The organism is Pseudomonas sp. GW101-3H06, assembly GCF_059424605.1.
In genome coordinates this window covers 5574424-5630991 of record NZ_JBWKZO010000001.1, presented here as the reverse complement: position 1 = coordinate 5630991, position 56568 = coordinate 5574424, and the positions used below count along the sequence as shown (strand labels likewise).

The 56568-nt window shown below is 59.0% G+C and carries 50 protein-coding genes and 1 pseudogene (1 of these 51 only partly in view); 26 read left to right on the top strand and 25 right to left on the bottom strand.

The genetic code is table 11. From position 1 onward, the window contains the following. The 3 genes from AC07ZE_RS25885 to AC07ZE_RS25875 form a co-directional block, all read left to right on the top strand. Positions 1–409: the 3' portion of a GNAT family N-acetyltransferase gene (locus AC07ZE_RS25885; RefSeq protein ID WP_207267163.1), read on the top strand. The gene continues 161 nt to the left of window position 1, outside the view; the window shows 409 of its 570 coding nt (coding positions 162–570); its start codon lies off the left edge, out of view; the stop codon is at positions 407–409. Between the two features lie 106 nt (positions 410–515). Beyond that, entirely contained in the window at positions 516–1385 is an 870-nt protein-coding gene (gene tesB, locus AC07ZE_RS25880; RefSeq protein WP_095196671.1) for an acyl-CoA thioesterase II, read from the top strand. Next, positions 1382–1975 carry an HAD family hydrolase gene (locus AC07ZE_RS25875; protein ID WP_207267162.1) on the top strand — a complete coding sequence of 198 codons (594 nt, stop codon included), beginning with the start codon at positions 1382–1384 and terminating at the stop codon, positions 1973–1975. The genes tesB and AC07ZE_RS25875 overlap by 4 nt, the downstream gene beginning before the upstream one ends. A gap of 143 nt (positions 1976–2118) precedes the next feature. Here AC07ZE_RS25875 and AC07ZE_RS25870 read toward each other — a convergent pair whose 3' ends face one another. From AC07ZE_RS25870 to AC07ZE_RS25850, 5 genes and pseudogenes are all read right to left on the bottom strand, one after another. Continuing rightward, the gene (locus tag AC07ZE_RS25870; protein ID WP_207267161.1) at positions 2119–3090 is read right to left on the bottom strand and encodes an alpha/beta fold hydrolase; all 972 of its coding nucleotides are present in this window, start codon (positions 3088–3090) and stop codon (positions 2119–2121) included. After that, entirely contained in the window at positions 3091–3984 is an 894-nt protein-coding gene (ypfJ, locus tag AC07ZE_RS25865; RefSeq protein ID WP_207267160.1) for a KPN_02809 family neutral zinc metallopeptidase, read from the bottom strand. Between the two features lie 148 nt (positions 3985–4132). After that, entirely contained in the window at positions 4133–4990 is an 858-nt protein-coding gene (ypfJ, locus tag AC07ZE_RS25860) for a KPN_02809 family neutral zinc metallopeptidase (protein WP_207267159.1), read from the bottom strand. Positions 4991–5154: 164 nt separating this feature from the next. Beyond that, positions 5155–5298: pseudogene (locus AC07ZE_RS25855) on the bottom strand (aldo/keto reductase); the annotation flags it as partial. Beyond that, positions 5282–7030 (bottom strand): FAD-dependent oxidoreductase, encoded by a 1749-nt coding sequence (locus tag AC07ZE_RS25850; RefSeq protein ID WP_207267158.1) that lies wholly within the window; start codon positions 7028–7030, stop codon positions 5282–5284. The gene AC07ZE_RS25850 and the pseudogene AC07ZE_RS25855, both read right to left, overlap by 17 nt. Positions 7031–7205: 175 nt before the next feature. Between AC07ZE_RS25850 and AC07ZE_RS25845 the strand changes: the two genes are divergently transcribed. From AC07ZE_RS25845 to AC07ZE_RS25830, 4 genes are all read left to right on the top strand, one after another. After that, positions 7206–7982: an IclR family transcriptional regulator gene (locus AC07ZE_RS25845; RefSeq protein WP_207267157.1), complete on the top strand. Its 777-nt coding sequence runs from the start codon at positions 7206–7208 to the stop codon at positions 7980–7982. Positions 7983–8131: 149 nt separating this feature from the next. Continuing rightward, a complete protein-coding gene (locus AC07ZE_RS25840) occupies positions 8132–9187 on the top strand; it encodes a Gfo/Idh/MocA family protein (protein ID WP_207267156.1) in 1056 nt (351 codons plus the stop codon). A gap of 2 nt (positions 9188–9189) precedes the next feature. Continuing rightward, positions 9190–10005, top strand: a complete 816-nt coding sequence (locus AC07ZE_RS25835; RefSeq protein ID WP_207267155.1) for a sugar phosphate isomerase/epimerase family protein — start codon at positions 9190–9192, stop codon at positions 10003–10005. A gap of 109 nt (positions 10006–10114) precedes the next feature. After that, a complete protein-coding gene (locus tag AC07ZE_RS25830) occupies positions 10115–10993 on the top strand; it encodes a DMT family transporter (protein WP_137804328.1) in 879 nt (292 codons plus the stop codon). Between the two features lie 77 nt (positions 10994–11070). Here the strand turns inward: AC07ZE_RS25830 and AC07ZE_RS25825 are convergent, their stop codons facing one another. Then, a complete protein-coding gene (locus AC07ZE_RS25825; RefSeq protein WP_207267154.1) occupies positions 11071–12408 on the bottom strand; it encodes an MFS transporter in 1338 nt (445 codons plus the stop codon). Positions 12409–12908: 500 nt separating this feature from the next. On the opposite strand from AC07ZE_RS25825, the gene quiC reads away from it, so the two are divergent. Together quiC and AC07ZE_RS25815 are read left to right on the top strand one after the other, a co-directional pair. Next, positions 12909–14810: a 3-dehydroshikimate dehydratase QuiC gene (gene quiC / locus AC07ZE_RS25820; protein WP_207267153.1), complete on the top strand. Its 1902-nt coding sequence runs from the start codon at positions 12909–12911 to the stop codon at positions 14808–14810. Between the two features lie 102 nt (positions 14811–14912). Next, positions 14913–15587: a TetR/AcrR family transcriptional regulator gene (locus tag AC07ZE_RS25815; RefSeq protein ID WP_207267152.1), complete on the top strand. Its 675-nt coding sequence runs from the start codon at positions 14913–14915 to the stop codon at positions 15585–15587. A gap of 162 nt (positions 15588–15749) precedes the next feature. Here AC07ZE_RS25815 and AC07ZE_RS25810 read toward each other — a convergent pair whose 3' ends face one another. From AC07ZE_RS25810 to AC07ZE_RS25800, 3 genes are all read right to left on the bottom strand, one after another. Continuing rightward, the gene (locus AC07ZE_RS25810; RefSeq protein ID WP_219739436.1) at positions 15750–16613 is read right to left on the bottom strand and encodes a shikimate dehydrogenase; all 864 of its coding nucleotides are present in this window, start codon (positions 16611–16613) and stop codon (positions 15750–15752) included. Then, positions 16610–17050, bottom strand: a complete 441-nt coding sequence (aroQ, locus tag AC07ZE_RS25805; RefSeq protein WP_207267150.1) for a type II 3-dehydroquinate dehydratase — start codon at positions 17048–17050, stop codon at positions 16610–16612. Before aroQ ends, AC07ZE_RS25810 begins: the two co-directional genes overlap by 4 nt. A 138-nt stretch (positions 17051–17188) precedes the next feature. Beyond that, positions 17189–18100 (bottom strand): LysR family transcriptional regulator, encoded by a 912-nt coding sequence (locus AC07ZE_RS25800; RefSeq protein ID WP_207267149.1) that lies wholly within the window; start codon positions 18098–18100, stop codon positions 17189–17191. A 117-nt stretch (positions 18101–18217) separates the two neighbouring features. On the opposite strand from AC07ZE_RS25800, the gene AC07ZE_RS25795 reads away from it, so the two are divergent. Then, positions 18218–18424 (top strand): tautomerase family protein, encoded by a 207-nt coding sequence (locus AC07ZE_RS25795; protein ID WP_020798692.1) that lies wholly within the window; start codon positions 18218–18220, stop codon positions 18422–18424. Between the two features lie 59 nt (positions 18425–18483). Here the strand turns inward: AC07ZE_RS25795 and trmA are convergent, their stop codons facing one another. Beyond that, complete coding sequence (gene trmA, locus AC07ZE_RS25790; protein ID WP_207267148.1) at positions 18484–19563, bottom strand: tRNA (uridine(54)-C5)-methyltransferase TrmA; 1080 nt, start codon at positions 19561–19563, stop codon at positions 18484–18486. Next, complete coding sequence (locus AC07ZE_RS25785) at positions 19560–20855, bottom strand: NCS2 family permease (RefSeq protein ID WP_095196651.1); 1296 nt, start codon at positions 20853–20855, stop codon at positions 19560–19562. The genes trmA and AC07ZE_RS25785 overlap by 4 nt, the downstream gene beginning before the upstream one ends. 221 nt (positions 20856–21076) lie before the next feature. Here AC07ZE_RS25785 and AC07ZE_RS25780 point away from each other — a divergent pair, with 221 nt between their 5' ends. Next, positions 21077–21514, top strand: a complete 438-nt coding sequence (locus AC07ZE_RS25780; protein ID WP_207267147.1) for a DUF4879 domain-containing protein — start codon at positions 21077–21079, stop codon at positions 21512–21514. An 82-nt stretch (positions 21515–21596) separates the two neighbouring features. Beyond that, positions 21597–22148, top strand: a complete 552-nt coding sequence (locus tag AC07ZE_RS25775; protein WP_207267146.1) for a DJ-1 family glyoxalase III — start codon at positions 21597–21599, stop codon at positions 22146–22148. Positions 22149–22153: 5 nt separating this feature from the next. Here the strand turns inward: AC07ZE_RS25775 and AC07ZE_RS25770 are convergent, their stop codons facing one another. After that, positions 22154–23395 carry an MFS transporter gene (locus AC07ZE_RS25770; protein ID WP_207267145.1) on the bottom strand — a complete coding sequence of 414 codons (1242 nt, stop codon included), beginning with the start codon at positions 23393–23395 and terminating at the stop codon, positions 22154–22156. 483 nt (positions 23396–23878) lie between these two features. On the opposite strand from AC07ZE_RS25770, the gene AC07ZE_RS25765 reads away from it, so the two are divergent. From AC07ZE_RS25765 to AC07ZE_RS25755, 3 genes are read left to right on the top strand one after another with little or no spacing between them, the layout of a single operon-like run. Further along, complete coding sequence (locus AC07ZE_RS25765; protein ID WP_207267144.1) at positions 23879–25318, top strand: cytochrome ubiquinol oxidase subunit I; 1440 nt, start codon at positions 23879–23881, stop codon at positions 25316–25318. A gap of 3 nt (positions 25319–25321) precedes the next feature. Beyond that, positions 25322–26329, top strand: a complete 1008-nt coding sequence (cydB, locus tag AC07ZE_RS25760) for a cytochrome d ubiquinol oxidase subunit II (RefSeq protein WP_095196646.1) — start codon at positions 25322–25324, stop codon at positions 26327–26329. Positions 26330–26385: 56 nt separating this feature from the next. Next, positions 26386–26553: a DUF2474 domain-containing protein gene (locus AC07ZE_RS25755; protein ID WP_137804314.1), complete on the top strand. Its 168-nt coding sequence runs from the start codon at positions 26386–26388 to the stop codon at positions 26551–26553. Between the two features lie 68 nt (positions 26554–26621). Here the strand turns inward: AC07ZE_RS25755 and AC07ZE_RS25750 are convergent, their stop codons facing one another. Beyond that, on the bottom strand, positions 26622–27746 hold the full coding sequence (locus AC07ZE_RS25750) for a methyltransferase (RefSeq protein WP_207267143.1): 1125 nt from the start codon (positions 27744–27746) through the stop codon (positions 26622–26624). 163 nt (positions 27747–27909) lie between these two features. Continuing rightward, a complete protein-coding gene (locus AC07ZE_RS25745; RefSeq protein WP_207267895.1) occupies positions 27910–28641 on the bottom strand; it encodes an autoinducer binding domain-containing protein in 732 nt (243 codons plus the stop codon). A 336-nt stretch (positions 28642–28977) separates the two neighbouring features. Here AC07ZE_RS25745 and AC07ZE_RS25740 point away from each other — a divergent pair, with 336 nt between their 5' ends. Further along, positions 28978–29754 carry a ferredoxin--NADP reductase gene (locus AC07ZE_RS25740; protein WP_207267142.1) on the top strand — a complete coding sequence of 259 codons (777 nt, stop codon included), beginning with the start codon at positions 28978–28980 and terminating at the stop codon, positions 29752–29754. 48 nt (positions 29755–29802) lie between these two features. On the opposite strand, the gene mscL is transcribed toward AC07ZE_RS25740, so the two are convergent. Then, complete coding sequence (gene mscL, locus AC07ZE_RS25735; RefSeq protein WP_207267141.1) at positions 29803–30216, bottom strand: large-conductance mechanosensitive channel protein MscL; 414 nt, start codon at positions 30214–30216, stop codon at positions 29803–29805. 691 nt (positions 30217–30907) lie between these two features. Here mscL and radA point away from each other — a divergent pair. After that, positions 30908–32275, top strand: a complete 1368-nt coding sequence (radA, locus tag AC07ZE_RS25730; protein WP_207267140.1) for a DNA repair protein RadA — start codon at positions 30908–30910, stop codon at positions 32273–32275. A gap of 66 nt (positions 32276–32341) precedes the next feature. Here radA and AC07ZE_RS25725 read toward each other — a convergent pair whose 3' ends face one another. Continuing rightward, on the bottom strand, positions 32342–32710 hold the full coding sequence (locus AC07ZE_RS25725; RefSeq protein ID WP_207267139.1) for a PilZ domain-containing protein: 369 nt from the start codon (positions 32708–32710) through the stop codon (positions 32342–32344). Between the two features lie 157 nt (positions 32711–32867). On the opposite strand from AC07ZE_RS25725, the gene AC07ZE_RS25720 reads away from it, so the two are divergent. The 3 genes from AC07ZE_RS25720 to yjiA all read left to right on the top strand — a co-directional run bounded on the left by AC07ZE_RS25720 (position 32868) and on the right by yjiA (position 36285). Then, positions 32868–34934, top strand: a complete 2067-nt coding sequence (locus AC07ZE_RS25720; protein WP_095196639.1) for a carbon starvation CstA family protein — start codon at positions 32868–32870, stop codon at positions 34932–34934. 14 nt (positions 34935–34948) lie between these two features. Beyond that, positions 34949–35146, top strand: coding sequence for a YbdD/YjiX family protein (locus AC07ZE_RS25715; RefSeq protein ID WP_095196638.1), 198 nt, complete (start codon positions 34949–34951; stop codon positions 35144–35146). 167 nt (positions 35147–35313) lie between these two features. Next, a complete protein-coding gene (gene yjiA, locus AC07ZE_RS25710; protein ID WP_207267138.1) occupies positions 35314–36285 on the top strand; it encodes a GTPase in 972 nt (323 codons plus the stop codon). A gap of 90 nt (positions 36286–36375) precedes the next feature. Here yjiA and AC07ZE_RS25705 read toward each other — a convergent pair whose 3' ends face one another. The 4 genes from AC07ZE_RS25705 to AC07ZE_RS25690 form a co-directional block, all read right to left on the bottom strand. Then, entirely contained in the window at positions 36376–36942 is a 567-nt protein-coding gene (locus AC07ZE_RS25705; protein ID WP_207267137.1) for a hypothetical protein, read from the bottom strand. 22 nt (positions 36943–36964) lie between these two features. Then, positions 36965–37495: a hypothetical protein gene (locus AC07ZE_RS25700; protein ID WP_207267136.1), complete on the bottom strand. Its 531-nt coding sequence runs from the start codon at positions 37493–37495 to the stop codon at positions 36965–36967. A 213-nt stretch (positions 37496–37708) separates the two neighbouring features. Then, on the bottom strand, positions 37709–38962 hold the full coding sequence (gene glyA / locus AC07ZE_RS25695) for a serine hydroxymethyltransferase (protein ID WP_008022534.1): 1254 nt from the start codon (positions 38960–38962) through the stop codon (positions 37709–37711). 205 nt (positions 38963–39167) lie between these two features. After that, the gene (locus AC07ZE_RS25690) at positions 39168–43016 is read right to left on the bottom strand and encodes a sensor domain-containing protein (protein ID WP_207267135.1); all 3849 of its coding nucleotides are present in this window, start codon (positions 43014–43016) and stop codon (positions 39168–39170) included. Between the two features lie 285 nt (positions 43017–43301). On the opposite strand from AC07ZE_RS25690, the gene ettA reads away from it, so the two are divergent. Together ettA and gdhA are read left to right on the top strand one after the other, a co-directional pair. Next, positions 43302–44966 (top strand): energy-dependent translational throttle protein EttA, encoded by a 1665-nt coding sequence (gene ettA / locus AC07ZE_RS25685; protein WP_007970893.1) that lies wholly within the window; start codon positions 43302–43304, stop codon positions 44964–44966. A gap of 347 nt (positions 44967–45313) precedes the next feature. After that, positions 45314–46651, top strand: coding sequence for an NADP-specific glutamate dehydrogenase (gene gdhA, locus AC07ZE_RS25680; RefSeq protein ID WP_207267134.1), 1338 nt, complete (start codon positions 45314–45316; stop codon positions 46649–46651). On the opposite strand, the gene AC07ZE_RS25675 is transcribed toward gdhA, so the two are convergent. From AC07ZE_RS25675 to AC07ZE_RS25660, 4 genes are all read right to left on the bottom strand, one after another. Further along, on the bottom strand, positions 46648–47142 hold the full coding sequence (locus AC07ZE_RS25675; protein ID WP_207267133.1) for a GreA/GreB family elongation factor: 495 nt from the start codon (positions 47140–47142) through the stop codon (positions 46648–46650). The two genes, gdhA and AC07ZE_RS25675, sit on opposite strands and share 4 nt — an antisense overlap. A 70-nt stretch (positions 47143–47212) precedes the next feature. Beyond that, the gene (locus AC07ZE_RS25670; protein WP_207267132.1) at positions 47213–47569 is read right to left on the bottom strand and encodes a hypothetical protein; all 357 of its coding nucleotides are present in this window, start codon (positions 47567–47569) and stop codon (positions 47213–47215) included. Between the two features lie 218 nt (positions 47570–47787). Beyond that, positions 47788–49641, bottom strand: coding sequence for an Lnb N-terminal periplasmic domain-containing protein (locus AC07ZE_RS25665; RefSeq protein WP_207267131.1), 1854 nt, complete (start codon positions 49639–49641; stop codon positions 47788–47790). A gap of 93 nt (positions 49642–49734) precedes the next feature. Next, positions 49735–50223, bottom strand: coding sequence for a DUF3015 domain-containing protein (locus AC07ZE_RS25660; protein ID WP_095196630.1), 489 nt, complete (start codon positions 50221–50223; stop codon positions 49735–49737). Positions 50224–50500: 277 nt separating this feature from the next. Here AC07ZE_RS25660 and AC07ZE_RS25655 point away from each other — a divergent pair, with 277 nt between their 5' ends. Continuing rightward, complete coding sequence (locus AC07ZE_RS25655; protein ID WP_207267130.1) at positions 50501–52939, top strand: Lon protease family protein; 2439 nt, start codon at positions 50501–50503, stop codon at positions 52937–52939. A 317-nt stretch (positions 52940–53256) separates the two neighbouring features. Next, positions 53257–53598, top strand: coding sequence for a PA4575 family protein (locus AC07ZE_RS25650; RefSeq protein WP_046815727.1), 342 nt, complete (start codon positions 53257–53259; stop codon positions 53596–53598). Positions 53599–53604: 6 nt separating this feature from the next. Here AC07ZE_RS25650 and AC07ZE_RS25645 read toward each other — a convergent pair whose 3' ends face one another. Next, positions 53605–55434: a hypothetical protein gene (locus AC07ZE_RS25645; RefSeq protein ID WP_207267129.1), complete on the bottom strand. Its 1830-nt coding sequence runs from the start codon at positions 55432–55434 to the stop codon at positions 53605–53607. Between the two features lie 158 nt (positions 55435–55592). Here AC07ZE_RS25645 and AC07ZE_RS25640 point away from each other — a divergent pair, with 158 nt between their 5' ends. Then, entirely contained in the window at positions 55593–56081 is a 489-nt protein-coding gene (locus tag AC07ZE_RS25640) for a TIGR00645 family protein (RefSeq protein ID WP_095196627.1), read from the top strand. A gap of 111 nt (positions 56082–56192) precedes the next feature. Further along, positions 56193–56501 carry a DUF6482 family protein gene (locus AC07ZE_RS25635; protein WP_207267128.1) on the top strand — a complete coding sequence of 103 codons (309 nt, stop codon included), beginning with the start codon at positions 56193–56195 and terminating at the stop codon, positions 56499–56501. Positions 56502–56568: the final 67 nt, after the last annotated feature.

Here is a 56568-nt window from a genome sequence, read left to right as displayed (position 1 = left end):
CAGGGGGCATTTTGCCGAACACGGCTTCGGCCTTTGGGCGCTGGAGCGCAAGGACACGGAGCAGTTCATCGGTTTTACCGGGCTTGGCGTGGTCGGGTTCGACGCGCCTTTCACCCCGGCCATCGAGATCGGCTGGCGTCTGGCACGACAACACTGGGGACTTGGCTATGCCAGCGAAGCCGCGTGGACCGCTCTGCGTTGTGGCTTTGACCGATTGCCGCTGAGTGAGATCGTCTCGTTCACCGCTGACAACAATCTGCCTTCGCAGAAGGTCATGCAGGCCATCGGCATGCACCATGACCCTGCCGATGACTTCGAGCATCCGAAGCTCGCCGTCGATCATCCGCTGCGTCATCACGTGCTGTATCGCATCAGCCGTGAACAATGGCTGCAAACCTTGCATGGATAACCTGGCACGGACGTTTACAATGGCCCTCATGTTGGCACGGGCCAGAAACTGAATCGACCGACGCAGCCAAGACTGCGCGGCATTGCGTTGTGTGAGGAGAGTCTGAATGAGCCAAGTGTTGGATGATCTGGTGGACCTGCTGACCCTGGAGCCGATCGAGGAAAACCTGTTCCGTGGCCGCAGCCAGGACCTGGGCTTTCGCCAGTTGTTCGGCGGTCAGGTACTCGGCCAGTCGCTGTCGGCGGCCAGTCAGACCGTTGAACAAACGCGTCACGTGCATTCGATGCACGGTTACTTCCTGCGTCCGGGCGATGCCGGGTTGCCGGTGGTGTATCAAGTTGATCGGGTCCGCGACGGCGGCAGTTTCAGCACGCGCCGGGTGACGGCGATCCAGAAGGGGCATCCGATCTTCACCTGCAGCGCCTCGTTCCAGTACGACGAAGAGGGTTTCCAGCACCAGAGCGAGATGCCGCAAGTGGTCGGGCCGGAAAACCTGCCATCGGAGCTTGAGCTTACGCAGCAGCGCGCGCACCTGATCCCGGAAAAAATGCGCGAAAAGCTGCTGTGCCCGAAGCCGATCGAATTTCGGCCAATCACCGAGAAAGATCCCTATAACCCGCAACCCTCGGATCCGATCAAGTACGTCTGGTTTCGTGCCGACGGTGCCTTGGCCGACTCTCCGGCGCTGCACAAATATTTACTGGCCTACGCCTCGGACTTCGGACTGTTGACCACCTCGATGCAGCCCCATGGTAAATCGGTCTGGCACAAGGACATGCAGGTCGCCAGTCTCGACCACGCGCTGTGGTTCCATGCCGACCTGCGTGCCGATGACTGGTTGCTGTACGCCATGGACAGTCCGTGGGCCGGTAACTCTCGTGGGTTCTCCCGCGGCAGCGTGTTCAACCGTGCCGGGCAACTGGTGGCTTCAGTCACCCAGGAAGGCCTGATTCGCCATCGCAAGGATTGGGCATGAGCCTGGCCGAGGTGCGTCATTGGGTGTTCGACATGGACGGCACCCTGACGGTGGCCGTGCATGACTTCGCGGCGATTCGCGTGGCCTTGGCGATCCCGGCGGACCACGACATCCTGACTCATCTCGCGGCGTTGCCAGCCGATGAAGCCGCAGCCAAGCACGCGTGGCTTCTGGAGCACGAGCGGGATCTGGCGCTGGGCTCGAAGCCGGCACCGGGTGCCGTGGAGCTGGTGCGTGAGCTGGCCGGACGTGGCTATCGACTGGGTATTCTCACGCGTAATGCCCGTGAACTGGCGCATGTCACCCTGGAGGCCATCGGCCTGGCCGACTGCTTCGCCGTGGAGGATGTGCTCGGTCGCGATGAAGCACCGCCAAAACCGCATCCCGGTGGTTTGCTGAAACTGGCCGAGGCCTGGAATGTGTCGACCAGCGAGATGGTGATGGTCGGCGATTATCGCTTCGATCTGGATTGCGGGCGTGCGGCGGGCACGCGGACGGTGTTGGTGAATTTACCGGATAATCCGTGGCCGGAATTGACGGACTGGCATGCGGCGGATTGTGGGGCATTGCGGCAATTGCTTTCGGCTTGAGAGCATCGTTGTCTGGTTAACCGCCTTCGCGAGCAGGCTCGCTCCCACATTGGTTCTGCTGTGAACACATCCTTTGTGAACGCCAGGAAGCAAATGTGGGAGCGGGCTTGCTCGCGAACAGGCCCTGCCAGGCTCCACAAAACCTACTGCCCAAACAACGCTTTCTGCCCCTCCGGCGAGGTAAACATCCCATCCCCGTCATGCCCCACCCCGCGCACTTCGATCAGTTGCTGCTTGAGCCCTTGCGGTTGCAGGCGCTTCAGATAATTGAAGTAAAAACGCCCCCGCGCCAATCGATTCGGGCCTTGTGCCTTGGCCTCGCAGCTTTTATCCAGCGCCGGGTGATTGGGGTCGGTGTCCTGCTGCCCCAGTAGATAAACGATGTCGCGTTTGAGGTATTTTTCCTGCAATTGCGCGGCACTTTGTCCTTCGGCATAGGCGGGTAAGTCTGTCAGTCCATACTTCCAGCGGTTGAAGTCCGGGCATCCGGCGTGACTGAAGGCCACCGGTCGCCGCTCATCGAAATACGCGTAAGAAGACGGATTGGCGATGACGTAGCGCACCTGCATGCCAGCGGCCTGCACAGCGGGTTGATCGTGGCCCAGCAAAGCGTAGCGCTGAACCACTTGAGCGCCACCGGAATGGCCGGCGATCACGATTTGCTTCACATCCGGAAACTGTTTGCGATCACTCAGGCGGGCGACGATTTCGTCCAGTGCCTCGTAGGAGCTCAGACGAAACGGTGCGGTGGACTCGCCGCCGGCCATCCATTCGTTGCCTTGCCAGCGCAAAACTGTCTCGGCTACCGGGTGCAGCGCGACGTCGGCTTCATTGAGAAATTGCGGGGCAATCACCAGGGTCGATGCACTTTGCCCTGCCAATTCTGCCGAGTGTTCGCCGCTTTTAAGGTAGGTTTGCGCATTGCGCAAGCGACCGTGGACGATGATCAATACCCGTTCGATCTTTGCCGGCGCGGGGCCGAGACCTACCGCCATCTCGCCGGATTTCAACAACAGGCGTCCCGGGCTGAGCTCCTTGACCCCATGCTCGGCTGCCCAGGAGTTTGTCAAAGGGCTTGCGCAAGTGAACAGCAACACCAACAACCATTTTTTCATTTACAGATTTTTCGCCGCAAAGGTATCGCACTGGCCAACCTGGCCTTGCGCGAATCCGGTTTTGAACCAGCGCACCCGTTGCGCTGACGTACCATGGGTAAACGAGTCAGGCACCACGCGGCCTTGACCCTGTTGCTGCAATCGATCGTCGCCGATGGCATTTGCCGCGTTCAGTGCTTCTTCGATATCGCCCGGCTCCAGCCAGTTCAGTCGCTGCTGCGCATTGTTGGCCCAGACCCCGGCCAGGCAGTCGGCTTGCAATTCCTGACGAACCAGCAAGCCGCCATCGCCTTCCATCTGCCGGCCCTGCTGGCGGGCTGCCTGAATTTTCGCGGAAACGCCGAGCAAGGTCTGTACATGGTGTCCGACTTCGTGAGCGATCACGTAGGCCTGGGCGAAGTCGCCGGCGGCCGCAAAGCGTTGTGACATCTCCTGGAAGAAACTCGTATCCAGATAGACCTTCTGATCCGCCGGGCAATAGAACGGACCTGTCGCCGACGTCGCCATGCCACAGGCTGAATTGACGCGATTGCTGAACAGCACCAGGGTCGGGTCTTTATATTGACGACCGGCCTGCTGGAAAATCTGCCGCCAGGTGTCTTCGGTATCGCCGAGGATCGAACGGACGAATTCCGCCCCTTCATCATTGGCCGGTGGCGCCTTGCGGGTCTGGTTGGTGGCCGGTGCCGATTGCTCGCCCATTTGGCCCGTCAATTCACCGAGTATTTGCATCGGGTCCTGGCCGGTGATCCAGCCGATCCCGACAATCAGAAGGATCGCCGTCAGGCTCAGGCCCTTGCCGCCACCGAAGCGCATCCCGCCGCCACCGCTGCCGACATCATCGCCACGGGCATCGACCACGTTGTCGCTGCGTCGGCCTTTTTTCCATAGCATGTGGGAATCCTCTTTGGTTCCAGGTAAAGAAGCGTGCGATGAGTGTTGCTGCTCAGGGGGAGCGGCGCCAGTCCGGTCGTCAGACAGCCTTGAGCGCCGCGGGTTCTGCGCAGGGAGTGATATCGGTACTTTCGTTGATCGGCGGGTCTTACAGGTCTACGGCGCTGAAGGTGTCGCAAGCGTCTGTGCGGCCTGTGTCAAAACCGGTTTTGAACCAGTTTACGCGCTGCTGTGAAGTGCCGTGGCTGAATGTCTCAGGTCGAACGCCGGCCTTTTGGGAGCGTTGCAGGTTATCGTCACCGAACGCTGCCGCTGCATGCAGGGCGGCTTCGATATCGCCGGGTTCCAGCCAATCCAGGCGCTGTTGCGCGTGATGTGCCCAGACCCCGGTCAGGCAATCGGCCTGCAATTCCCCGCGCACCTCCAGACCTCCATCGCCAGTGACGGGCTTGTTGTCCTGCAGGGCTTTTTCGAGCGGGTCGGAAAGTCCCAGTTCCAGCTGCACGTGATGGCCGACTTCGTGAGCGATGATGTAGGCACGCGCGAAGTCGCCGACCACTGAGAAACGCTGCTCCAGCTGTGAGAGGAACTCCAGGTCGAGATACAGCTGTTGATTGCTCGGGCAGTAAAAGGGGCCGATGGTGGAATTGGCAAAACCACATCCTGAACTGACGCCATCGTTGAACAGCGTCAGCGTGGGGGGCGGATAGCGCCGTCCTGCTTGCGCAAAAAGCTGCTTCCAGGTGTCTTCGGTCTCGCCCAGCACTGCTTGAACAAACATCAACTGCCGATCTTTTTCAGGCTCGATTGCGAGGGCGACGGGGGGCGGGGCAAGCACTGGCGAGAATGTTAGCGGAGTGTCGCCCTGCGTCGAGTAAAGCCCCGCGCCTGCCAGCGCGGCCACGGCCAGTCCGGCACCGAGGGTTTTCCCTGTGAGTGTGCGGGCATCCTTGCCCTTGCGAGTGTCGTTTACGTTGTCGCTGCGTCTAGCCTTGTTCCATAACATGTTTGCGGTCTCTCATGGATTGAGGGGGCGGGTATCGCCAGATCCATGAATAACTGCACACGCAAAAATGGTGTCGGAAAAATATGTAAGGGTTAGTAAGGTCACGATCGTCGCGGAACGGCCATGGTCATTTCCTGCTTAACCTTGTTGCGGGCCAGAGGTGTGTAGGCCGCCGCCGTATCAATGTGCCGATAACCCAAGCCCAGGGCCTGTTCCACGGCACGGGTGCATTCGTCACCCAGCATCGGCCAGGTGCCGAGGCCGAGTTTTGGCATGTTCAATCCCTGTGCATTAGCGATGTGCTGCATGGTCGATCGCCTGTTCGTAAGCGGTGATTCCTGCGATGTGGCGTGCGGCGATGTAGCCGAAGGTCAGCGCCGGACCGATGTTGATGCCGCCGGCGGGGTAATGCCCACCCATGATGCTGGCCATGTCGCCACCCGCCGCGTATAGCCCGGCGATGGCTTGTCCCGAATCGTCGAGGACCTGAGCGTGCCGGTTGACCTTGAGTCCGGCGAAGGTGCCGAAGCAGCCGGGCTCGACTTTCACGGCGTAGAACGGCCCTTGTTCGAGGGGGGCGACACAGGGATTGGGTTGCTGCGACGCATCACCCTGTTTGCGGTTATAGGGTGTCGTGCCACGACCGAACCGTGGGTCTTCGCCGTTGCGTGCATGCCGGTTGTACTCCGACACGGTGCTGCGCAAGCCGTCCGGATCGATACCGCAGGCTGACGCCAACTCCTCAAGGGTGTTGCCGGTTTTCAGATAGCCACTGCGGATAAAAGATGACAGCGGCACGGGAAACGGCCGAGAGATACCCAAGCCATAACGCCGTTGAAAAGCATGGCTGCAGATCAGCCAGGAGGCGACTTCTTCGCCCGCCGGTGCCGCGGCGACCATCGCCGTCACGTAGTCGTAATAGCCGTTGGCTTCGTTGACGAAGCGCTGGCCGTTGCTCAATACACCGATGATACCGGGCTTGCCGCGTTCGATGATGTGCGCAAAGTGACCCGTGCTGCCGTCGCTGTGTGGTACCCGGGAAACCGGGGCCCAGGCGACGGGGGATTGCAGGTCGGTATCCACCTGGGCGCCAACGCTTTCACCCAGTCGCAGGCCATCGCCGGCCACGCTGAGGGGCGGCAAGGCCAGGTGTTCATGTCCGGTGGGTGTGCGCGGGAACAGTGCCTTGCGTCGTTCGATATCATTGGCGAATCCGCCCGCTGCAAGTACCACGGCCTTGCGCGCCTTGATGCGTACCGACCCTTTGGTGGTATTGATCACGGCGCCGCGCACCTGATTGTTCTCGCACAGCAATTGGGTGACCGGCGCCGACTCCCAAAGCAGCACGCCGAGGTCATCGGCGGATTTCGCCAGCCGCGCCACCAGCGCCACGCCGTTGACCAGTTGCATCGCCCGACCATGCACGGCGAGGTCGAGCAGGTGGCGGGTAAAGCGCCGGGTGACATGCCAGGCTGCCGACAGCGAGCGGGTCAGATTGAGAAACGCTGTGAGGTCGGCGCCGGCCATGATCGGCATGCCCATGAAGGACGTTTCGCGCATGGTTTTTCGAAGGCGCTTGAGCAGCTTGCCGACTTTTCGTGCGTCGTACGGTGCGGCGATCACCGAGCGTCCACCGGTGCCGGCGCCCGGCGTATCGCCATGAATGTCGGCAATCGCATTGCCATCGGCGAATTGAAGCGAGGTGTGCTGTTCGAAGAACGCGACCATTCGCGGGCCGGCCTCCAGGAATGCGTCGATCATTTCCGGCCGGTAACGCTCGCCCAGTTCATGCTTGAGGTACGTGCGCGGCAACTCCACGTTTTCGACGATGCCGGCGCGCCGGGCCAGGGGATTGCACGGTACCCAGGCCCAGCCACCGGACCAGGCCGTGGCACCGCCAAACACCGGATCTTTTTCAACCACAATGACCTTCAGGCCATGCCACGCTGCAGTCACCGCCGCTGACAACCCGGCCGCACCGGAGCCGACCACCAGCACATCGCAGTCAATGTCGGGAAGAGCGTGCGGTTCGGCAGGCATTTTTTGAGCTCCAGCGTATTGTTGTTTTGGAATTTGGTTCCAGAAAATATAGGAGGCGGATTGAGGCGAGCAATAACTGGACGCATAAAGAGGGCGTTTATCGAACAGTCAGTTCCATATTTCGTATTCGGTTGGATGTCTTCTAGAATCGGCAAAATTTGCGTGGAAAGTTCCCATGGCCGGCAGTCAGATCGAACGTGTTTTCAGTGTGCTTGAAAGTCTCACCAGTGACCCTCGCGGCTTGCCGATGCAGACCCTGGCGGAGCAGCTGGATATTCCAAAAAGCGCCACCCACCGCCTGCTCGCCGAGCTGATCCGCCTGGGCTATGTGCGGCAGAATCCAGAGAACCTGCGTTATCACTTGTCGACCAAACTGGTCGCGATGGGGTTCCGATACCTGTCGAGCAGTGGCGCCGACATCGTGCAACCGGTGCTTGATCGCCTGGCGCAGGAAACCGGCGAACTGGTGCGTCTCGGAGTGATCGAGGGTGAGCGGCAGACCTGGATCGCCAAATCCCAGGGTGCCCGTTCCGGTCTGCGGTACGACCCGGACATGGGCCGTGATGCGCCGCTGTTCTACACCGCTTCAGGGCATGCCTGGCTGGCGTGCATGAGCGATGCCGAGGCCTTGTCGCTGGTCGAGCGCCAGGCGGCGGACCGGCCGCTGGAGTTGGGGCCGAATGCGCCGCGGTCCAACATCGAGCTGCTTGAACGCCTGCGCCTGGCGCGGGAGCAGGGTTACGCCTGTGTCGAGGAAAGTTCGGCGGTGGGCACCTCGGCGATTGCCGCAGTGGTGCGCCATCCCGCTGATGGCCGAGTGATCGGCGTACTCAGCATCGCCGGGCCGAGTGCGCGCATGCCGGGGGCGCGGTTGCATGAACTGGCGCCGCTATTGTTGGCGTTCACCGATGAGTTATCGGCGGCGAGTCTGGCGTCGGAGTTGTTTGCTTAAGACCAACGCTCCCACATTGGGTTGTCGTGTACTTCTGAAAGCTGTGCGCTGTTCGAACACAATCTACCGATGCTTGTGTCAGAATCTGGAACTTGGTTCTAAATTGTTGGAATTCATCCTTCCTACAATAACCACAAGAGGATCGAACCATGAGTTCGCCCCTTCGCATCGCCTTGATCGGCGCTGGCAACATGGGTCAGCAGCATTACCAGCATCTGAAATCCCTGGAGCAAGCCACCTTATGTGCAGTGGCCGATCCCGGGCCGCAAGCGGCACATCTCGCGGCGCTATGGGGTGTGGCGTATTTCGCCGATCATTGTCAGATGCTGGATCAGGCGAAGCCGGACGCTGTCATTGTCGCCAATCCGAATAATCTGCACGTCAGCACTGCGCTCGATTGCCTCGCCGCGGGCGTGCCGGTGTTGCTGGAAAAACCGGTTGGGGTGCACCTGGACGAAGTCCGCGAACTGGTGGCGACCTCGACAGCCAGGGGCGTTCCGGTGCTGGTCGGCCATCACCGTCGCCACAACCCGCTGATCGTTCGCGCCCATGAACTTGTCCGCAGTGGTGCCCTGGGCCGGCTGACCACGATCACGGCACTCTGGCAGTTGCGCAAACCCGACAGTTATTTCGAGACCGCGTGGCGCCGCGAGGCCGGTGCGGGGATGTTGTTGACCAACCTGATCCACGACCTCGATCTGCTGCGGCACCTGTGCGGTGAAGTGCGTCAGGTTCAGGCCATTACCAGCAACGCGATACGCGGGTTCGCCAACGAGGATGGCGCGGCAGTGCTGCTGCAATTCGACAACGGCGCACTGGGTAGCCTGACCGGGTCCGATGCAGTCGCGGCGCCATGGAGTTGGGAATTGGATTCGGGGGAGAACCCGGTGTATCCGCGCCAGGCTGATCAGCCCTGCTATATGCTGGCCGGGACCGGCGGTGCGTTGAGCATTCCGCAACTCAAACACTGGCACTATGCAGAGGCCGATGGCGGCTGGCACGAACAGTTGCTGTCGACTCAGGAGCGCTTCAGTACCGATTCAGCCCTGCGATTGCAATTGCAGCATTTCGTGCGCGTCGCCCGTCGGGAAGTCGAGCCGCTGGTGAGTGTCGCCGATGCGGCTCGCACCCTGGCGCTGGTCGAAGCCATTCTCGAAGCCGCCCAAACCGGTCGCGCGTGCGCGCCGTCCCGGATCGAGGGCTGACCATGAGCGAACGCATCTTTTCCCTGGCCAGCCTGACGGTGCTGGAGTTGTCACCACCCGAGATGGTCGAGGTCGCGGCGCGAGCCGGTTACAGTCATGTCGGCTTGCGTCTGGTGCCGGCGACACCGCAGGAGCATCACTTTGCGCTGGTGGCGGATCTTGATCTGCGCCGCCAGACCCTCACGCGTCTGCGCGACACCGGCATTCGCGTACTGGATGTTGAAATCCTGCGGCTGAAACCGGACACCGTCGTCGCCGACTTCGAGAACGTTCTGGCGGTCGGTGCCGAGTTCGGTGCCAGTGAGCTGCTGGTGGCCGGTAACGATTCTGACGAGCTTCGAATGACGGACAATTTTGCCGAACTTTGTGATCTGGCAGCGTCTTATGGGCTGCACCCGCATCTGGAGTTCATGCCTTGGACCGACGCGCGCAATCTTGAACAAGCGGTGCGCATCGTCGAGCACGCCGAGCGCGAAAATGGTGCGGTGCTGGTGGACGCATTTCACTTCGATCGTTCGGGTTCGCGGCTGGAAGATCTGGCCAGGGTTGCGCCTTCACGGTTACGGTATGCGCAGTTGTGCGATGTTGCCGGGCCGCGGCCGGCGGACATGGCCGAGATCTTGCGTCAGGCACGCAACGAGCGACGTTTTCCCGGGGATGGCGATTGTGATTTGTCGGGGTTGTTGCACTGCTTGCCGGCTAACCTTCCATTGAGCCTGGAGATTCCCACGGTGCAACTGCTGGAGCAGGGTGTGAGTGGGTTGGAGCGTGCGCAGATGGCTTTGGATAAAACGCGGGATTTGTTGGCGCGGCTGTAAGCGGTGCTGCGCACCTATCGCGGGCAAGCCACGCTCCCACATTGGAATGCATAACCCTGTGGGAGCGTGGCTTGCCCGCGAAGCTTTTGACTTTATGTAAGGAAACCCAATGACCGTCAGCACCCCGCTTTCCGGCGTCAACAAACCCTTCAAGGGGATTTTGCTGATCGTTCTCGCCACCTTCCTGTTTTCCAGTCATGACGCGCTATCGAAATACCTGTCCGGGTTCTATCCGATTGTCATGGTGGTGTGGGCGCGTTACGTGGTTCACACCCTGCTGATGGCCGGGATCTTTCTGCCGCAATCCGGACTGCGGGTATTGCGCACGAAGCGACCGCTGCTACAGCTGATCCGGGCCCTGTGCCTGCTGGGCACCAGCCTGTTTTTCACCACCGGATTGATGTACATCCCGTTGGCCGAAGCCACGTCGGTCAACTTCCTGGCACCTGTGCTGGTCACTGCATTGTCGGTGCCGTTGTTGAAGGAGCGGGTGACGCGGGGGCAATGGCTGGCGGTGATTTGCGGGTTCATCGGGGTGCTGATCATCGTTCACCCCGGTGGTGATTTGTTCACGCCGGCAGTGTTGCTGCCGTTCTGCTCGGCGCTGTTTTTCTGCTTCTATCAGTTGCTCACACGCAAGCTGAGCGAGATCGACAGCCCGACCACCAGTAACTTTTTTGCCGGACTGTGCAACACCCTGGTGATGAGCGCACTGGTACCGTTCTTCTGGCAGATGCCGAACCTGCTGCACGGCGCGATGATGCTGGCGCTGGGGGCCTGCGGGATGACGGCGCACCTGTTCCTGACCCAGGCCTTCCGTCATGCGGCACCGGCCTTGCTGGCACCGTTCAGCTATTGCCAGATCGTGTTTGCGGGCCTGCTGGGGTGGCTGCTGTTTTCCCACACGCCGACCCTGACCACCGTGATCGGCATCGCCGTGATTTGCTGCAGCGGGTTGGCGGCGGCCTGGCAGCAAAGCCGCCGCTGAACTCAAGCAACTGATCACCCATAAACAGCGGACAAAAAAAAGCGCAGGCCCGAAATCGGACCTGCGCCGAGGGAACATCAGTCTTCTACTTTCGGAATCTTGCGCGGTGCCATGAAGTACATCCAGATCAGTGCGATGAAGTACATCGCCGGAATCATGGTGAACAGCACCGTGTAGTTATTGTTGGTGATGGTCAGGATGTGGCCGACCAACTGGGTCATGAACATCCCGCCAATCGCCGCACACATGCCGCCGAAGCCGAACACCGTGCTCATCATGTGCTTGGGCGTGTAGTCCATCACCAGGCTCCAGATGTTTGCTGTCCAGGCCTGGTGCGCGCCGATGGCCAGGGAAATCGCGGCTACCGCGACCCACAGGTTGCTGGATCCGGCCGCCATGATCACGCCGATGATGCAGCAGGCGAACAGGAACATGGACATCAATCGAGCCTTGATCGGGTTGACCCCGCGGCCGATCAGGAACGAGGACAGAATCCCGCCGCCGACACTGCCGAAGTCGGCGGTCAGGTAAATGATGATCAGCGGAATGCCCATCTGGGTCACGTTGATGCCCAGGTTGTATTGCTGGTTGAGGAACGGGGGCAGCCAGTACAGGTAAAACCAGAACACCGGTGCAGTGATCGAGTAGGCGAGGGCGAAGGCCCAGGTGCCGCGCATGCGCAGGATTCGCGAGAAGGGTACGCGGGTTTGTTCCGGTTCGACTTCCTTCTGGATGTAGTCCAGCTCCGACTGTTTAACGCTCGGGTGATCTTCCGGGTTGAAGTACTTCAAGCCCCAGAACAACAGCCAGATACCGCCCAGTGCCGCCATGCAGAGAAACGCAGCTTGCCAGCCCCAGGCATGCAGGATCAGCGGCAGCAGCATCGGCGTGAACATCGCACCGACGTTGGTCCCGGCGTTGAAAATGCCGGTGGCCACGGCGCGTTCACCCGCCGGGAACCATAGGCGCGTGGTCTTCACGCAGGCCGGGTAGTTGGCGGCTTCGGTCAGACCGAGAATGAAACGGCAGACCATGAAGCCGACCGCTGAAGTGGCCAGGCCGTGGGCGCCGGTTGCCAGACTCCAGAGCAGCACGGCGCAGAAGAACACGCGCTTGACGCCGACCCGGTCGATCAAACGGCCTTGCAGCACGAAGCCGATGGCGTAGCCGACCTGGAACCAGAAGTTGATGTTGGCGTAGTCCATCGCCGTCCAGCTCATTTCCTTGGCGAGGATGGGCTGCATGACGCCGAGGGCGGCGCGGTCGATGTAGTTCAGGGTTGTAGCGAAGAACACCAGCGCCAGCATGCCCCAACGGGTTTTGCCGACGGCCATGGCGCCTCGGATTTTGTCGCCGATACCGCCTGAGGCGGCGCCGATGGCCGGAGCCATGCGAGAGCTTTGAGTAGGATTCATCTGGGCCATCCGTTCAATGACTGACAAGCGAGGCTTGTCTGGACTTCAAGGGCGCGTGATCAATCGATGGCGGCTGGCGCGAAAGGACTGATCGGCTGGTTTCGTCGGCTGACGGGTTATTCAGCGAGCGGCATGTTGATGCCGGCGGTGCGCAAGCTTCGGATGGACGCCAGGCAGGGCGTAATGACGGTGGTTCGAGTGAGCAAGGCGGTGAATGAGCGCATGAGCGTATACCCGTTTTTTGAAATTTTTATGTGGTGTTCAGGGTCGTTGTAACTGAGGCGGACGGTTAATGACCGGACTCAATGTGGTGTTGATGTTGCGCATTGAACAAAAAACCGTCAATTCGCCAAACTCCATTGTGTTCGATAATCGCACGCAAAACTAACTGGGTAGTACACTTTAAATTGCTCATTGCACCAGCCAGCTCAATAATTCGCTCACTCTTTTAAAGTCGGCGCAAATTCCCTGCAGCCGAAGCCTCCACCGGGAGTCGAAACATGCAGCGTTCCATTGCCACCGTGTCCTTGAGCGGTACCCTGCCGGAAAAACTCGAAGCCATCGCCGCCGCCGGTTTTGACGGTGTAGAGATTTTCGAGAACGACCTTCTCTACTACGACGGCAGCCCGCGAGAAATTAGACAGATGTGCGCCGATCTCGGGATCGCCATCACCCTGTTTCAACCGTTCCGGGATTTCGAAGGCTGCCGCCGTGACCGCTTGCCGCGCAATCTGGAGCGGGCCGAGCGCAAGTTCGACCTGATGCAGGAGCTGGGTACCGACCTGGTGTTGGTGTGCAGCAACGCTTCGGCTGACTCCATCGGTGATGAACAGATTTTAGTCGATGACTTGCGGCTGCTGGCCGAACACGCTGGCGCGCGCGGATTGCGCATTGGTTACGAAGCACTGGCCTGGGGGCGGCATGTGAACACCTGGCAACAGGTGTGGAACATCGTCCGACAGGCCGATCACCCGAGTCTGGGTGTCTTGCTCGACAGCTTTCATACGCTGTCGCTCAGGGGCGATCCGAGCGCCATCGCCGAGATTCCCGGCGACAAGATCTTCTTCGTGCAAATGGCTGACGCGCCGATCCTGGCCATGGATGTGCTGGAGTGGAGCCGGCATTTCCGCTGCTTCCCGGGGCAGGGCGAGTTCGACTTGCCGGGCTTCCTTGCACCGATCATCAAGAGTGGCTACACCGGGCCGCTGTCGCTGGAAATCTTCAACGACGGTTTCCGCGCCGCACCGCCTCGGGCCAACGCCGCCGACGGTTTGCGCTCGTTGCTGTACCTGGAGGAGAAAACCCGCCAGCGTCTGGCGCAGGAAACCCCGGCGCCGACCAACGTCGACATTTTGTTCGAGACGCCGAAAGCCAGCGAGTACAACGGTATCGAGTTTCTCGAATTTGCCGTGGACGAAAGCCTCGGCGCCAAGCTCTCCCATTGGCTGGAGCGCCTGGGCTTCGTCAAGGCTGGCCAACATCGCTCCAAGAGCGTCAGCCTGCTGCGTCAGGGCGATATCAACCTGATCCTCAACTCCGAGCCTTACTCGTTCGGCCACAGTTTCTTTGAGGCGCATGGTCCATCGTTGTGCGCCACTGCCGTGCGGGTCAAGGACAGTGCCAGCGCCCTGGCGCGGGCTGTGGCCTACAAAGGTCAGCCCTATCGCGGGCTGGTCGGCCCCAATGAGCTGGAACTCGCCGCCGTGCGCGCGCCGGATGGCAGCCTGATTTACCTGGTGGATCAGCAGAATGATGTCTACGGCACTGATTTCAATCTGTTGCCCGGCGCGGTGGCCAGCGGCGGCCTCAAGCGCATCGACCACATGGCCATGGCGCTGCCCGCCGACAGCCTCGACAGTTGGGTGCTGTTCTACAAGAGCCTGCTGGATTTCGAGGCCGATGACGAAGTGGTCCTGCCCGATCCCTATGGTCTGGTGAAAAGCCGTGCACTGCGCAGCCGGGACAGTTCGATTCGCTTGCCGCTGAACATTTCCGAGAACCGCAACACCGCGATCTCACACGCGCTGTCGAGTTATCGTGGCTCCGGCGTGCATCACATCGCCTTTGATTGCGACGACATCTTCGCCGAAGTCAGCCGTGCGAAAGAGGCGGGGGTGCCGCTGCTGGATATTCCGCTCAATTACTACGACGACCTGGCTGCGCGCTTCGATTTCGACGATGAGTTCCTCAGCGAATTGGCCTACTACAACGTGCTGTACGACCGCGATGCCCAGGGTGGCGAGCTGTTCCACGTGTACACCGAGCCGTTCGAGGGGCGGTTCTTCTTCGAGATCATCCAGCGCAAGAATGGCTATGCCGGTTACGGCGCAGCCAACGTCGCAGTGCGCCTGGCGGCCATGGCCAAATCCCGAAGTGGTGCCGTACGTCAGACAAAGTTGTAGGAAAATCGTAATCACGTCGACAAACCGCTGCCGCACGGCTTCCTTCACTGTGCGGCGCGGCTCATAATCGCCAGCCTGTGCAGTGATGGCCGTGAGCCCGCAATGACAATGACTTCAGAACTCTCCGCAGCCCCCGAACAACCTGTCGAGCCGCGCAAGAGTCGCAAGAACAACCCGGAAAAAACCCGCGAGAATATCCTTCAAGAGGCGATTGTCGAGTTCGTCCAACAAGGTCTTTCCGGGGCGCGCGTCGATGCCATCGCCGAACGCATCCATACCTCCAAGCGCATGATCTATTATTACTTCGGCAGTAAGGAACAGCTCTACGTCGAGGTTCTGGAGAAGCTGTACGGCGATATCCGCAACACTGAAAACCGCTTGCACCTGGCTGAACTGGCCCCGGTGGAGGCGATTCGGCGTCTGGTGGAGTTCACCTTCGATCACCATGACCGCAACGTCGATTTCGTGCGCATCGTCAGCATCGAGAATATTCACAATGCCGAATTTGTGAAGCGCTCCGATGCGATCAAGGCAATGAACAACACCATCCTCGATTCACTGGGCGAGATTTTGCGTCGCGGTGCCGAACAAGGGGTGTTCCGCGCCGGTCTTGATCCGTTGGATGTGCATTTGCTGATCAGTTCGTTCTGCTTCTATCGCGTATCGAACCGGCACACCTTTGGCGAGATTTTCCAGATCGACTTGCCGGACGAGCGCATCAAGCAACGTCATCGCGAAATGATCTGCGAGTCGGTGTTGCGATACCTGCAGGTCTGACCGGGAACAGAGTGCTTACTGGAATTGATGGTTGGCACCGGAACAAAATGTGGGAGCGGGCTTGCTCGCGAAAGTCGTCTGTCTATCAACATCTCTGTTGGATGTGCTGCCGTCTTCGCGAGCAAGCCCGCTCCCACATGGGGATGTGCCGAGCGATGCTTTTCAGACATTCATGCTCTGAAAATGCGCCAGCATCCGCTGCGCATCCGGTACCACACCACTGAATAACTCAAACGCCTTCACCGCCTGAAACACCGCCATGTTGCCGCCATCCAGCGTCCGGCAACCCAGGGCGCGGGCATTGCGTAGCAGTTCGGTTTCCAGGGGGAAGTAAACAATCTCCGCCACCCACAACTCGGCACGAAGCAACTCGACCGGCACGGGCATGCCCGGCAGTTTTTTCATGCCCATTGGCGTGGTATTGACCAGGCCATCAGCCTCGGCCAGGGTCAGCGCCAAATCATGACCGGCGACCGCGCGGCCGCTGCCGAAATGTTGGTTGAGGTTGTCGGCCAGGCTCTGGGCGCGGCTGATCTCCACGTCGAAAATGCTCAACTGCTGTACGCCTTCGCTCAAGAGTGCGTGGGCCACGGCCGCGCCGGCGCCACCGGCCCCCATCTGTACGACGCGCTCAAGGGCAACGCCCTGCAAACCGCGGCGAAAACCCTCGGCAAATCCCAGGCAGTCGGTGTTGTGGCCGATGCGTTTGCCGTCCTTGAGCACGACGGTGTTCACCGCGCCGATGCCGCGCGCTTCCGGGGACAATTCGTCGAGCAGCGGGATGATCGCCTGCTTGCACGGGAACGTGATGTTCAGCCCGGTGAAGTTCATGCGCTCGGCAGCCATCAACAGGTCGGGCAAGGCATTGCTGTCGAGTTGCAGTTGATCGAGGTCGATCAGGTGATAGAGGTAGCGCAAACCCTGGGCATCGCCTTCATGTTCGTGCAGTGCCGGCGTGCGTGAAGCCTGGATACCGGCGCCGATCAGTCCGGCCAATACAGTCTGGTTCTGATTCACGATGTTCATCCTTTCAGGCGTTGGCTGAAATGCTCCAGCGCCAGGCGATAGCCGTGGCTGCCGAACCCGGCCATTACCGCGGTAGCAATGGCTGATACGAAGGAGTGATGGCGGAAAGGTTCGCGGGCGTGGACGTTGGATAAGTGGACTTCGATCACCGGCAGTTCACTGGCGACCAGGGCATCGCGGATCGCTACCGAGGTGTGAGTCCAGGCGGCGGGGTTGATCACGATGCCGGCGCAACGACCGCGTGCACCATGAATCCAGTCGAGCAACTCGCCTTCGTGGTTGGTCTGGCGAAATTCCACCGCCAGGCCGAACTCATCGGCGGCACGGCCGCACAGCGCGGAAATGTCCGCGAGGGTTTCATGGCCGTAGGTCGCCGGTTCACGGGTGCCGAGCAGGTTCAGATTCGGGCCGTTGAGCACCAGAATGATGGGGGACATCGAGGTTTCTCCACTTATTGTTTTTGGCATTGGCCAAAGCTTCGGCCTGTGGAGATAAATTGTACTAGATGGTTAATTTGGTCAATTCAAGAGCTGTCCGGCTGGCTTTTTGTGTGCGGTGATCGGACGCTTTTGGTGTCAGCGCGGCAAGTGCTCCATCAGGAAATCGATAAATGCCCGCACTTTCAGCGGCATATGGCGATTTTGCGGATACAGCAAGGTGAACGGCCGCGAGCGCCCGCCATAGGGCTTGAGCACTTCCACCAGTGAGCCATCGGCCAGTTCTTTTTCGACGATGAAGCGATAGGTCTGAAACAGACCTGCGCCGTGTTTGGCCAGCGTCACGCCGCCCAACACATCGTCGGAACAGCTGAAATTGCCCTCGGCGAGAATCTCGCGTTGTACGCTGTTGTCATTGAACAACCACGCGATGCGTCGGCCGCTGCTGGGTAGTTCGTACTGAATGCACTCGTGCTGTTGCAAGTCGTCGAGGGTTTGCGGAGTGCCGGCGCGCTTGAGGTACTCGGGGCTGGCAATCATCACCAGCGCGGCGTCCTCCAGCTGCCGGGCAATCAGGCCGGAATCAGGAATCGCGCGCACGCGAATCGCCATGTCATAGCCTTCGCCGACGAAATCGATATTGCGATTACTGATGTGCGATTCGACCTTCACCGCCGGAAAGCGCTCGCGAAAGGCCGGCAACAACGGCAGGATCCGATGGTGAGCGTACGTGGTCGGGATACTGATTCGCAGGGTCCCGGACGGCACTTGCTGCTGGCCCATGACTTCGCGCTGGGCTTCCACCAGTTGCGCCAAGGCCTGGCGGCATTCCTCGTAATAGCGTCGACCGCTGTCGGTCAAATTGACGCTGCGGGTGGTGCGCGCAAACAGCCGCACGCCCAGTCGTTCTTCCATGCGCGACACCGAGCGGCTTACCGCGGCTGGTGTAACGCCCGCCACCAGCGCGGCCGCGGTAAAGCTGCCGGCCTCGGCGGCGAGGCAAAACAGCTCGATGCTGCCCAATTGAAGATCGTCGAATTGTCGCTGCATGATTGATTACACCGGGGATCAAATGATGTGTGTGAATCAGTATTTATCAGATGCCTGCACACAGATACAGTGAGCTTCCATCAGTAAGCCTTTAATCAGCCGAGCAGGAGAAGCAGCATGCCCTTCGTCAGCGTACGTATCACCCGTGACGGCGTTACCCGTGAGCAGAAAGCCCAGGTCATCGCCGAAATCACCGAGACCCTGCAACGCGTCCTCGGCAAGCCGCCGGAGCTGACCCACATCGTGATCGAGGAAGTCGATACCGATAACTGGGGATATAAGGGCATTACCACAACAGAATTCCGAAAAAATCAGCCGGGGTGATTTCGCAGACAACAAAAAGCCGTCAGAACGACGGCTTTTTTTGTGGCTGGCGTCAGCGATTACCGCCGGGTCAATAACACCCCGGATTCCATATGATGCGTCCACGGGAACTGGTCGAACATCGCGCATTGGGTGATGCGGTGGGTGTCGTGCAGTTGGGCGATGTTGGCCGCCAGGGTTTGCGGGTTGCAGGAAATGTAGAGGATGTTGTCGAAACGCCGGGTCAGTTCGCAGGTGTCCGGATCCATGCCGGCGCGGGGCGGATCGACGAAGACACTGCCGAACTCGTAGCTTTTCAGGTCAATGCCGTGCAGGCGACGGAACGGACGCACTTCGTTCAGCGCTTCGGTCAGCTCCTCGGCGGACAGGCGCACCAAAGTGACGTTATCCACCGCATTTTCGCTGAGGTTGCTCAGTGCCGCATTAACCGAAGTCTTGCTGATTTCGGTGGCCAATACCTTACGCACGCGGGTGGCGAGGGGCAGGGTAAAGTTGCCGTTGCCGCAATACAGCTCCAGCAAGTCGTCGGAGCGATCGCCGAGCGCGTCGTACGCCCAGTTGAGCATCTTCTGGTTCACCGTGCCGTTGGGCTGGGTGAACGCACCTTCGGGCTGGCGGTAGCTGAAGGTGCGAGCGCCGACTTCCAGTTTCTCGACCACATAATCGTGACCGATGACTTCGCGCTTGCCCTTGGAGCGGCCGATGATGCTGACGTTCAAGTCGGTCGCCAGCTTTGTGGCCGCCGCGTGCCAGTGCTCGTCCAGCGGGCGGTGATAACACAGGGTGATCATTGCATCGCCGGCCAGGGTGGTGAGGAACTCCACCTGAAACAGCTTGTGGCTCAGGGCCGAACTGGCCTGCCAGGCCGCTTTGAGCTGCGGCATCAACTGATTGATGCGCAGGCTGGCAATCGGGAATTCTTCGATCAGGATCGGCGTGCGTTTGTCTTCCTGGGAAAACATTGCGTAGTGGCGCTCGCCGGCTTCACGCCACAAGCGGAATTCGGCGCGCAGGCGGAAGTTCTGCAGCGGCGAGTCGAATACAGCCGGCTCCGGCGCGTCGAATGGGGCCAGCAGGTCACGCAGGCGCGTGACCTTGTCTTCGAGCTGAACGGCGTAGGCCTGGGAATCAAAAGTCATGCGTTGAACCAACCCAGCTTGATCACGAACAGAATCGACAGAATCACCAGCGCCGAGTTCAGCTCACGGCCGCGGCCGGACAGCAGTTTGATTGCGGTCCAGGCGATGAAACCGAAGGCGATGCCATTGGCGATGGAATAAGTGAACGGCATGGCCAGGGCGGTGACCACGACCGGTGCGGCAACGGTAATGTCGTCCCAGTCTATTTCGGCCAGGCCGGATGTCATCAGCACGGCGACGAACAGCAGTGCCGGCGCGGTGGCGAAGGCTGGAACGCTGGCGGCCAGTGGCGAGAAGAACAGCGCCAGCAGGAACAGGATCGCCACGACGATGGCGGTCAGGCCGGTACGCCCCCCGGCACTCACGCCTGCGGCAGATTCGATGTAGCTGGTAGTGGTCGAGGTGCCCAGCAGGGAACCGGCCATGGCGGCGGTACTGTCGGCGATCAGGGCGCGGCCCATTTTCGGCATGTGGCCGTCCTTGCCCATCAGGCCGGCGCGCTTGGCAACGCCGATCAGGGTGCCGGAGTTATCGAACAGGTCGACAAACAGGAAGGCGAAAATCACGCTGACCAGACCGATGTCCAGTGCGCCCTTGATGTCCAGTTGCAGGAAGGTCGGCGCCAGCGAAGGAGGCATCGACGTCACACCGCCGAACGGGGTGAAGCCCATCAGAATCGACACGATGGTCACGGCCAGAATGCCGATCAGCACCGCACCGCGTACGGCAAGCGCTTCGAGGGCGACGATCAGGGCAAAACCGAGGGTGGCGAGGATCGGAGCCGGTTGTTTCAGGTCACCCAGGCCGACCATGGTCGCCGGGTTGCTGACTACGATGCCCGCGTTGTGCAGCGCAATCAGCGCCAGGAACAGGCCGATACCGGCGGCGATCGCCGAACGCAGCGGCAGCGGGATGCTGTTGATGATCCATTCACGGATGCGGAAGATCGACAGAAGGAAGAAGCACACGGCGGAGATGAACACCGCGCCCAGCGCCACTTGCCAGGTGTGGCCCATGTGCAGGACCACGGTGTAGGTGAAGAAGGCGTTCAGGCCCATACCCGGTGCGAGGGCGATCGGATAGTTGGCGATCAGGCCCATGGTCGCGGAGCCGATGGCGGCTGCCAGACAGGTGGCGACGAACACCGCGCCCTTGTCCATGCCGGTCTCGCCGAGGATGCTCGGGTTGACGAACAGAATGTAGGCCATGGCCAAAAAGGTCGTGACGCCCGCCAGAATCTCGGTGCGTACGTTGGTGTTGTGTGCCTTGAGTTGAAACAGCCTTTCCAGCATGTCTGCTCCCCGTGGCGCGCCGGGCGCCGTGAATGTATCGACCTCAACAGCAAAGCACAGACCGCTGCAGGCGCCTGGGAATTTTCTGTGGGTCGGAAAAAGCCGCGCATCATACCAGTCGCGTGGGGTTATGGCTGCTTATGGTGGTGATCGTCGTCGATGTTTTGCGTTTGGCCCAAGTCAGCCATACTGCGCGCTGGTTTTTTTGGGGGGGGGCGTGCATGAAAAAGTGTCTGTTGATCTTGATGGCATTGTTGTTGGGGACGCAAACCGCCTCGGCGGCCTCGGCACCGCCGTTGACCCAGGTGAAAGTGCTGAAAGTCGAGTCGCCGGGCTGTGGTTTTGAAACCATTGATGAAGGACAGGCGCAGACCCGCTGCAATCACAGTGGCCCGAACATCAGGGTCTACGTGCTGGAAGTGGGCTACGGTCGCAGCCAGCCCCATGTCGCGCTCGATGGCTTTGAAGTGGACGGCACCCGCACGCCGGTCTGCGCCTACGAAAACGGCAACCTGACCGATTGCTCCCAGAGAACCAAGGTAGTCGGCAATCTGTACATCTTCAGTCTTGCCGGCAAACAGGAAGGCACGTTCACCTTCAGCAACACCTCGATCAATGCGCCGGGCAACACGATGTCGACGCAGCTTTACATCAAGTAGCTTTACATCAAGAAACAGCCGGCCTCGAACAAGGGTAGGGAAAGCTGACTACGCTTTAAGAATCTTTCTGTGGATTGCCCTCATGACCTTTAGAGCCCTGATTACCCTCGCCGAGGGCATCGATGACCTACAAGCCGTGACCCTCGTCGATGTGCTGCGCCGCGCCAAGGTGGAAGTCGTGGTGGCGAGCATCGAAGGGCGGCGCATGCTCACCTGTGCCCGCGGTACCCGCCTTACCAGCGATGCGATGCTGGTGGATTTACTGGCCCAACCCTTCGACTTGATCGTCCTGCCCGGCGGAGCCGTAGGCGCGCAACACCTGGCAGCCCATCAACCCTTGCAACAACTGATCAAGGACCAGGCCGCGGCCGGTCGCCTGTACGCGGGTATCGCCGAAGCTCCGGCATTGGCGCTGCAAACCTTTGGCGTGTTGCGTCAGCGGCGTATGACGTGCCTGCCTTCGGCCAGTCATCAACTCTCAGGCTGCAACTACGTCGATCAACCGGTCGTGGTCGACGGCAATTGCATCACCGCCCAGGGTTCGGGCGCCGCGCTGGCATTTGCCCTGACGCTGGTGGAACAGCTGTGCGGCAAGTCCACTCGGGCAGCGGTGGCGGGGGAGTTGGTTATTTAGATCATTCAGACCTTCGCTGCTTCTTCCACCGGCACATGCATACGGTCGCGCTGGGCCAATGTCGGGAACAGCTTGATCCAGGTCCCGGTCACTACCAGCGTGCCGACCCCACCCATGACCACTGCCGGCACGGTGCCGAACCAGTGCGCGGTCAGGCCGGATTCGAATTCGCCCAACTGGTTCGAAGCGCCGATAAACAGGCCGTTCACCGCGCTGACGCGGCCGCGCATTTCGTCCGGGGTTTCCAGTTGCACGAACGAGGCACGGATCACCATGCTGATCATGTCTGCCGCGCCCAATACCACCAGCACCGCCAGCGAGAACCAGAACGAGGTCGACAGACCGAAGGCGATGGTCGCCACACCGAATACGCCTACCGCCGTGAACATCACCCGTCCGACATTGCGTTCTACGGCAAACCTTGCCAGAAACAGCGACATCAACAGCGCCCCCACTGCCGGCGCCGAGCGCAGCAGACCCAGGCCCCAAGGGCCGGTGAGCAAAATATCTTTAGCGAAGACCGGCAACAATGCCGTCGCCCCACCCAGCAGCACGGCGAACAAATCCAGGGAAATCGCCCCGAGAATGTCCGGACGACTACGGATGAAGCGGATGCCCGCCAACAACGAATCCAGGGTGGCCTTGCCTTTGTTCAGCGGCGTTTGCCGTGCGGGCAGATTGAGCATCAGCGTGCAGGCAATGATGTAGAGGATCACCGTCGGGCCATAGACCCACACACTGCCGAACGCGTAGAGCAAACCGCCGAGTGCCGGTGCGACGATGGTTGCCGACTGCTGGGCCGATTGCGCGGCGGCCACGGCCCGGGGGAACAGAGCGCTGGGCACGATGCTCGGCAGCAGCGCCTGGGTGGTCGGCATTTCGAAGGAACGGGCGGCGCCGAGCAGGAAGGCGAGGATGAAGATCATCTCCCGGGTGACATGGTCGGTCGCGCTGCCGATGGCCAGCGACAGGGCGATCAGCGCTTGCAAGGACTGACAGATCGCCGCGACCTTGCGCCGGTCGTAGCGGTCCGCCACGTGCCCGGTGTGCAGCATGAACAGCACACGCGGTGCGAACTCCACCAAACCGACCAGGCCAAGGTCGAGCACGTTGCCGGTCAATTGATAGAGATTCCAGCCAATGGCCACAGTGAGCATCTGAAAGCCGCTGGCGGTAAAAATCCGCGCCAGCCAGAACGCAAGGAAAGGGCGATGGTGACGTAACAGCAAAGGCTCTTGGCTGGGCATTTGAAGGCAAATCTGGAGGAGGTGAAGGGCGAGATTATCACCAGCCTGTAACAAGAAGTTACTGATTATGAAAATTTCATTAGCCAGACATCGATTCCTGCCAACGCGACAGATTCCGGTGGGAGCGAGCCTGCTCGCGAAAGCGCGGTGGCATTCCCCGTAATGTTGACTGACCCACCGCGTTCGCGAGCAGGCTCGCTCCCACAAGGGATATGTATCTGCCTGTTACCTCAAACATGAGGCAACTTGTCACGCGGCAAAAGACCACGCAGTTCAACCCGGGAAATGGGACTACTCTTTCAACGTTGTTTGATCCAGGTCAAAACCCTCAAGGGAATTGATCCGGGGGCCGCAAGGCCAGACTCCCTGCGTAGCGATGCGTGTAAAAAAAGAACAAATAGAGATTCGCCACACTCCATATCCGTGGGGGCCGTGGGTGCAGGCTTCCAGCCAGCAGCCGTACTACCTGACAGAGGAAGACTTATGTTCGGTTTAGAGGCACTTGATCTCGCCCGAATTCAGTTCGCGTTCACTATCTCGTTCCACATCCTGTTCCCTGCCATCACCATTGGCCTGGCGAGTTACCTGGCGGTACTCGAAGGCTTGTGGCTGAAAACCCACGACGACACCTACCGTGACCTCTACCATTTCTGGTCGAAGATCTTTGCCGTCAACTTCGGCATGGGTGTGGTTTCGGGGCTGGTCATGGCCTATCAGTTCGGTACCAACTGGAGTCGCTTCTCGGACTTCGCCGGGTCGGTGACCGGGCCGTTGCTGACGTACGAAGTGCTGACAGCGTTCTTCCTCGAAGCCGGTTTTCTCGGCGTGATGCTGTTCGGCTGGAACAAGGTCGGACGCGGCTTGCACTTCTTCGCCACGGTCATGGTCGCCATCGGCACGCTGATCTCGACCTTCTGGATTCTCGCCTCCAACAGCTGGATGCAGACTCCTCAGGGCTTTGAGATCGTTAACGGCCAGGTCATTCCAACCGACTGGCTGGCGGTGATCTTCAACCCCTCGTTCCCTTATCGCCTGATGCACATGGCCACGGCGGCGTTCGTCGCCACAGCCTTCTTCGTGGGCGCCTCCGCGGCTTGGCACTTGCTGCGCGGCAAGGACAATCCGGCAATCCGCAAGATGCTCTCGATGGCCATGTGGATGGCATTGATCGTGGCGCCGATTCAGGCCGTCATCGGTGATTTCCACGGCCTCAACACACTGAAACATCAGCCGGCAAAAATTGCCGCAATCGAGGGCCACTGGGAAAACCACGGCAACGAGGCGACTCCGTTGATTCTGTTCGGCTGGCCGGACATGAAAGAAGAGAGAACCAAATTTTCCGTCGAGATCCCGTACCTGGGCAGCCTGATTCTGACTCACTCTCTGGATAAACAGGTGCCGGCGCTCAAGGAGTTCCCGCCGGAGGACCGGCCGAATTCGACCATTGTGTTCTGGTCGTTCCGGATCATGGTTGGCCTTGGCATGTTGATGATCTTCACCGGGTTGTGGAGCCTGTGGCTGCGTAAGCGCGACAAGCTTTATACCTCGCGGCCGTTCCTGTACCTGGCATTGTGGATGGGGCCGTCCGGCCTGATCGCGATCCTTGCCGGCTGGTTCACCACGGAAGTCGGCCGTCAGCCGTGGGTGGTCTACGGTCTGATGCGCACGGCGGATGCGTCCTCCAACCATAGTTTCATGCAGATGAGCATCACCCTGATCCTGTTTGTCGTGGTGTATTTCGCGCTGTTCGGTGCGGGCCTCGGCTACATGATGCGATTGGTGCGCAAGGGGCCGAAGATCAGTGAAGGCGAAGAAACGCCCGAGGGAGGGCCTGGTAAAAAACGCACGCCGGCCCGTCCGCTGTCCGCAGCCGACGATTCTGCCGATGCCGATCACGACACCAGACTGCATAAGGAGATTTGAACCATGGGTATTGATCTTCCGCTGATCTGGGCCGTGATCATCATCTTCGGCATCATGATGTACGTGGTCATGGATGGCTTCGACCTCGGCATCGGCATTCTCTTCCCGTTCATTCCGGGCAAGGGCGACCGCGATGTGATGATGAACACCGTCGCCCCGGTCTGGGACGGTAACGAAACCTGGCTGGTGCTGGGCGGCGCAGCGTTGTTTGGCGCCTTCCCCCTGGCCTATTCGGTGGTGCTCTCGGCGTTGTACCTGCCGTTGATCCTGATGCTGGTCGGTTTGATTTTCCGCGGCGTGGCGTTCGAGTTCCGCTTCAAGGCCCGGGACGACAAGCGCCACCTCTGGGACAAGGCGTTCATTGGTGGCTCCATTACGGCAACGTTTTTCCAGGGCGTGGCGCTGGGGGCCTTCATCGATGGCCTGCCGGTGGTCGATCGCCAGTTTGCCGGTGGTTCACTGGACTGGCTGACGCCCTTCACGATGTTCTGCGGTGCCGCGTTGGTGGTGGCTTATGCACTGCTGGGATGCACCTGGCTGATCATGAAGACCGAAGGCAAGTTGCAGGAACAGATGCACGACCTGGCGCGGCCGCTGGCGTTCGTATTGCTGGCGGTGATCGGTATCGTCAGCATCTGGACACCGCTGGCTCACGCCGAGATTGCCGCCCGCTGGTTCACCCTGCCTAACCTGTTCTGGTTCCTGCCGGTGCCGATTCTGGTGCTGGTGACCCTGTACGGCTTGATCCGCGCGGTGGCGCGCAATGCGCACTACACACCCTTTCTGCTGACACTGGTGTTGATCTTCCTCGGTTACAGCGGGTTGGGGATCAGCCTGTGGCCGAACATCGTGCCGCCGTCGATCTCGATCTGGGATGCCGCTGCACCGCCGCAAAGCCAGGGCTTCATGCTGGTGGGCACGCTGTTCATCATCCCGTTCATCCTGGGCTACACCTTCTGGAGCTATTACGTGTTCCGCGGCAAGGTCACCCATGAAGACGGTTACCACTAGACTTGGTCCGCGATGGCGTCGGCAGCGGCGCCATCGATTTGAAGGAGATCGATGCAATGAGCGGCAAACATTCCTTGCACGACATTGAAGAAGCCGAAAAAAAACCGCTGTGGCAGCGGCTTGGCTGGCTGGCCCTGATCTGGGTTGGCAGCGTCGGTGCATTGTTCATCGTGGCCAGCCTGATGCGGATGTTCATGAACGCGGCGGGCCTGAGTACTCACTGAAAACCTGATATCCCATCCCGTCGCCTCAGGCGCGGTTTATAACCCTCCGACCGGAGGGTTTTTTTTCGCTATTTGCGGGCCTTGAGAATCACGAACTTCGGCGTGGCCGCCACGTGCTCGACACCGCGGAACAAACGCGCCAGTTTGCTGTGGTAACCCAGGTGACGATTGCCGACGATGTACAACGCACCGCCGACCACCAGCGCCTCACGCGCTTGCTGGAACATCCGCCAGGCCAGGAAGTCGCCGACAACCTGTTGCTGGTGAAACGGTGGATTGCACAGCACCACATCCAGCGACTGGGGTTCCTGTCCGGCCAGACCATCCCCGGCACGCACGATGACATCGCGCTCGCCCAGCGCCGCACGCCAGTTTTCGGCAGCCGATTGCACCGCCATGAACGATTCGTCCACCAGCGTGTAATGGGCTTCCGGGTTTTGCAGGGCGCTGGCGATGGCCAGCACGCCGTTACCGCATCCGAGGTCGGCAACCCTGGCTGTGCCAAGGTTCTTCGGCAAATGCGGCAAAAAAGCCCGGGTGCCGATATCCAGGCCTTCGCGGCAGAAGACATTGGCGTGGTTGAGCAATTCGATAGCTGGGGTTTCGAGACGATAACGGGTCGGGTAGGGCGAGGTGACCGGCGCCTTGGTTTCAACCGTGGCAATCAGCAAGCGGGCTTTCTTCACCGCCAGCGAAGCCTGCACCGGGCCGATGTAGCGCTCCAGCAGATCACCCGCGGCCCGTGGCAAATGTTTGATCATTGCTCCCGCGATCACTTGAGCGTCGGGCGCCAATTGGCCTTGCAGGCGGATCAATTGTTCTTCCAGCAACGCCAGGGTCTTGGGCACCCGTACCAGGACCCGATCAAACGGTCCCGCCAATACTTCGCTGGCGGGTATGGCCGGCACCGCATCGAACGCCTGGCCGTTGCGGGACAGGTTCTTCTCCAGTCCTTGAAAGGCCAGGAAAGAATCGCCACTGCTGGTCACCTTGACCTTGCCGGCCAGACTGGCGGCCAACGCGCCGAAACTGTCGTTCAGCACCAATACCCGCGTGTCGACAGAGGGTTGCTGTTCGGCCAGGTGGTTGAGCAGGTACTCGTCGGCCGCATCGAAGGCTTGCAGCGGTTCGTTCTGCTGTTCGGGCTGGCGGATCAGGTCGAGGCTGGCGAAAGGCGTTTCGAGCAAAGGCATGGGGCGGGGCTCTGGGTAATCAACGGATATCCCGCGCCCAGGGGCATCTTGGCGGCGGGGCCGTCCGAGTGGACTGCGTCGTGGGAAAATCACACGTCATCACTCAGGATGGGACCGCGAATGGTACGTTTTTTTGTGTTGGATTACCCGCAGGTTTTTCGGCTCAGCGCATCGCGTTGCTATTGAGATAGCCAGCCTTGACGGCGGCAATGACGGCCGAAACCTTGTTGTTGACCCCGAGTTTGCGGATGGCTTCCTGCACATGGAAATTGATCGTGCGGGCGCTGAGATTGAGAATGCGGGCGCTTTCGTATGCCGTCTTGCCGGCTGCCGCGAGTTTCAACACGTCGATTTCCCGCGGTGATAAATGTGGCATGGACGATTTGGCCGGCTCCTTGGGCAGTGTCTGTACGACCAGCTTATGCAGATGACGACCAATAAAGACGGAGAAACCAAAATACTCATAAAGCTCAAACATAGTAATCGGGCAATGGCTTCTGGCCAGACTCACAATGCTGCAGAAGCCGGTTTCTTCGTCATGAACGGCTTGTGACCAACCATGCTGAAGTCCTTGTAATTCAAGTGTCTCCCATATCCATGGCACATCGCAGAAAAGCTCTTCGCTCCAAAGAATAGGCAGCATGGAGCGATTGCAATGTGCCACTACTGGGTCGAGGGCGCCAAACTTCCTTTTTTCATATTCAGAGTTCCAGTCCTTTGGGTAATTGTTGAACCGTACAGTATGAAAGTGTTCGGTTTTGGTTGGGCAAGTCGTTGAAAAAGCAAAAAATTTAAAACCGATATTTTTCGCGAAACTCAGTGCGATTTCGTAAGCGATCTCCAGTTCGGTTGCCGTTGATAATTGTTTAAGTTGTGACTCCTTCCACCTTTCCATCATGAGGCTCCACAGTCGGGATAGCTTTGGGGCGCACATTGGATCCAGAGGATCGGCGCGAAGGGAAGTGTAGGATGTTTCTTAATCATGTGTTGAGAATTTTTAGATTTACTAACGTCTCTCCAACTAGGTGTATGGTTCTATCGATAGTTTAATGAGTGAACTCTTTTGAATGTTGGTTTTCATTCTATTGAATTTTTTTGGGTTAACTGAATAGTTAGTGGCTGTATGCGGGTGGGTAAAATCAAGAATGTTTGCCAAAGACACTACAAATCACCCGTGTTTATGGGGCTCGCTTTGCGAGACACTGTGGCTATCTGTTGAATGGAGCCCGCCATGACCGCCAGCGAAGATAAATTTACTCGCCAGACTTTGCTCGACGTCCAGCCGTTGACCCCGAACCTGTTCACCCTGCGCGCCACCAGGGATGCGGGCTTTCGTTTTCGCGCGGGTCAATTTGCCCGGCTGGGCGTGACCAAAGCTGATGGCAGTACGGTCTGGCGTGCCTATTCCATGGTGTCGTCGCCTTTCGATGAGTACCTGGAATACTTTTCCATCGTAGTCCCGGGGGGCGAGTTCACCAGTGAACTGAGTCGGTTGGGCGTTGGCGATACGCTGCTGGTCGACCGCCAGGCCTTTGGGTACCTGACGCTCGATCGTTTCGTCGATGGACGCGATCTGTGGCTGTTATCCACAGGCACTGGCCTGGCACCGTTTCTGTCGATTCTGCAGGACTTCGAGGTGTGGGAGAAATTCGAGCGAATCATCCTGGTCTACAGCGTGCGCGAATCACGGGAGCTCGCCTATCAGGACTTGATTGCAGGGCTAACACAGCGAGAGTACCTGGCGGAGTATGCGCACAAACTCCAGCTGATCAACACCGTGACGCGTGAACAGCATCCCGGTGCTCTTAACGGACGGATTACCACGCTGATCGAAAATGGCGAGCTGGAGCGGACAGCCGGGGTAGCGCTGACACCCGAGCATTCACGGGTCATGTTGTGCGGCAACCCGCAGATGATTGACGACACGCGCAAGTTACTCAAGCAACGCGACATGCACTTGAGTCTCAGCCGGCGGCCCGGTCAGGTGGCGGTAGAAAACTTCTGGTAAAAAAAGGCGGCGCCTTGAAGGCGCCGTTTTTACAGGCCGTCCAAGCGTTCAAGGCCGATTGTTCTGAGCCTTGAGCAGGTCACGGATTTCACTCAGCAGCTCTTCTTCCTTGGTCGGAACCGGTGGCAGGGTTGGAGCGACGGCTTCTTCACGCTTGAGGCGGTTGATGGCCTTGACGCCCATGAAGATCGCGAATGCGACGATGATGAAGTCGATCAGGCTCTGGATGAATTTACCGTACGCCAGCATCACTGCCGGGACCTCACCTTGAGCAGCTTTGAGCGTGATGGCCAGGTCACTGAAGTCCACCCCACCGATCAGCAGCCCGATGGGTGGCATGATCACGTCACCGACAAATGACGAAACGATCTTGCCGAAGGCGGCCCCGATGATGATACCGACGGCCATGTCGACCACATTACCTTTGACCGCGAAGGCCTTGAACTCACTTAGCACGCCCATAGGTTATTTCCTTGTTACAGATGAGGTTGGTGAACGCAGTGTAAATCAGCAATGTGCATTGTGCCCGAATCAACTGCTTACAGCGCTGCCTGCAATCGACCTGGGGGGCGCTGAAAAGTTTTTCAGGAAAGCCGATTTTGTCTCTGGCTCTGCGCTGTCGGGTCATGCTCACCGGTCCTTTCGAATCTTCTCGTCGTTCTCAGTAATGGCTCAACTCTGGCACTGTTTTGGGGTTGCTGATCCTGGCGAAAACTCTTGATGCGGGCACTCGATTGTTGTTATTCATTCTTGAAGTAAATGCTCTAAGAGGTAGGAGGTTTGGGGGGTGAGTAAAAATAGTCTTTCTAATTTTCATGGAGGTATTGAGGCGGAGTTGTACGGTTGGAGTTTTTGTAGATAAGTTTTGTACAGGTTTTATATTGAGTTGTTGAAGGGGGGGTGAGCTGTTATCGGTTGCAGAGCGTATGAAGTTGGTTTGGAGCGCGTGGGGCGCGATTGTAAATATCTATTCCATGAAACCTCTGCTGCCGGTCTAATGTGAAAAAGTGTAAATTTAAAAATTAAATTGATATTACTTTTCAGATCTGCTCGTTAGTATATTCAAAGTTATGACTATCGAGGCACCTTGTGCATCAGCCTGCGCCGAGTTCGCTTTCCTGCGCTATCATCGCGGTTTTTGCCGGGGGTTCAGATGGCCAAAGCCAAGCGCATGTACGGCTGCACCGAGTGCGGCTCAACCTTCCCGAAGTGGGCCGGGCAGTGCGGCGAATGTGGCGCCTGGAATACGTTGACCGAAACCATGGTGGAGAGCGGCGCAGCCGCGGCGCCGACCGGGCGCACCGGTTGGGCCGGTCAACAGGCACAGATCAAGACCCTGGCTGAAGTCAGTGTCGAGGAGATCCCACGGTTTTCCACTGCGTCCAGTGAGCTCGATCGGGTATTGGGTGGTGGCCTGGTCGACGGCTCGGTGGTGCTGATCGGCGGTGATCCCGGTATCGGCAAATCGACCATTTTGCTGCAAACCCTGTGCAACCTGGCCAAGAGTATGCCGGCCCTGTATGTCACGGGTGAAGAATCCCAGCAACAAGTGGCCATGCGCGCCCGTCGCCTGGGGTTGCCGCAGGATCAACTGCGGGTCATGACCGAAACCTGTATCGAAACCATCATTGCCACGGCCCGACAGGAAAAGCCAAAGGTGATGGTCATCGATTCGATCCAGACGATTTTCACCGAGCAACTGCAATCGGCACCGGGTGGCGTATCCCAGGTGCGCGAAAGTGCGGCATTGCTGGTGCGCTACGCCAAACAAAGCGGTACGGCGATTTTCCTCGTCGGCCACGTGACAAAGGAAGGCGCGTTGGCCGGGCCGCGGGTGCTGGAGCACATGGTCGACACCGTGCTTTATTTCGAAGGCGAATCCGATGGACGCCTGCGTTTGTTGCGGGCAGTGAAAAACCGTTTCGGCGCGGTCAACGAGTTGGGCGTATTTGGCATGACCGACAAGGGGCTGAAAGAAGTCTCCAACCCTTCGGCGATTTTTCTGACCCGTGCGCAGGAAGAGGTCCCGGGCAGCGTGGTCATGGCGACGTGGGAGGGCACGCGGCCAATGCTGGTGGAAGTCCAGGCACTGGTGGACGATAGTCATCTGGCCAACCCGCGTCGGGTGACGCTGGGGCTGGATCAGAATCGTTTGGCAATGTTGCTGGCGGTTCTACATCGTCACGGCGGTATTCCCACTCACGATCAGGATGTATTTCTCAATGTGGTCGGCGGCGTGAAGGTATTGGAGACCGCCTCCGACCTGGCGTTGATGGCAGCGGTGATGTCCAGTTTACGCAACCGGCCGCTGCCCCATGACTTGCTGGTTTTTGGGGAGGTCGGTCTGTCTGGCGAAGTGCGCCCGGTGCCAAGCGGTCAGGAACGTTTGAAGGAGGCGGCCAAGCACGGCTTCAAACGTGCCATCGTACCCAAGGGCAACGCGCCGAAAGAGCCACCACAGGGACTGCAGATCATTGCCGTCACGCGGCTGGAGCAGGCCTTGGACGCATTGTTCGAGTAGTTGCTGAAACTGAGATCCTGTGGGAGCGAGCAAGCCCGCTCCCACATTGGGACTGTGTTGGGGCATTCAGACTTCGATCAGAGCACCCAATTCCCGCTCAAGCTCCTGCGGGTCACCCAGATTGAGTTCAATCAATCTCCGCAAACGCTCAATGGACTCCAGGCTGATGTGCCGGCAGACAAACCCGAGCTGGCCATGGTCTTCATGGGTCAGATGCACATCCATTTCGATGTCGGTGTCTTCGCTCAGATGAATGTCGACAAAAAAATCCTGTCGCGGATCCCCCAGCCACGGCTCAGGTCGCTCGATCAGCAAGCCCCTGAGCGACAGATCGATAAGCTTCACCGGCCAGATGAATTCCCCCTGGCTCAACTCGGTTTTGGCATCGAACGCAATACGTTTGAAGCGGCGGCGATCGGCAGGGTGTTCGCTCATGGCGCAATCCTCTAGATGTTCGCTGACTATAGACCCGCCTTGTTAGAACCTGCCAGCCGGCACAGCGCTCCAGACCAACGTTGGGGTATGGCCTTTGCCGTCAGGAGAGCTAAACTCCGTTGGCTGTCTTTCTGTCCACTCTGGCTGGAATAATAAAATGAAAAATAATAATAGCCCGCTACGCCACATACCCTGGCTGGTGCTGGCAATCGTTGGAGCGTGCGCCCTCGGTGTCGTGGCATTGCGCCGAGGTGAGGCGATCAATGCCTTGTGGATCGTGGTCGCTGCCGTGGCCATCTATCTGGTCGCTTATCGCTACTACAGTCTGTTCATCGCTAACAATGTGATGCAGCTCGACCCGCGACGGGCCACCCCCGCCGTGCTCAACAATGATGGTCTGGACTATGTTCCAACCAATAAACACATCCTTTTCGGTCACCACTTCGCGGCCATCGCCGGCGCGGGGCCGCTGGTCGGTCCGGTCCTGGCGGCGCAGATGGGCTATCTGCCCGGTACGCTGTGGCTGATCGCCGGGGTGGTGCTGGCCGGTGCCGTGCAGGACTTCATGGTCCTGTTCATGTCCACCCGCCGCAACGGTCGTTCCCTGGGCGACATGGTCCGTGAAGAAATGGGCCGCATCCCCGGGACCATCGCGCTGTTCGGCTGCTTCCTGATCATGATCATCATCCTCGCGGTGCTGGCGCTGATCGTGGTCAAGGCCCTGGCCGAAAGCCCGTGGGGGATTTTCACGGTGATGGCGACTATCCCGATCGCGATGTTCATGGGCATCTACATGCGCTACATCCGCCCGGGCCGCATCGGTGAAATCTCGATCATCGGCGTGTTGCTGTTGCTGGGTTCGATCTGGCTGGGCGGGCAGATTGCCGCTGACCCGGTCTGGGCCAAGGCGTTCACCTTCACCGGTGTGCAGATCACCTGGATGCTGATCGGTTACGGATTCGTGGCCGCCTCGTTACCGGTGTGGCTGATCCTGGCACCCCGAGACTATCTGTCGACATTCCTGAAAATCGGCACCATCGTCGCCCTGGCGATCGGCATTCTGATCACCATGCCCGAGCTGAAAATGCCGGCGCTGACCCAGTTCGTCGACGGCACCGGCCCGGTGTGGAAGGGCGGCCTGTTCCCGTTCCTGTTCATCACCATCGCCTGTGGTGCGGTATCGGGTTTCCACGCGCTGATTTCCTCCGGTACCACGCCGAAGCTGCTCGATAACGAGGTCAATGCCCGTTACATCGGTTACGGCGGCATGCTGATGGAGTCTTTCGTGGCAATCATGGCCATGGTCGCCGCTTCGGTGATCGAACCGGGCGTGTACTTTGCCATGAACAGCCCGCCGGCCGTGGTTGGCACTGATGTGGTGGCGGTGGCACAAGCGGTCAGCAACTGGGGCTTCGCGATTACTCCGGAGGCGCTGCAAGCCGTGGCCAAGGACATCGGCGAAACCACCATCCTGGCCCGTGCCGGCGGTGCACCGACCCTGGCGGTGGGTATCGCGCAGATCCTGCACAGCGTGCTGCCAGGTGAGAACACCATGGCGTTCTGGTACCACTTCGCGATCCTGTTCGAAGCGCTGTTCATCCTCACCGCGGTCGATGCGGGTACCCGTGCCGGGCGGTTCATGCTGCAGGATTTGCTTGGCTCCTTCGTGCCGGCGCTCAAACGCACCGAATCCTGGGCTGCCAACTTCCTTGCCACTGCCGGTTGTGTAGCCATGTGGGGCTGGCTGCTGTACCAGGGCGTGATTGATCCACTGGGCGGCATCAACACCCTGTGGCCGCTGTTCGGCATCTCCAACCAGATGCTGGCCGGTATCGCGCTGATGCTCGGCACCGTGGTGCTGATCAAAATGAAGCGCCAGCGTTATGTGTGGGTGACCATGCTGCCAGCGGTATGGCTGCTGATTTGCACCACCACTGCGGGTTTCATCAAGTTGTTCGACGCCAACCCGGCGATCGGCTTCCTGTCGCTGGCCAAAAAATACAGCGATGCCCTGGCCAATGGTCAGATCCTCGCCCCGGCCAAGGACATCACGCAAATGCAGCACGTGATCTTCAACGCCTACACCAACGCTACACTGACCGCGCTGTTCCTGTTCGTGGTGTTCAGCATCCTGTTCTATGCGCTCAAGGTCGGCATTGCCTCCTGGGGTAAAAAAGAACGTACGGATAAAGAATCGCCCTTCCAGGCGCTGCCGGATGCGTAATTGAGGATTGCGGCATGTTCAATGACTTGAGTCGCCTCGGTAAATACCTCGGTCAGGCTGCTCGCCTGATGGTCGGCATGCCCGACTACGACAACTACGTCGAGCATATGCAAAGCAAGCACCCGGACAAACCGGTGATGGACTACGAGACGTTCTTCCGCGAACGCCAGGAAGCCCGTTACGGTGGCAAGGGTGGGCCTAAGTGCTGTTGACCTGCTGAATGGGTCATGATGTAAAGAAAAGACTGTGGGGGCGAGCCTGCTCGCGAAGGCAATCTGTCATTCGACTCTGAAGTTGACTGACATGCCGCTTTCGCGAGCAGGCCCGCTCCCACATTTGTTTTGTGTTGTTCTCTAATTCTGTGAAAAAGGAGATTCGGGTGTCCTCTCCCATCCCGGTAACGATCCTCAGCGGCTTCCTCGGTGCAGGCAAGACCACCTTGCTGCGCCACCTGCTCAAGGCCGAGCATGGCCTGAAAATCGCCGTGATCGAAAACGAATTCAGCGATGCCGGCATCGACACCCAACTGCTGGGTGATGAACCGGTTCAAGTGATGACGCTGTCCAACGGCTGCGTTTGTTGCACCATCCACACCGACTTGACCAAAGCCCTGTACTTGCTGCTCGAACGCCTGGACAGCGGTGAAATCGCCTTCGACCGACTGGTGATCGAATGCACCGGTCTGGCTGACCCGGCGCCGGTGGCACAAACCTTCTTCATCGATGAAGAACTGCGCGAGCGTTACATCCTCGACGGCATCATCACCCTGGTAGACGCAGCACACGCCGAACTGCACCTGACCCAGACCATTGCCCAGGCGCAGATCGGTTTCGCCGACCGCCTGCTGGTCAGCAAGCGTGACCTGGTGGACGAGCCGGCGTTCACCGCGTTAAGTGAGCGTCTGACCCGCATCAACCGCCGCGCGCCCATTCGTGTGGTAGACCATGGCAAGATCGATCTGGCCGAATTGCTCGATGTGCGTGGCTTCAATCTCAATGCTGACCTGGGAGGCGGCGTGAGTTTGCGTCCGGTCAGTACGGCGCCTTCCGTCGATCGCATTTCCAGCCTGGTGCTGCGCACCGACAAACCGCTGGATATCGACAAGCTCAGTGAGTTCATGAACGAACTGCTGGAAGACCATGGCAAGCAGTTGCTGCGCTACAAAGGCGTGTTGAACATCCTGGGCGAGCCACGGCGCATGGTATTTCAGGGCGTGTTGAAGCTTTATGGTTTCGACTGGGATACGGAATGGTCCGATGATGAAGCGCGTGAAAGCGTGATCGTGTTCATTGCCGATGATTTGCCGGAAGAGAAGATTCGCGAGGGGTTTGCAAAAGTGGCTGCGAACTGAACGCGTTCGCGTGGTGATAATGAGTTTTTGTGGCATCTGAAAGATGCGGGCAAGACGTATACGTCGTGCCCGCCAATTCGGGCGTTTACTTCAGGTTTCATCCGGATGATTGAGGTAAGGCGAATTTCTTTCCAGGATGTTCAGGTTAAAAGCCAGTGCTGTCCCCTCTTTAGCGGCGATATAGGTGTATGGGGAACCTCGGACTATAAGCGTGTGTAGCACTCCCGAATGGCTAGCTTGTAAATAGATACAAGGTGTCATGTTGTTCAGGTTTTCAATGTTGATGGGGATGCCGTTTTCTCTAATTAGATAAAACGTGTCTGATTCAGTTGTGGGGAATGCACCAATTAATCCATCGTTGTTGGTGCTGAGGCACATTCCATAATAGGGGCCTGGCGAGCGGATGTAGAGTCGATAACCGTTATTGGTATGCCTGAAGTAAAGTACCAGGCGAGGCCGATAATTTATGGGGACTTCACTTCGCAACCCTAATAAGTGGGAGTCATCTCGTCTTTGTGAGGGGCCTATAAAAAATCCACCGCTGGCGCGATTAGGCCTGGAGATCGCCCGTTCGCCATGCATTTCTTCCAGGAAATGCAAAAGGCTGAACTCAGTGCCGATGGTCGCAATAAAGGATTTCTGTCTATCTGTACTCATTAGAATCTTCCTGCTTGAATTATCAAGCCGCGCCGCGGCTCAGTATCTCAAATTTGAAGTCCAGTGGCCGAGCACTGACTTTCCCCGTGCAGACCAGGCTGCCAACCTTTGTATTGCCCCGAGCGCTCAACGTACGACCGCCCCTTGTCTGGATCCTGAGGACGGGGGTATCGGTGTTTATCTGGTCCAGCGTGACAATTTGGCCGTTCCCATCGAGCAGGTTATAGGTTGTCTGTTCATGGTCGTAACGAAAAGCGCTGATGAAGTCCTGGTGTTCATTGCTCAATGCGTAACGGTGGTACAGGCCATCTGTAAGAAGGTAAATAGAGTAGTAGTCATCGGTGCAGTCAAAATAAAACTTGATCCGATTTGCCGGTGCGTCGGTTTTTACGCACAGGTAATTCGAAATGTCCATGTTTGCGTCAAATGACCAAATATCATAGTCCAGCTTTTTAATCAGGGTGGTTTTACCGTAAGTCATTTTAGGCAGGTGAAGATTGCCGTGGTTTGTTTTCATCGTGGCGATGAAAGACCGCTCTTGGTTTTTATTCATTTCAGTGCATCCGTGTTCTGATGGGTATAGATTGTTTTTTCGAGCTCATTCGGTCGGTCATTAAGCTAGCAATTTATATGGGGTGGGATAAAGGCTGTTTTAGAAAGTTGATGTATCAGTGTTTTTCGTGAGTTCTTGAAGTTTTGAAGGATTAAAGTAGGGGCCAAAAAAAACCCGGCCATCAGGCCGGGTTTATTTTTCAAGTGACCGCTATCAGGCGCCGTACACCGGCAGCTTCTTGCAGATCGCCTTGACCTTCTCACGAACGGCGTCGATGACCGCTTCATTGTTAAGGTCAGCGAGGATGTCGCAGATCCAGCCAGCCAGTTCCTTGCACTCGGCTTCCTTGAAGCCACGAGTGGTCACAGCCGGGGTACCGAAGCGCAGGCCGGAGGTGACGAACGGGGAGCGTGGGTCGTTTGGCACGGAGTTTTTGTTGACGGTGATGAAAGCCTTGCCCAGAGCGGCGTCGGCGTCTTTACCGGAGATTTCCTGTTTGATCAGCGACAGCAGGAACAGGTGGTTTTCAGTACCGCCGGACACCACGTCGAAACCGCGCTCGATGAACACGCTGGCCATGGCCTGGGCGTTTTTCACCACTTGTTGCTGGTAAGCCTTGAACTCTGGCTGCAGCGCTTCCTTGAAGCAGATCGCCTTGGCGGCGATCACGTGCTCCAGCGGGCCACCCTGGGCGCCCGGGAATACCGCGGAGTTCAGCTTCTTCTCGATGTCGGCGTTGGCGCGAGCCAGGATCAGGCCGCCACGTGGACCGCGCAGGGTCTTGTGCGTGGTGGTGGTCACGACGTCAGCGAATGGCACCGGGTTCGGGTAGACGCCAGCGGCGACCAGACCGGCCACGTGGGCCATGTCGACGAACAGGTAGGCGCCAACCTTGTCAGCGATTGCGCGGAAGCGTGGGAAGTCCAGAATCTGCGAGTAGGCAGAGAAACCGGCCACGATCATTTTCGGCTTGTGCTCGACCGCCAGGCGCTCGACTTCGTCGTAGTCGATCAGGCCGTTGGCGTCGATACCGTACTGGATGGCGTTGTACAGCTTGCCCGAGGACGAAACGCTGGCACCGTGAGTCAGGTGACCGCCGTGGGCCAGGCTCATGCCCAGGATGGTGTCACCGGCCGACAGCAGGGCCAGGTAAACGGCGCTGTTGGCTTGCGAACCGGCGTGTGGCTGAACGTTGGCGTAATCGGCGCCGAACAGTTCTTTTGCACGGTCTATGGCCAACTGCTCAACCACGTCGACGTACTCGCAACCGCCGTAGTAGCGCTTGCCCGGGTAGCCTTCGGCGTACTTGTTGGTCAGTACCGAGCCTTGAGCTTCCATCACCGCAGGGCTGGTGTAGTTTTCCGAAGCGATCAGCTCAATGTGCTCTTCCTGGCGCTGAGCTTCTTGCTCCATGGCGGCGAAGAGATCGGCGTCGTACTTGGCAATAGTCAAATCACGGCTGAACATGGCGGTCCTCAAGGATCGGGGGCAGAAAAGGGGGGCATTCTACCCCAACGGGTTTTGGAAGGCATATGAAAGGACATCATGTCGCAGACAAGTGGGCTTCATGCAGGGATCAGTGGTGATCCTGCGGGCCTCTTCGCGAGCAGGAGAACGCAATCCAATGTGTGCGAGCCTGCTCGCGAAGGGGCCGGTTGGAGCACCGAAAATTTCAGTCGAACACGAAGAGCGCATCATTGCTGAATTGCACTTCGAACTTGTTCGCCGGCATCGGACGGCCGAACAGGTAGCCCTGAACTTCGTCGCAGCCGTGCTCCCTAAGGAAGTCGAGCTGCTCGTGGGTTTCCACGCCCTCGGCAATCACCGCCAGGTTGAGGCTGTGGGCCATGGCAATGATCGCCCGGGCGATCTGCGCATCCTGTTCGCCCGACGGCAGGCCGTCGACGAAGGTGCGGTCGATTTTCAGCACATCGATCGGGAATTGCTTGAGGTAATTGAGCGATGAATACCCCGTGCCGAAGTCGTCGACCGCGATGCTCAGGCCGAGATTCTTCAAGCCATCGAGTATCTGCATCGCCTCGCTGACTTCGCGCATCAGGATACTTTCGGTCAGCTCCAGTTCCAGGCACGCCGGTGGCAGACCGGTGTCCTTGAGGATGGTGGCGATCCGCGTGCCGAGCTGGCCATCGGAGAACTGCCGCGCCGAAATGTTCACCGACACCTTTGGCACCCGCACTTTGGCCCGGTGCCAGGTCTTGAGTTGACGGCAAGCCTCGCTGATCACCCAGTCGCCCACATCCACCACCAGGCCGAGTTCCTCGAGCACCGGAATGAAGTCGCCCGGCGGTACCAGGCCACGGCGCGGATGGCGCCAGCGCAACAAGGCTTCGGCGCCGGTCAGACGTTTGCCATCACCACTGAATTGCGGCTGGTAATACAGCACGAACTCGTTCTGTTCCAGGGCATGACGCAAATCGCTTTCCAGTTCCAGGCGCTCCAGGGCGCTGGCATTCATGTCCGCCTGATAGAACTGGAAGTTGTTCTTGCCGCGCTCTTTGGCGTGATACATCGCGGTATCGGCGTTTTTCATAAGCTGGCTGAGTTCGTTGCCGTCCTGCGGACTCAGGGCGATGCCGATACTGGCGGTGACGAAGAACTCGCGGCCTTCGAGCACGAACGGTTTCACCAGGCTGGCGAGAATCTGTTCTGCAACGTGAATCGCCCGGTTCAAGGCGATTTCACGGTTGGCACGCGGTTGCAGAAGCAAGGTGAACTCGTCGCCGCCCATGCGCGCCACAGTATCGTCATCGTCGACGCAACCAAGCAGGCGCGTGGCCATTTCCTTGAGCATGCGGTCGCCGGCGGCGTGCCCCAGGGAGTCGTTGATCGGCTTGAAGCGGTCGAGGTCGAGGAACATCAACACTACCCAGGATTTCTGCCGTTCGGCCGCTTGCAGCGCCGTGTGCAGGCGATCCTGGAACAGGGTGCGGTTGGGCAGGTGCGTCAAAGCGTCGTAATAGGCCAGGCGGTGAATCCGTTGCTCACTGGCCTTGCGCTCACTGATGTCGCTGAAGAAGCAGACGTAACTGGCCAGGTCGCCTTCGTCGTCCAACACCGCCGTAATGCCGACCCAGGCCGGGTAATGCTCGCCATTGCGGCGTTTGAGCCAGACTTCGCCTTCCCAGGTGCTGTTCTGGTTCAGTTGCTTGAGCACATAACGCAGATGGGCTTCCTGCTCCTCGTCGACGGTCAATATGTTCGGCAATTGGTCGAGCACCTGTTCAACCGCATAACCGCTGACGCGGCTGAAGGCTTCGTTGGCCTGGACGATGTAGCCGGCCGGGTCGGTGATCAGGATCGCCGAGGTCGAGTGCTCGAATACCGTGGCTGCCATGCGCAGGTCTTTTTCGGCGCGGCGTTGCTGGCTGATATCACGACCGACCCCGAGCACGCCTTCGAATGCGCCGTGCTCGTCCCAGACCAGCACCAGCCGCAGTTCGATAGGAATCTTGCGCCCGTCGGCCCGCAGGCAGTCGAACAAGAACAATTGGGTCTGCACCTGGTTGCGCAATAGCGCCAGCTGATCAGGTTGATCCAGCGCGTTGTTGACCCGTTCCATCAGGCTGTAGATGCCTGCCAGTTGTTGCGGGTTGGCAATGGTTGATTGCCAGCCGTTCTGGAAAATCCATTCGGCGTCATAACCCAGCACGGCTTGTACCGACGGGCTGACGTAATTGAGCGTCATGCGGTTATCGGTAGAAAAAATCACGTCGCTGATGCTTTCGGCGAGCATCCGGTAGCGCTGCTCACTGTCACGCAGGGACTCACTGGCTTCGATCTGCTCGGTGACGTCCTTGGCCACGCCAATGATGCGAGTCACCTGGTCGTGCCTGTCCCGTGCCAGGGCCTGCTCGCGAATGTCGAAGCGCCGCCATTCACCGTCCCGGTGACGGAAACGCAGCTGGCATTGCATCAATTGGCTGTAGCCACCTTGCCGTTGGGTCTGGCGCGAGCGGTGGTAGTAGTCGGCGTCGTCGGGATGCAGGAGGATTTCCCAGAAGTACTCGCCCATCTGGTGCAATTCGGTGCGGTTGTAGCCCAGGGTCTGGCCCAGATGGTGGTTGCTGAAAATCATGCGCTGGCTGATCACGTCCTGTACGTACAGGTGGTCGGGCACGGTACGCACCACATCAGACCAGAAACCTTCGCGCTCCTGCAGCGACAGCTCAATGAGCTTGCGGCTGGTGATATCGGTGATGCTCAGGATCACCGCGTTATAGTCGTCGGGACTTTCCGGCAGGCGCAGCACCAGCCACAGGTGCTGATCACGGCCATTGGCATCCTGGAGTTTGATTTCCAGCTCAAGTTGCTGCTGCTGATTGAATGCCGCTTCGAGTACTTGATTGCCGATGGCGCTGCCATCGAGCGGGTTGCCATCGATCAACAGGTCCCAGGCTTGCCTGGAGGTATTGACGTTGAGCAGTTGCAGTGCAAGCTGGTTGACTTCGGTAATACGCAGCGCGTGCAGCAACTGCCGGCGTTGATCCGGGTCAGCCAGCCGCGCTTGCAATTGCTCGGTGCTCTGTAATCGGGCCTTGTCGAAAGTACTCTTGAGGCCGGACATGTCCAGCACACACAGCGCAACGCCAGTACCTTCGAAAATTTCCTGATATCGTCGACGCCCTTCATGCAGCTGACGCTGGCGTCGACGCATGTTCAGCAGGGCGATAAACGGCAGCATGGAAAAGGCCAGGCCCAGCAGGCATTTGCCGATGAAGGCCGGCAGCAGCTCTTCGAGCACGCGCTGGCGATCGAACAGCCCACGCAGCTGCCAGTCGCTGCCGCTCAGTGGAACGGTCAGTACACTGTTACTCAGATCGTCCTGGGTCAGTGTGCCCGGGTTGACCTGCGGCAGCGCGATATCGCGGCTGATGATCTGGTGGTTGAAACGGTTTTCCACCAGCCACTGCGGGCGGCCATCGGCCTCGTTCAGTTTGGTCAGGGACGAAAAAAACGTCGGCTTCAGGCGCAAGGCCCAGTAGCCACGGGTGCTGCCGCTGGCTTGATGCAACAACAGATGCACTACCGAGCCATCGATGGCATTGCTGAAGTAGTGAGGCTGGGCACGACTGCGTCGGACCAGCTCGCTCAGGTAGTCGGCGTCTTCGCTGTTGGTCGCGCTGTCAGTGAGGATTGTCCCGGAGGGGCTGAGCAGGGCCAGGCTGGTCAGGTCTGGCAAGGACTTTTGCAGCTTGCGCAGCAGCTCCTGCTGTTCGTCGGTACTTTGCGGCTGTTCGACAATCGGTAGCAGGTTAAGGGCGATCTGCGCATTGAGTGCCATGTTCAGGCTGACTTGCGCGGCCAGGTCGGCGGTGTAGTCGATGGTGTACTGCCGCTGGTTTTTCCGTGTTTCACGCAACTGGTCCAGCAGCTGCCAGAACAGCAGCGCGAGCAGTAACAAAGCCAGCATCGCCAGCGCGCCTTTCAGGGTTCCGCCCAGGGGGGAACCGGGCGCCGCTGTCGGAGCACTGTGAGTCAGGGACGGAGTGACATTGGACAAACTGTAATCCTGCGGTTTGGCTGGACTGGCGCGACGTGCACTATAAGCCGGACGCCCGAAGGGCGGCTAGCATGCCTTGAGTCGTGGCAAAGTGCCAGTCCCGCTCGGCTGGACGGCCACCTGTCATTCAGGTAGCTTTGCCGGTTACGCGGGAGCGTTCCAGCTCCTAAAATCAGACTTTTTCAGCGCAGCCGCATTGATAGTTTTCAATCGGATGGCGCGCACGGTCTGGCCAGGCATCGTCTGCGCTTCAATCATTCATCAGTCACTGACCCAAGGTTCTCCATGGCTCAATACGTATTCACCATGCATCGGCTGGGTAAAGTTGTTCCGCCGAAGCGGGAAATCCTGAAAAACATCTCCTTGTCTTTCTTTCCAGGCGCCAAGATCGGCGTGCTCGGCCTCAACGGTTCGGGTAAATCCACGCTGCTGAAAATCATGGCCGGCGTCGACACCGAGTTCGAGGGCGAAGCCCGTCCGATGCCGGAGCTGAACATCGGCTACCTGCCGCAGGAACCACAACTGGATCCGACCAAGACGGTGCGTGAAGTAGTCGAGGAAGCCGTCAGCGTGATCAAGGACGCCCAGGCGCGTCTGGACGAGGTCTACGCGGCCTACGCCGATCCGGATGCCGATTTCGACAAACTGGCTGCCGAGCAGGCCAAACTCGAAGCGATTCTGCAGGCCAGCGATGGTCACAACCTGGAGCGCCAGCTGGAAGTCGCCGCCGATGCACTGCGTCTGCCGGCCTGGGATGCCAAGGTCGAGCACCTGTCCGGTGGTGAAAAGCGCCGTGTGGCCCTGTGCCGCCTGCTGCTGTCCGCCCCCGACATGCTGCTGCTCGACGAACCGACCAACCACCTGGACGCCGATTCCGTCGCCTGGCTGGAGCACTTCCTGCACGATTTCCCGGGCACCGTGGTTGCGATCACGCACGACCGTTACTTCCTGGACAACGTCGCCGGCTGGATTCTGGAACTCGACCGCGGAGCGGGCATTCCGTACGAAGGCAACTATTCGGGTTGGCTGGAAGCCAAGTCCGATCGTCTGGCTGCCGAATCCAAGCAGCAGTCGGCTCACGAAAAAGCCATGAAGGAAGAACTGGAGTGGGTGCGCAAAGGCGCCAAGGCCCGCCAGTCCAAATCCAAGGCTCGTCTGCAACGCTTTGAAGAAATGCAATCGCAGGAATTCCAGAAGCGCAGCGAAACCAACGAGATCTACATTCCGGCCGGTCCTCGCCTGGGTGACAAGGTCATCGAGTTCAAGAACGTCACCAAGGGCTACGGCGATCGCGTATTGATCGACAACCTGTCGTTCTCCATGCCTAAAGGCGCCATTGTCGGCGTGATCGGTGGTAACGGTGCGGGTAAATCCACGCTGTTCCGCATGCTGATGGGCAAGGAAACCCCGGATTCGGGCAGCATCGAAGTCGGCGAAACCGTACAGCTGGCGTGCGTGGATCAGAGCCGCGAAGACCTGGACGGCAGCAAGACGGTGTTCCAGCAAATCTCCGACGGTTCCGACCAGATCCGCATCGGCAACTACGAGATCCCGTCGCGTACCTACGTCGGTCGCTTCAACTTCAAGGGCGGCGACCAGCAGAAGTTCGTCAAGGACCTGTCCGGAGGTGAGCGCGGTCGCTTGCACCTGGCCCTGACCTTGAAAGAGGGCGGCAACGTCCTGCTGCTCGACGAACCGTCCAACGACCTCGACGTCGAAACCCTGCGTTCCCTGGAAGAAGCCCTGCTGGACTTCCCGGGCGCCGCCATTGTGATCTCCCACGATCGCTGGTTCCTTGACCGCGTCGCGACCCACATCCTGGCGTACGAAGACGACTCGCAAGCCGTGTTCTTCGAAGGCAACTACACCGAATACGAAGCCGATCGCAAAAAGCGTCTCGGCGAAGCCGCTGCCCAGCCGCATCGTGTACGGCACAAGAAACTGGCCTGATATCGGGTTGGTTGCTTGAAAAAGAACGGAGCCTTCGGGTTCCGTTTTTTTTTGCGCTTTTTCAGCTGCTTCGAGTTGCGGCTTTCGCGAGCAGGCTCGCTCCCACAGGGAGCGCATTTCAATTGTGGGAGCGAGCCTGCTCGCGAAGACGGAGTCACTGGTGGTGCAAGGGCTAATTTGTAAATCCCTGTTTCGGTGCAAGAGCGGCCGATAATCGGACAAAATTTATATCGTTCGCACCATTTAATTTCATAAATGCGACATTTTGCTCTGTTCTAGTGCGCGTTTCGTTTGTTAAAGTCCGGCCCAATTTCTTCCAACGACAATAAATTTGCCGAGACTTTTCCATGATCGAATCCGTCGAATCCTTCCTTGCCCGCCTGAAAAAACGCGATCCGGACCAGCCTGAATTCCACCAGGCGGTCGAAGAGGTCCTGCGCAGCCTGTGGCCTTTTCTTGAGGCCAATCCGCACTATCTGACTTCGGGCATTCTGGAACGGATCTGCGAGCCGGAGCGGGCGGTCGTGTTTCGGGTTTCCTGGGTCGATGATCACGGCAAGGTTCAGGTCAATCGCGGGTTCCGTATCCAGATGAACAGCGCCATCGGTCCGTACAAGGGCGGCTTGCGTTTCCATCCTTCGGTGAATCTTGGCGTATTGAAGTTCCTGGCTTTCGAGCAAACCTTCAAAAACTCGCTGACGTCGCTGCCCATGGGCGGCGGCAAGGGTGGTTCGGATTTTGATCCGAAGGGTAAGAGCGACGCGGAAGTCATGCGCTTCTGCCAGGCCTTCATGAGCGAGCTGTACCGTCACATCGGTGCCGACGTTGACGTGCCGGCCGGTGATATCGGCGTCGGCGCCCGTGAAATCGGTTTCCTGTTCGGCCAGTACAAGCGCCTGAGCAACCAGTTCACCAGCGTGCTGACCGGCAAGGGCCCCAGTTACGGTGGCAGCCTGATTCGTCCGGAGGCCACCGGTTTCGGTTGCGTCTACTTCGCCGAGGAAATGCTCAAGCGTCGCGGTTTGACCGTTGAGGGCAAGCGCGTGGCGATTTCCGGTTCCGGCAACGTCGCGCAATACGCGGCACGCAAGGTCATGGACCTGGGCGGCAAAGTGATTTCGCTGTCCGATTCAGAAGGCACGCTTTACTGCGAAAGCGGTTTGACCGAAGCGCAATGGCATGCGGTATTGGAACTGAAGAATGTCCAGCGCGGGCGCATCAGCGAATTGGCCGGCCGTTTTGGTCTGGAATTCCTCGCCGGTCAGCATCCGTGGGGCCTGAGTTGCGACATTGCGTTGCCATGCGCCACGCAAAACGAACTGGATGCCGATGCGGCTCGTGCATTGCTGCGCAACGGCTGCGTCTGTGTGGCGGAAGGCGCCAACATGCCGACCACGCTGGAGGCGGTGGATCTGTTCATCGACGCGGGCATTCTGTTCGCACCGGGCAAGGCGTCCAACGCCGGTGGCGTGGCGGTGAGCGGGCTGGAAATGTCGCAGAACGCCATGCGCCTGCTATGGACCGGCGGTGAAGTCGACAGCAAGCTGCACGCAATCATGCAGTCGATCCACCACGCTTGCGTGCATTACGGTGAAGAGAACGGTCAGGTCAACTACGTCAAGGGTGCGAACATCGCCGGTTTCGTCAAAGTCGCCGACGCGATGTTGGCCCAAGGTGTGGTTTAAGCCGGTTCGATACGAATGATCTCGATCAGTTGATCGCCGGCCGGGCGTTGCCACAGCACCTCATCACCGAGTTGCGCCCCGAGCAACGCCCGACCCAGCGGCGATCCCCAATTGATCAGGCCTTTGGCGGCAACGGCCTGATCTTCCCCCACCAGTTGCACGCGACGTTCGGTGCCGTGCTCATCGGCATAGGTGACCCAACTGCCGATCTGGACTTTCCTGGTTGAAGTCGCGGGCGGCACGAGCTGAGCACTTTGCAGGCGTTGATGGAAGTAGCGCAGATCGCGCTCAAGGTTGGCCATCAATTGTTTGTCAGACTGATCGCCGAGCCCCGATTGTTCGCCGTGCAGCGCCTGCAACTCGGCAACCTTGTCTTGCAGCAGGCGCAAGCCCTCGGGTGTGACGTAGTTGGGCTGTTCACTGACCTGCCGTTCGACCGGCTGATCGGCTTGCGCGGCGGCGTTATCTTCGTTGACGAAGGCGCGACTCATGGTTTTCTCCCGATATTGGGTTTGGGCCATGATTGCAGGGTTTTAGTTTCGATGGATGTCTGTCAGCGACCTACTGCGAATGATAGGCCCGGGCGGCGTCCTGATCCTTTTGCTGTTGCCAGGCTTTGTCGCGTTCGTCCCAATGGCGGTTGCGATAGTCCTCGCGGTCCTGGCTTTCGCGCATGGCCTGACATTGGCGAAAACCATCGCTCCAACCCTCGGCGTAGTTTTTGTCTTTCAGATAGCGCGGGACGTTTTTGCGAAACTCACCGGTGATCGCTCCCGCGGCTTGCCGGCCACTGCTGCACCCGTCATCGAAACCATCGGCGAACGCCGGCGGGTAACCCCTGGCGATCAGATCCTCGTGGGTTGTCTGGCAACCAGCGATCAACATCAACAAACTCAACGCGCCTGCGCAACGCCACATCTCAGACTCCCGGGTCGCAATACACCCTGTAAGGAAAGTCTAGGTCGGTGTTCGTGAGGCGATTGTTCAATGGCCGTGAAAAATCCATTCAACGCCACAAAAAAACCTGTGGGAGCGAGCCTGCTCGCGAAAGCGGTGGATCAGTCAGCATTGGCGTCGGCTGACGTGCCGTCTTCGCGAGCAGGCTCGCTCCCACAGGGGGCGGCAGTGCTTTTGGGTTAGTAGTGATACCACTTCAGCTCCAGCATCACTTCGTTCTCGGGCGAGGCCAGGTGGCTGAATTCACGCTGGGCGCTCAGGCGCAGGCCCAGGTTGCGCGAGAACTCCCATTGCTGATTCAGGCTCACGCTGCGGCGCACTTCGCCATTGGTGAAGAAATCACCCTTGGTTTCCAGGCTGAAGTTGCCCAGTGGGTTTTTCCACAGCAGGCCTGTGTTGAAGCCCGCGGCCGGTGCGATAAACCCGGCGAAATCATTGTTGTGTTCCACGCGCACGGTGCCCAAGGCGAACCCCAACAGGTCATCGCCCAATTGCCAGGTGCCGCCACCACCGCCATTGACGTGACTGACCAGGTTCTCATCGTCATGCTTGCCCGGCACCCGTTCCAGGCCGCCGGTGACTTGCCACGACAGCGGCTGCAGCAGCTCGTTGCGTGGGGTCAGGGAGCGGATGGTCGCCAGATCGAGTTGCTGCACCTGCCAGTCATTGCCTTCGTACTGACGCAGTTTCAGTTGCAGGATCTCGATCTGCGCGCCGAGGGGAAAGCTTTCGGCGTTGTCGTTGAGGTCGTGATAGGCCATGCGCAGGCCATATTCGCCAAAGGCGCGATCGCCGCGGGTGCCGAGCCCGGCCTGCCAGGTGCGGGATTCGTGGCCATCCTCGGGCAGGCCGGGTTGCGGGATGTCCAGCTCCGGTGCCGGATTCTGATTAATTGCCCGCAACAGTTCGAAACTGCGCTGCGCCCGCTGCGGGTCACGTTCCTGACCATTCGCGCGGTAGCGTTCCAGGCGATAGGCCGCGTCGATGATCAGCGCCTGGCGCCCGCGCGGTTGCGCCTTGAAGGCCGGGGTTTGCAAGTGCTGCTGGTCGGCGCTGACTTTCAGCACCCACTGTTGTTCTTCATCGGTCAGCGGTTCGGCACGGCTCAGCAGCTCGCGCTCGCGGGAAGGGCGGTACTGGATGGATTCCACCAGACCGGCCTCTTTCACGGCTTTGACGGTGTCGGTGGGGATCGCGGTCAGCGGGAATTGCTCGGTCAGGCGCAGACTTGGACGCGCCACTTGCAGCAGCTCCAGCAGTCGATAGGAGCAGTTTTCGTCGAAGAAGAAATAGTCGAATTTGATCTGCTTCAACTCCCAGACGTGTTCGACCATGCGTGCGGTTTCCTGCTCCGTCAGGTTCAGGCGGTACTCCCACAGATCGCGGTTTTCCAGGCTGCGGTATTCCGAGAGTTTTTCCTGATAGGGCACCAGTGCAAACAAGCCCGGATAGCCGCCCATGAGGCCTTTCCAGGCGTAGAGGATGCTGTTGTCCGAGCCTTCGATGTAGGCACCGAAGTTGATCGCATAACTGAGCAGCGAGGTCTTGTCGCTTTGCACATCCGCCTGATCGATGCGCAGCAAAGTGTGGCCGAACATGGAGGAGGGGCTGTTGAGGTAGGCGGCCGGGAAAATCATCACCGCGCTATGAGGCGAGACGTCTTTGAACCACTGCTTGAACTCAGCGCAAACCGGCGTCGGCAGATCGTTCAGGTCGAGCTGCGCTTTCAACCAGCGGGTACGCGCCGGGTAAACGCATTGTGCATGCTGCTCACCGGCACTGGTCGGGGCGTACAGCGCTTGTACGGTGGCTGCCAACTCATGGTCCGGGTGTTGGTGGCCGTCGGTGGCGAGGAAGAATTTCTGGTCGCTGACATAGCTGCGCCAGCCACCGAGCTTGGCGGTTTCGTAATGACCCAGGGAAATCCAGAAAGGGTCATTGGCCAGTTGCTGCAAACGTTGAGGGTCGATGTGGGGCGCGGCGGACAGCGGGGCGCAGACACAGAGCGCCAGCCAGGCAAGGCGTTTGAGCATAATCAGCAACTTAAACAGGAAAAAAACAAAGACCCAAAGGGGAGGTCCAAAAAATAAAACCCGCTTCCCGGAAGAAGCGGGGTGCGCTCGAGCTTAAGCCTGAGTGGCGTACTTGGCCAGACGAGGATCGTTCTTCAGAACGGCCAGTGTGTTGGTATGCACATCTTCCGCGGTCACGTCAGCCTTGCTGAAGATCTGCTGGAAGTGCTGGTGAGTAACGGCGGCGAAGTGCGCACGGTCTTCCGGCGCCACGCCCAGTACCACGGCATAAGTGGTCAGCGCTTCGCCCTGACCTTTAGCCATGTCTTCGGACAGCTCGTTCATCATGCCATTCATGGCAAACCAGGACTTGCCGCCATAGGTCAGCGACGCGTTTGTGGAGCAACCGTTGGTGCCGGAAGTCATACCGAAGGTTGCGTTACCGGAAGTGCCGTTGGTGGTGGATGCCAGGAAGTGAGCCGGAGTACCACGCTGACCTTCGAACAGCATGTTGCCCCAACCGCAATCCGGGCCGCCTGGCGCCTGAGCCATGGCGTTGATGGATACAGCGGTGAAGAGAGTACCAAGAAGAATCCGTTTCATAGCTTTGTTCTCTTTATGTGCGTACCAATGGACAAGGGTTCTGGCGCCTATCTCGCCAGTTTGGACCGGTTATTAATCCAGTCGCGCAGTTTGGAGTTTAGGCACGATCATGGGGTTCCGTGATTTTTTGCAAAACATTCGTTGAAAACAGGGATTTGGCGCTGCTCTGCGCCGGGGTATCGACTTGTCTATGCTTTGGTCAGAGGCGCTCCTTGCCAGTCAGGCATGGGCGGCGCCAGAATGCCGCTATCTGCCCCGCCTGATGTAAGGAAGCCCGATGCCTGATCCTGTTGCTGCCAGCTTGCGTCTAGCGCCTGAAGCGCTGACCCGTCCGTTTTCCGCTGAACAGTTCAGCTTCTCTACCACCAATGATCTGGAGCCCTTCCGCGGTGTGCTTGGCCAGGAACGTGCGGTCGAAGCCTTGCAGTTCGGTGTGGCCATGCCACGCCCCGGTTACAACGTCTTCGTCATGGGTGAACCCGGCACCGGCCGGTTTTCGTTCGTCAAACGCTACCTGAAAGCCGAAGGCAAGCGCCTGCAGACCCCGGCGGACTGGGTCTACGTCAATAACTTCGATGAGCCCCGCGAGCCCCGCGCACTGGAACTGCCGTCGGGCACCGCCGGTGCTTTCATCGGTGACATCAACGGGCTGATCGATAACCTGCTGGCAACTTTTCCAGCCGTGTTCGAACACCCGTCCTACCAGCAGAAAAAAAGCGCCATCGACCGCGCCTTCAACCAGCGCTACGACAAGGCGCTGGACGTGATCGAGCGACTGGCCCTGGAAAAAGACGTCGCGCTTTATCGCGACAGCAGCAACATCGCGTTCACCCCGATGCTCGACGGCAAGGCACTGGACGAGGCGGAATTCGCCCAACTTCCGGAAGTCGATCGCGAGCGTTTCCACGACGACATTTCGGCCCTTGAGGAACGCTTGAACGAAGAACTCGCGAGCCTGCCGCAATGGAAGCGCGAGTCGAGCAATCAGCTGCGCCATCTCAACGAAGAAACCATCACCCTGGCCTTGCAGCCGTTGCTCTCGCCGTTGTCGGAGAAGTACGCCGAGAACGCAGCAGTCTGCGGTTACCTGCAAGCGATGCAGGTGTATCTGCTGAAAACCGTGGTCGAGCAACTGGTGGATGACAGCAAGACCGACGCCATCGCCCGCAAACTGCTGGAAGAGCAGTACGCGCCGAGTCTGGTGGTCGGTCATTCGGCCAGTGGCGGTGCGCCCGTGGTGTTCGAACCGCACCCGACCTATGAAAACCTGTTCGGTCGCATCGAATACAGTACCGATCAGGGAGCGTTGTACACGACTTACCGGCAGTTGCGGCCGGGAGCGTTGCACCGGGCCAATGGCGGTTTCCTGATCCTCGAAGCGGAAAAAATGCTCAGCGAGCCGTTCGTATGGGATGCACTCAAGCGCGCCCTGCAATCGCGCAAGCTGAAAATGGAGTCACCGCTGGGCGAGATGGGCCGCTTTGCCACCGTGACCCTGACCCCGCAGCACATTCCGCTGCAAGTCAAAGTCGTCATCATCGGCGCCCGTTCGCTCTATTACACGCTGCAGGACCTTGATCCGGACTTTCAGGAGATGTTCCGCGTCCTGGTGGATTTCGATGAAGACATCCCGATGGTCGACGAGAGCCTGGAGCAATTCGCCCAACTGCTGAAAACCCGCACTTCCGAAGAAGGCATGGCGCCGTTGACCGCTGATGCGGTGGCGCGTCTGGCGACGTACAGTGCGCGTCTGGCCGAGCATCAGGGGCGTTTGTCGGCGCGCATCGGCGATCTGTTCCAACTGGTCAGCGAGGCGGATTTCATACGCCACCTGGCCTCTGACGAAATGACCGACGCCGGTCACATCGAGCGGGCGCTCAAGGCCAAGGCCACCCGTACCGGTCGCGTGTCGGCACGGATTCTCGATGACATGCTGGCCGGGATTATCCTGATCGATACCGATGGCGCCGCCGTCGGCAAGTGCAACGGCTTGACGGTGCTGGAAGTCGGCGATTCGGCCTTCGGTATACCGGCGCGGATTTCCGCCACGGTGTATCCGGGCGGCAGCGGCATCGTCGACATCGAGCGCGAGGTCAATCTCGGTCAGCCGATCCACTCCAAAGGCGTGATGATTCTCACCGGATACCTGGGCAGCCGTTACGCGCAGGAGTTCCCATTGGCGATCTCCGCGAGTATCGCCCTGGAGCAGTCCTACGGCTATGTGGATGGCGACAGTGCCTCCCTGGGCGAGGCGTGCACCTTGATTTCGGCCCTGTCGAAAACCCCGCTCAAACAGTGCTTTGCCATCACCGGGTCAATCAACCAGTTCGGTGAAGTGCAGGCGGTGGGTGGGGTCAACGAGAAGATCGAAGGTTTCTTCCGGCTCTGCGAAGCTCGCGGCCTGACCGGCGAGCAGGGCGCGATCATTCCACACGCCAACGTGGCCACGCTGATGCTCGACGAGAAAGTGCTGGCCGCCGTGCGCGCGGGGCAGTTCCATGTCTATGCGGTGCGCCAGGCCGACGAGGCATTGAGCCTGCTGGTTGGCGAACCGGCGGGCGCGCCGGACGAAAATGGCGAGTTTCCTGAAGGCAGCGTCAATGCGCGGGTGGTGGAGCGTTTGCGGGTGATTGCGGAAATGATCAGCGAGGAAGACTTGAAAGAGGCCGAGAAAGAGATGGCGGTCGAGGCGCTGGTGGAGGCCAAGCCTGCCTGATGTAACCTGAATTCACCTTGATCCACTATGGCAGCGGGCTTGCTCGCGAAATCGGTCTGATAGTCAACACATGTGTTGTCTGGCACACCGTCTTCGCGAGCAAGCCCGCTCCCACATTTGTTTGCGTGGAATCATAGAAAAGTGCCACTACTCTGACGTCAAACTTCACACAATGACCATTCGGCGCCTTCTGGTTTCGCCTGACGTACCGGTCAAACTTTTCTTCTATTATCAGCTCAAGGATATCGACAGTAATCACTGGATCGAGACAGTCTTCCCGTGGAGGCTGAATACCGGATCTACCGAGGGTCGCCGCCATGTCGCGCAACCTCTGCCTCACCCGTCAATGCCTGGGTCTTGTGACCCGTATCGAATGCGCCATCAAGCCCCTGGCTGGCGATACGGGCATGTGGACCTTGCTGTTCGCCGCCGGGATGGCCGGCGAACAACCTTCAGCCATCAAGGCCCAAGGCCCGTTTCATGGCCCTTTCGTGGCTGAGTCCATCCTCGACACCATTGTTGAAAGCCTGACCCTTCACGGCTACGAACTGGCTGATGATCCGCAAATATGGTGCCTGCACCTGCAAGCCCAGCTGCGGGAAATCAATGGCGGCCGTTGCCGCAATGTCGGTGGCTTCGAGTTCCGGCCAGAGCATTGAGGCGCGCTACTGGTCCAGCTTGGATATGTCAGCCTTGTCGAGCTTGACCTCGTAACCATATTGAACGGTGGCGAGGTCGGTTCGCTGATAGCTTTCCAGGCGCGTGGGCTTTCCATAGAAGTAATGCACGGCAAATAGTCCGGGGCCTTCAGGGCTGGCGTCGTGGTTGACCGCAAGAATTTCCTTGAGGTAATGACCGCTATCGTCCTTGGCATAAAACCGCCAGTCCTGCTCGGGAAACACCTTCAGATCCACCACCAGGGCATTGCCTTTGAGTTCCAGGCCCTTGGGCAGCTGGCGGGCATCGATGCTCTGTTTATCGATTGTGGCCAGGAACAGTGGCATGGAGCCCACCGCATACGCGGGTGTTTCCGGGAACAGGTTCAGGTCGTAGGTGATAGTGCCGCGCAAGGGGTCGACCTCATAGGCTTGCGCCGGCAGTTCGATCGGCTCGTCGCGTTTGCCGCTGCTGTCCTCGGTGAAAAAGGTGACCGGGCTTTCACCAGGATTGAAAGACGTGCCGAGCAATTCATCATTGAAACTTCTGAGGTGACTGAACTCCACTCGCGCAGCGCTCGGGTCCTCTACTGACTGGCTGACAATGACGCCCTTTTTCAGTTGTTCCTCAGTCAATGTCGCGCCCTTGAGCCAGCTCGGCGCCTGATCGTCATACACCAGCACCGGCAATTCCAGGGGCTGGATGGTCTTCTGTGTGGTGTGACGGTCAAAGCGCCGCACCGGCAGGTTCAGATCCTTGCGGGTGACCGTGACCGCTGAGAAATCCAGGAGGCTGACTTCGAGAGTGTCGATCGGTCCGTTGAAATACACCTTCGAGTACCGGTGGGTTTGCTGCTTCTCGAAGGTGCGCTGTTCCTCGTCGAGCTGTTTTTCGAACGCCTCGCTCCAGGCCTTCTGTTGCTGCATTTTCGCTAACTGTCGCTGATAGAAGGTAATTTGCGCCGCGGTTTCATTGATCGAGCCGGACCGCGAGAGAAACTGCCCGGTGGCATCCCTGGCCTGGACGATCAGCGGGTTCAGGGGGGCCTCCCCGATCTCCGGGGCCTGGGGCGCACTGTTGTTGAATTCGATTTCCGCGTAGTTGTTGCCCATTTTCAGCAAGGTGACGCTGAGGTTGTCGTTGGTGCGAGTCTGGCCCACATCCTTTTTCGTCAGATCGAAGCTGTAGAGCCGGCGTGGCGCAATGACTTCCACCTTGCCTTGCAGGCTGACGGGTTGCGGCTGGCTCTTGATGTCGACATCGAGACCTTCGATGAACGGGTAGGTCACCGTCAGGTCATCAGGGTTGGTCAGGTTGGAGCTCGACGGACTCAGCTGGATGCCGGGATCGGTTTCCGACCATTCCGGCTGAAAGGCGATGACGCGTTTGTTGCTCAGTGTGACCGACTGCCATTCCAGGCCATGGGGGAATAGAAACGCGGCAGGAATGCTGAAGTTGAAAGGAAATACCGGTTGCAGGTCGGTCAGGTAATCGGAGCTGGAATCTTTATGCAGCACGAACAGGCCGTTGATGTAAGTGTCGACCAGGGCCTGCGGCGTGGGGTAGTGCTTGAGTACGGCGAGGGCATCTTCACCGTATTCGGTCACCACCGGTTTGCTGTCGAGCTTCAGTTGCGCCCGTTCCAGCAGTAAGAGTGAGCCGCCGAGCTCGGCCACGGCATCCTTGAGTTTCGGGTCAGTGATTGCATCCAGCGATTTTTCGAACTGCGCCGTCTTCTCCTCAAGGCTGATCTCGCGCTTGTCTTCGCCGGGCGAGCAGGCGCTCATCAGCAAAGCCAGGCAGATTCCGGCACTTGTCAAAGGCAATCGCACATCCATTTCCAGTTTCCTGTCCGATATCACTGCGCTGTCAATGGTTTGGACACTAGCAGAAAAAAATTGACATACACGCGCAGGTGGCGGATTTCCCGACGGTTTCTGCGTGTAACAAGCGGCTGTTATACTCGCGGCCATTTTCAAAACACGTGTGAGATTCAATGGAACGCTTTATCGAAAACGCAATGTACGCCTCCCGCTGGCTTCTGGCGCCGATCTACTTCGGACTGTCCCTCGGGCTGCTGGCCTTGGCGCTGAAATTCTTCCAGGAAGTCTTCCACGTCATACCCAACGTTTTTTCGATGGCCGAAGCAGACCTGATCCTGGTACTGCTGTCGTTGATCGACATGGCGCTGGTGGGTGGTTTGCTGGTGATGGTGATGATCTCCGGTTACGAAAACTTCGTTTCCCAACTGGACATCGATGACACCAAGGAAAAGCTCAACTGGCTGGGCACCATGGATTCGTCTTCCCTGAAGATGAAGGTGGCGGCGTCGATCGTGGCGATTTCTTCCATTCACTTGCTGCGCATCTTCATGGACGCCAAGAACGTCGATCCCGAGCATTTGAAGTGGTATGTGATCATTCACATGACGTTCGTGGTGTCGGCGTTTGCCATGGGGTATCTGGACAAGCTCACCAAGCACTGATTCCACGACGTTGCAGGAGCAAACAGACGAGCGGTTCGATTTGTGGCTTGTACTTTGATGCTGCGAGGCATATCCCTGTAAAGGAAATGACTCGCTGCATGAGGTGTGTTCATGAACCTGCAAGAGTTGAATGCGTATGCCGTCGCCGGGAAGGTCGATGAGCTGAACCTGATCTCGCTGGAAGGCGGGATCTACCTGCTGGAAGCCCGGATGCACGGAGCCGCCTATCCATTGAGCGATACGCACGGGCACATGATGCACCTGCGTTCAGTGGAGCATGCCCGTGATGTACTGCGCTCCTTTCCCAAGTTGAACTTCAACCTTGTGCACACCCTGGTGCATGACGAGATGTGCGGCCTCGGCGGCATTGATGAAAGTCTGAAGGTACCGATCGAACAACGTTCTGCGCCACAGCGCTGACGGCTCTGATCAACACATTGGCATCTGTGCTAGTCTGCTGACCCTTTTGGTTCCGGGCGCTCCGGGT

What these genes read in the sequence shown, in the direction of transcription:
- tesB (WP_095196671.1), top strand. Translation starts at nt 516, where the DNA reads ATGAGCCAAGTGTTGGATGATCTGGTGGACCTGCTGACCCTGGAGCCG.
- AC07ZE_RS25875 (WP_207267162.1), top strand. Translation starts at nt 1,382, where the DNA reads ATGAGCCTGGCCGAGGTGCGTCATTGGGTGTTCGACATGGACGGCACC.
- AC07ZE_RS25870 (WP_207267161.1), bottom strand. Translation starts at nt 3,090, where the DNA reads ATGAAAAAATGGTTGTTGGTGTTGCTGTTCACTTGCGCAAGCCCTTTG.
- ypfJ (WP_207267160.1), bottom strand. Translation starts at nt 3,984, where the DNA reads ATGCTATGGAAAAAAGGCCGACGCAGCGACAACGTGGTCGATGCCCGT.
- ypfJ (WP_207267159.1), bottom strand. Translation starts at nt 4,990, where the DNA reads ATGTTATGGAACAAGGCTAGACGCAGCGACAACGTAAACGACACTCGC.
- AC07ZE_RS25850 (WP_207267158.1), bottom strand. Translation starts at nt 7,030, where the DNA reads ATGCCTGCCGAACCGCACGCTCTTCCCGACATTGACTGCGATGTGCTG.
- AC07ZE_RS25845 (WP_207267157.1), top strand. Translation starts at nt 7,206, where the DNA reads ATGGCCGGCAGTCAGATCGAACGTGTTTTCAGTGTGCTTGAAAGTCTC.
- AC07ZE_RS25840 (WP_207267156.1), top strand. Translation starts at nt 8,132, where the DNA reads ATGAGTTCGCCCCTTCGCATCGCCTTGATCGGCGCTGGCAACATGGGT.
- AC07ZE_RS25835 (WP_207267155.1), top strand. Translation starts at nt 9,190, where the DNA reads ATGAGCGAACGCATCTTTTCCCTGGCCAGCCTGACGGTGCTGGAGTTG.
- AC07ZE_RS25830 (WP_137804328.1), top strand. Translation starts at nt 10,115, where the DNA reads ATGACCGTCAGCACCCCGCTTTCCGGCGTCAACAAACCCTTCAAGGGG.
- AC07ZE_RS25825 (WP_207267154.1), bottom strand. Translation starts at nt 12,408, where the DNA reads ATGAATCCTACTCAAAGCTCTCGCATGGCTCCGGCCATCGGCGCCGCC.
- quiC (WP_207267153.1), top strand. Translation starts at nt 12,909, where the DNA reads ATGCAGCGTTCCATTGCCACCGTGTCCTTGAGCGGTACCCTGCCGGAA.
- AC07ZE_RS25815 (WP_207267152.1), top strand. Translation starts at nt 14,913, where the DNA reads ATGACAATGACTTCAGAACTCTCCGCAGCCCCCGAACAACCTGTCGAG.
- AC07ZE_RS25810 (WP_219739436.1), bottom strand. Translation starts at nt 16,613, where the DNA reads ATGAACATCGTGAATCAGAACCAGACTGTATTGGCCGGACTGATCGGC.
- aroQ (WP_207267150.1), bottom strand. Translation starts at nt 17,050, where the DNA reads ATGTCCCCCATCATTCTGGTGCTCAACGGCCCGAATCTGAACCTGCTC.
- AC07ZE_RS25800 (WP_207267149.1), bottom strand. Translation starts at nt 18,100, where the DNA reads ATGCAGCGACAATTCGACGATCTTCAATTGGGCAGCATCGAGCTGTTT.
- AC07ZE_RS25795 (WP_020798692.1), top strand. Translation starts at nt 18,218, where the DNA reads ATGCCCTTCGTCAGCGTACGTATCACCCGTGACGGCGTTACCCGTGAG.
- trmA (WP_207267148.1), bottom strand. Translation starts at nt 19,563, where the DNA reads ATGACTTTTGATTCCCAGGCCTACGCCGTTCAGCTCGAAGACAAGGTC.
- AC07ZE_RS25785 (WP_095196651.1), bottom strand. Translation starts at nt 20,855, where the DNA reads ATGCTGGAAAGGCTGTTTCAACTCAAGGCACACAACACCAACGTACGC.
- AC07ZE_RS25780 (WP_207267147.1), top strand. Translation starts at nt 21,077, where the DNA reads ATGAAAAAGTGTCTGTTGATCTTGATGGCATTGTTGTTGGGGACGCAA.
- AC07ZE_RS25775 (WP_207267146.1), top strand. Translation starts at nt 21,597, where the DNA reads ATGACCTTTAGAGCCCTGATTACCCTCGCCGAGGGCATCGATGACCTA.
- AC07ZE_RS25770 (WP_207267145.1), bottom strand. Translation starts at nt 23,395, where the DNA reads ATGCCCAGCCAAGAGCCTTTGCTGTTACGTCACCATCGCCCTTTCCTT.
- AC07ZE_RS25765 (WP_207267144.1), top strand. Translation starts at nt 23,879, where the DNA reads ATGTTCGGTTTAGAGGCACTTGATCTCGCCCGAATTCAGTTCGCGTTC.
- cydB (WP_095196646.1), top strand. Translation starts at nt 25,322, where the DNA reads ATGGGTATTGATCTTCCGCTGATCTGGGCCGTGATCATCATCTTCGGC.
- AC07ZE_RS25755 (WP_137804314.1), top strand. Translation starts at nt 26,386, where the DNA reads ATGAGCGGCAAACATTCCTTGCACGACATTGAAGAAGCCGAAAAAAAA.
- AC07ZE_RS25750 (WP_207267143.1), bottom strand. Translation starts at nt 27,746, where the DNA reads ATGCCTTTGCTCGAAACGCCTTTCGCCAGCCTCGACCTGATCCGCCAG.
- AC07ZE_RS25745 (WP_207267895.1), bottom strand. Translation starts at nt 28,641, where the DNA reads ATGGAAAGGTGGAAGGAGTCACAACTTAAACAATTATCAACGGCAACC.
- AC07ZE_RS25740 (WP_207267142.1), top strand. Translation starts at nt 28,978, where the DNA reads ATGACCGCCAGCGAAGATAAATTTACTCGCCAGACTTTGCTCGACGTC.
- mscL (WP_207267141.1), bottom strand. Translation starts at nt 30,216, where the DNA reads ATGGGCGTGCTAAGTGAGTTCAAGGCCTTCGCGGTCAAAGGTAATGTG.
- radA (WP_207267140.1), top strand. Translation starts at nt 30,908, where the DNA reads ATGGCCAAAGCCAAGCGCATGTACGGCTGCACCGAGTGCGGCTCAACC.
- AC07ZE_RS25725 (WP_207267139.1), bottom strand. Translation starts at nt 32,710, where the DNA reads ATGAGCGAACACCCTGCCGATCGCCGCCGCTTCAAACGTATTGCGTTC.
- AC07ZE_RS25720 (WP_095196639.1), top strand. Translation starts at nt 32,868, where the DNA reads ATGAAAAATAATAATAGCCCGCTACGCCACATACCCTGGCTGGTGCTG.
- AC07ZE_RS25715 (WP_095196638.1), top strand. Translation starts at nt 34,949, where the DNA reads ATGTTCAATGACTTGAGTCGCCTCGGTAAATACCTCGGTCAGGCTGCT.
- AC07ZE_RS25705 (WP_207267137.1), bottom strand. Translation starts at nt 36,942, where the DNA reads ATGAGTACAGATAGACAGAAATCCTTTATTGCGACCATCGGCACTGAG.
- AC07ZE_RS25700 (WP_207267136.1), bottom strand. Translation starts at nt 37,495, where the DNA reads ATGAATAAAAACCAAGAGCGGTCTTTCATCGCCACGATGAAAACAAAC.
- glyA (WP_008022534.1), bottom strand. Translation starts at nt 38,962, where the DNA reads ATGTTCAGCCGTGATTTGACTATTGCCAAGTACGACGCCGATCTCTTC.
- ettA (WP_007970893.1), top strand. Translation starts at nt 43,302, where the DNA reads ATGGCTCAATACGTATTCACCATGCATCGGCTGGGTAAAGTTGTTCCG.
- gdhA (WP_207267134.1), top strand. Translation starts at nt 45,314, where the DNA reads ATGATCGAATCCGTCGAATCCTTCCTTGCCCGCCTGAAAAAACGCGAT.
- AC07ZE_RS25675 (WP_207267133.1), bottom strand. Translation starts at nt 47,142, where the DNA reads ATGAGTCGCGCCTTCGTCAACGAAGATAACGCCGCCGCGCAAGCCGAT.
- AC07ZE_RS25670 (WP_207267132.1), bottom strand. Translation starts at nt 47,569, where the DNA reads ATGTGGCGTTGCGCAGGCGCGTTGAGTTTGTTGATGTTGATCGCTGGT.
- AC07ZE_RS25665 (WP_207267131.1), bottom strand. Translation starts at nt 49,641, where the DNA reads ATGCTCAAACGCCTTGCCTGGCTGGCGCTCTGTGTCTGCGCCCCGCTG.
- AC07ZE_RS25660 (WP_095196630.1), bottom strand. Translation starts at nt 50,223, where the DNA reads ATGAAACGGATTCTTCTTGGTACTCTCTTCACCGCTGTATCCATCAAC.
- AC07ZE_RS25655 (WP_207267130.1), top strand. Translation starts at nt 50,501, where the DNA reads ATGCCTGATCCTGTTGCTGCCAGCTTGCGTCTAGCGCCTGAAGCGCTG.
- AC07ZE_RS25650 (WP_046815727.1), top strand. Translation starts at nt 53,257, where the DNA reads ATGTCGCGCAACCTCTGCCTCACCCGTCAATGCCTGGGTCTTGTGACC.
- AC07ZE_RS25645 (WP_207267129.1), bottom strand. Translation starts at nt 55,434, where the DNA reads ATGGATGTGCGATTGCCTTTGACAAGTGCCGGAATCTGCCTGGCTTTG.
- AC07ZE_RS25640 (WP_095196627.1), top strand. Translation starts at nt 55,593, where the DNA reads ATGGAACGCTTTATCGAAAACGCAATGTACGCCTCCCGCTGGCTTCTG.
- AC07ZE_RS25635 (WP_207267128.1), top strand. Translation starts at nt 56,193, where the DNA reads ATGAACCTGCAAGAGTTGAATGCGTATGCCGTCGCCGGGAAGGTCGAT.